The sequence below is a fragment of the Lentzea xerophila genome (assembly GCF_051094245.1).
GTDB lineage: Bacteria > Actinomycetota > Actinomycetes > Mycobacteriales > Pseudonocardiaceae > Lentzea > Lentzea xerophila.
In genome coordinates, this window is the sequence record NZ_CP194934.1 from 2,055,001 (window position 1) to 2,112,359 (window position 57,359).

General features: G+C 69.6%; 53 protein-coding genes and 2 rRNA genes (2 of these 55 only partly in view). 37 read left to right on the top strand and 18 right to left on the bottom strand.

What is annotated here, in order from left to right; genetic code table 11:
• The 4 genes from ACRSBM_RS10155 to ACRSBM_RS10170 form a co-directional block, all read left to right on the top strand.
• Positions 1–1,510, top strand: a 23S ribosomal RNA gene (locus tag ACRSBM_RS10155) (it extends 1,574 nt beyond the left edge of the window).
• A 94-nt stretch (positions 1,511–1,604) separates the two neighbouring features.
• Positions 1,605–1,721: ribosomal RNA gene (gene rrf, locus ACRSBM_RS10160) — 5S ribosomal RNA — on the top strand.
• Positions 1,722–2,112: 391 nt separating this feature from the next.
• Positions 2,113–3,654 carry a deoxyguanosinetriphosphate triphosphohydrolase family protein gene (locus tag ACRSBM_RS10165; protein WP_434442308.1) on the top strand — a complete coding sequence of 514 codons (1,542 nt, stop codon included), beginning with the start codon at positions 2,113–2,115 and terminating at the stop codon, positions 3,652–3,654.
• Between the two features lie 146 nt (positions 3,655–3,800).
• The gene (locus ACRSBM_RS10170; RefSeq protein ID WP_434442311.1) at positions 3,801–6,593 is read left to right on the top strand and encodes a S8 family serine peptidase; all 2,793 of its coding nucleotides are present in this window, start codon (positions 3,801–3,803) and stop codon (positions 6,591–6,593) included.
• 242 nt (positions 6,594–6,835) lie between these two features.
• Here ACRSBM_RS10170 and ACRSBM_RS10175 read toward each other — a convergent pair whose 3' ends face one another.
• Entirely contained in the window at positions 6,836–7,738 is a 903-nt protein-coding gene (locus tag ACRSBM_RS10175) for a helix-turn-helix domain-containing protein (RefSeq protein ID WP_229813482.1), read from the bottom strand.
• A 400-nt stretch (positions 7,739–8,138) separates the two neighbouring features.
• Between ACRSBM_RS10175 and ACRSBM_RS10180 the strand changes: the two genes are divergently transcribed.
• The 5 genes from ACRSBM_RS10180 to ACRSBM_RS10200 are packed head-to-tail and all read left to right on the top strand — an operon-like array spanning position 8,139 to position 10,738.
• Entirely contained in the window at positions 8,139–8,819 is a 681-nt protein-coding gene (locus ACRSBM_RS10180) for an acVLRF1 family peptidyl-tRNA hydrolase (protein WP_434442313.1), read from the top strand.
• A 33-nt stretch (positions 8,820–8,852) separates the two neighbouring features.
• Positions 8,853–9,257: a hypothetical protein gene (locus tag ACRSBM_RS10185; RefSeq protein WP_434442316.1), complete on the top strand. Its 405-nt coding sequence runs from the start codon at positions 8,853–8,855 to the stop codon at positions 9,255–9,257.
• 10 nt (positions 9,258–9,267) lie between these two features.
• Positions 9,268–9,771 carry a SigE family RNA polymerase sigma factor gene (locus ACRSBM_RS10190; protein ID WP_434453042.1) on the top strand — a complete coding sequence of 168 codons (504 nt, stop codon included), beginning with the start codon at positions 9,268–9,270 and terminating at the stop codon, positions 9,769–9,771.
• A complete protein-coding gene (locus ACRSBM_RS10195) occupies positions 9,771–10,244 on the top strand; it encodes a hypothetical protein (protein ID WP_434442319.1) in 474 nt (157 codons plus the stop codon). The genes ACRSBM_RS10190 and ACRSBM_RS10195 overlap by 1 nt, the downstream gene beginning before the upstream one ends.
• Positions 10,245–10,261: 17 nt before the next feature.
• On the top strand, positions 10,262–10,738 hold the full coding sequence (locus ACRSBM_RS10200) for a GNAT family N-acetyltransferase (RefSeq protein ID WP_434442321.1): 477 nt from the start codon (positions 10,262–10,264) through the stop codon (positions 10,736–10,738).
• Here ACRSBM_RS10200 and ACRSBM_RS10205 read toward each other — a convergent pair.
• The gene (locus ACRSBM_RS10205; protein WP_434442324.1) at positions 10,704–11,318 is read right to left on the bottom strand and encodes an NAD(P)-dependent oxidoreductase; all 615 of its coding nucleotides are present in this window, start codon (positions 11,316–11,318) and stop codon (positions 10,704–10,706) included. The genes ACRSBM_RS10200 and ACRSBM_RS10205 overlap by 35 nt on opposite strands.
• Positions 11,315–12,196 carry an EamA family transporter gene (locus ACRSBM_RS10210; protein ID WP_434442326.1) on the bottom strand — a complete coding sequence of 294 codons (882 nt, stop codon included), beginning with the start codon at positions 12,194–12,196 and terminating at the stop codon, positions 11,315–11,317. Before ACRSBM_RS10210 ends, ACRSBM_RS10205 begins: the two co-directional genes overlap by 4 nt.
• 80 nt (positions 12,197–12,276) lie before the next feature.
• Here ACRSBM_RS10210 and ACRSBM_RS10215 point away from each other — a divergent pair, with 80 nt between their 5' ends.
• On the top strand, positions 12,277–13,164 hold the full coding sequence (locus tag ACRSBM_RS10215) for a LysR family transcriptional regulator (RefSeq protein ID WP_434453044.1): 888 nt from the start codon (positions 12,277–12,279) through the stop codon (positions 13,162–13,164).
• Between the two features lie 205 nt (positions 13,165–13,369).
• On the opposite strand, the gene ACRSBM_RS10220 is transcribed toward ACRSBM_RS10215, so the two are convergent.
• Positions 13,370–14,134, bottom strand: a complete 765-nt coding sequence (locus tag ACRSBM_RS10220; RefSeq protein ID WP_434442328.1) for an SDR family oxidoreductase — start codon at positions 14,132–14,134, stop codon at positions 13,370–13,372.
• 147 nt (positions 14,135–14,281) lie between these two features.
• On the opposite strand from ACRSBM_RS10220, the gene ACRSBM_RS10225 reads away from it, so the two are divergent.
• The 4 genes from ACRSBM_RS10225 to ACRSBM_RS10240 all read left to right on the top strand — a co-directional run bounded on the left by ACRSBM_RS10225 (position 14,282) and on the right by ACRSBM_RS10240 (position 19,156).
• Positions 14,282–15,910: an ABC-F family ATP-binding cassette domain-containing protein gene (locus ACRSBM_RS10225; RefSeq protein ID WP_434442331.1), complete on the top strand. Its 1,629-nt coding sequence runs from the start codon at positions 14,282–14,284 to the stop codon at positions 15,908–15,910.
• A 176-nt stretch (positions 15,911–16,086) separates the two neighbouring features.
• Positions 16,087–16,296: a helix-turn-helix domain-containing protein gene (locus tag ACRSBM_RS10230; protein ID WP_030473247.1), complete on the top strand. Its 210-nt coding sequence runs from the start codon at positions 16,087–16,089 to the stop codon at positions 16,294–16,296.
• A gap of 58 nt (positions 16,297–16,354) precedes the next feature.
• Positions 16,355–17,167: an enoyl-CoA hydratase/isomerase family protein gene (locus ACRSBM_RS10235; protein ID WP_434442335.1), complete on the top strand. Its 813-nt coding sequence runs from the start codon at positions 16,355–16,357 to the stop codon at positions 17,165–17,167.
• A 90-nt stretch (positions 17,168–17,257) separates the two neighbouring features.
• Positions 17,258–19,156: an ABC transporter ATP-binding protein gene (locus ACRSBM_RS10240; RefSeq protein WP_434442338.1), complete on the top strand. Its 1,899-nt coding sequence runs from the start codon at positions 17,258–17,260 to the stop codon at positions 19,154–19,156.
• 464 nt (positions 19,157–19,620) lie between these two features.
• Here ACRSBM_RS10240 and ACRSBM_RS10245 read toward each other — a convergent pair whose 3' ends face one another.
• Together ACRSBM_RS10245 and ACRSBM_RS10250 are read right to left on the bottom strand one after the other, a co-directional pair.
• Positions 19,621–21,177 carry a penicillin-binding transpeptidase domain-containing protein gene (locus ACRSBM_RS10245; protein WP_434442341.1) on the bottom strand — a complete coding sequence of 519 codons (1,557 nt, stop codon included), beginning with the start codon at positions 21,175–21,177 and terminating at the stop codon, positions 19,621–19,623.
• Between the two features lie 79 nt (positions 21,178–21,256).
• Complete coding sequence (locus ACRSBM_RS10250) at positions 21,257–21,997, bottom strand: SIS domain-containing protein (protein ID WP_434442345.1); 741 nt, start codon at positions 21,995–21,997, stop codon at positions 21,257–21,259.
• A gap of 95 nt (positions 21,998–22,092) precedes the next feature.
• Here ACRSBM_RS10250 and ACRSBM_RS10255 point away from each other — a divergent pair, with 95 nt between their 5' ends.
• Positions 22,093–22,275 (top strand): hypothetical protein, encoded by a 183-nt coding sequence (locus ACRSBM_RS10255; protein WP_434442347.1) that lies wholly within the window; start codon positions 22,093–22,095, stop codon positions 22,273–22,275.
• A gap of 125 nt (positions 22,276–22,400) precedes the next feature.
• Here ACRSBM_RS10255 and ACRSBM_RS10260 read toward each other — a convergent pair whose 3' ends face one another.
• From ACRSBM_RS10260 to ACRSBM_RS10295, 8 genes are all read right to left on the bottom strand, one after another.
• Positions 22,401–22,991, bottom strand: a complete 591-nt coding sequence (locus ACRSBM_RS10260) for a nucleotidyltransferase family protein (protein WP_434442350.1) — start codon at positions 22,989–22,991, stop codon at positions 22,401–22,403.
• Positions 22,992–23,066: 75 nt separating this feature from the next.
• Complete coding sequence (locus ACRSBM_RS10265; protein ID WP_434442352.1) at positions 23,067–23,684, bottom strand: helix-turn-helix transcriptional regulator; 618 nt, start codon at positions 23,682–23,684, stop codon at positions 23,067–23,069.
• A 63-nt stretch (positions 23,685–23,747) separates the two neighbouring features.
• Complete coding sequence (locus ACRSBM_RS10270; RefSeq protein WP_434442355.1) at positions 23,748–25,490, bottom strand: ABC transporter ATP-binding protein; 1,743 nt, start codon at positions 25,488–25,490, stop codon at positions 23,748–23,750.
• Positions 25,487–25,897, bottom strand: a complete 411-nt coding sequence (locus tag ACRSBM_RS10275) for a lasso peptide biosynthesis B2 protein (RefSeq protein WP_434442358.1) — start codon at positions 25,895–25,897, stop codon at positions 25,487–25,489. Before ACRSBM_RS10275 ends, ACRSBM_RS10270 begins: the two co-directional genes overlap by 4 nt.
• Entirely contained in the window at positions 25,894–26,145 is a 252-nt protein-coding gene (locus tag ACRSBM_RS10280; protein ID WP_434442360.1) for a lasso peptide biosynthesis PqqD family chaperone, read from the bottom strand. Before ACRSBM_RS10280 ends, ACRSBM_RS10275 begins: the two co-directional genes overlap by 4 nt.
• Positions 26,132–27,949: a lasso peptide isopeptide bond-forming cyclase gene (locus tag ACRSBM_RS10285; RefSeq protein ID WP_434442362.1), complete on the bottom strand. Its 1,818-nt coding sequence runs from the start codon at positions 27,947–27,949 to the stop codon at positions 26,132–26,134. The genes ACRSBM_RS10280 and ACRSBM_RS10285 overlap by 14 nt, the downstream gene beginning before the upstream one ends.
• A gap of 21 nt (positions 27,950–27,970) precedes the next feature.
• A complete protein-coding gene (locus ACRSBM_RS10290; protein WP_434442364.1) occupies positions 27,971–28,072 on the bottom strand; it encodes a keywimysin-related RiPP in 102 nt (33 codons plus the stop codon).
• Positions 28,073–28,199: 127 nt separating this feature from the next.
• Positions 28,200–29,024, bottom strand: a complete 825-nt coding sequence (locus ACRSBM_RS10295; RefSeq protein WP_434442366.1) for an alpha/beta fold hydrolase — start codon at positions 29,022–29,024, stop codon at positions 28,200–28,202.
• 172 nt (positions 29,025–29,196) lie between these two features.
• Between ACRSBM_RS10295 and ACRSBM_RS10300 the strand changes: the two genes are divergently transcribed.
• From ACRSBM_RS10300 to shbA, 5 genes are all read left to right on the top strand, one after another.
• Complete coding sequence (locus ACRSBM_RS10300) at positions 29,197–29,868, top strand: alpha/beta hydrolase (protein WP_434442368.1); 672 nt, start codon at positions 29,197–29,199, stop codon at positions 29,866–29,868.
• Positions 29,861–31,099: an NAD(P)/FAD-dependent oxidoreductase gene (locus tag ACRSBM_RS10305; protein ID WP_434442370.1), complete on the top strand. Its 1,239-nt coding sequence runs from the start codon at positions 29,861–29,863 to the stop codon at positions 31,097–31,099. Before ACRSBM_RS10300 ends, ACRSBM_RS10305 begins: the two co-directional genes overlap by 8 nt.
• Positions 31,096–31,776, top strand: coding sequence for a DUF1365 domain-containing protein (locus tag ACRSBM_RS10310; RefSeq protein WP_434442372.1), 681 nt, complete (start codon positions 31,096–31,098; stop codon positions 31,774–31,776). The genes ACRSBM_RS10305 and ACRSBM_RS10310 overlap by 4 nt, the downstream gene beginning before the upstream one ends.
• Positions 31,773–32,999, top strand: coding sequence for a class I SAM-dependent methyltransferase (locus ACRSBM_RS10315; RefSeq protein WP_434442374.1), 1,227 nt, complete (start codon positions 31,773–31,775; stop codon positions 32,997–32,999). Before ACRSBM_RS10310 ends, ACRSBM_RS10315 begins: the two co-directional genes overlap by 4 nt.
• A 238-nt stretch (positions 33,000–33,237) precedes the next feature.
• Complete coding sequence (shbA, locus tag ACRSBM_RS10320) at positions 33,238–33,840, top strand: RNA polymerase sigma factor ShbA (protein WP_434442377.1); 603 nt, start codon at positions 33,238–33,240, stop codon at positions 33,838–33,840.
• On the opposite strand, the gene ACRSBM_RS10325 is transcribed toward shbA, so the two are convergent.
• Positions 33,803–35,011: an MFS transporter gene (locus ACRSBM_RS10325; RefSeq protein ID WP_434442379.1), complete on the bottom strand. Its 1,209-nt coding sequence runs from the start codon at positions 35,009–35,011 to the stop codon at positions 33,803–33,805. The two genes, shbA and ACRSBM_RS10325, sit on opposite strands and share 38 nt — an antisense overlap.
• A gap of 51 nt (positions 35,012–35,062) precedes the next feature.
• Here ACRSBM_RS10325 and ACRSBM_RS10330 point away from each other — a divergent pair, with 51 nt between their 5' ends.
• The 10 genes from ACRSBM_RS10330 to ACRSBM_RS10375 all read left to right on the top strand — a co-directional run bounded on the left by ACRSBM_RS10330 (position 35,063) and on the right by ACRSBM_RS10375 (position 46,606).
• On the top strand, positions 35,063–36,091 hold the full coding sequence (locus ACRSBM_RS10330) for a carbohydrate kinase family protein (RefSeq protein WP_434442381.1): 1,029 nt from the start codon (positions 35,063–35,065) through the stop codon (positions 36,089–36,091).
• Positions 36,092–36,186: 95 nt separating this feature from the next.
• A complete protein-coding gene (locus ACRSBM_RS10335) occupies positions 36,187–38,304 on the top strand; it encodes a transglycosylase domain-containing protein (RefSeq protein WP_434442384.1) in 2,118 nt (705 codons plus the stop codon).
• 565 nt (positions 38,305–38,869) lie between these two features.
• Entirely contained in the window at positions 38,870–39,673 is an 804-nt protein-coding gene (locus ACRSBM_RS10340; protein WP_434442387.1) for a M23 family metallopeptidase, read from the top strand.
• A 216-nt stretch (positions 39,674–39,889) separates the two neighbouring features.
• Positions 39,890–41,362 (top strand): AMP-binding protein, encoded by a 1,473-nt coding sequence (locus ACRSBM_RS10345; RefSeq protein WP_434442389.1) that lies wholly within the window; start codon positions 39,890–39,892, stop codon positions 41,360–41,362.
• A 149-nt stretch (positions 41,363–41,511) separates the two neighbouring features.
• The gene (locus tag ACRSBM_RS10350; protein ID WP_434442392.1) at positions 41,512–43,023 is read left to right on the top strand and encodes an HAL/PAL/TAL family ammonia-lyase; all 1,512 of its coding nucleotides are present in this window, start codon (positions 41,512–41,514) and stop codon (positions 43,021–43,023) included.
• Positions 43,020–43,790, top strand: a complete 771-nt coding sequence (locus ACRSBM_RS10355) for an L-tyrosine 3-hydroxylase (RefSeq protein ID WP_434442396.1) — start codon at positions 43,020–43,022, stop codon at positions 43,788–43,790. The genes ACRSBM_RS10350 and ACRSBM_RS10355 overlap by 4 nt, the downstream gene beginning before the upstream one ends.
• 13 nt (positions 43,791–43,803) lie before the next feature.
• Complete coding sequence (locus tag ACRSBM_RS10360; protein ID WP_434442399.1) at positions 43,804–44,460, top strand: O-methyltransferase; 657 nt, start codon at positions 43,804–43,806, stop codon at positions 44,458–44,460.
• 93 nt (positions 44,461–44,553) lie between these two features.
• Positions 44,554–45,504 (top strand): LLM class F420-dependent oxidoreductase, encoded by a 951-nt coding sequence (locus tag ACRSBM_RS10365; RefSeq protein ID WP_434442402.1) that lies wholly within the window; start codon positions 44,554–44,556, stop codon positions 45,502–45,504.
• A gap of 2 nt (positions 45,505–45,506) precedes the next feature.
• Entirely contained in the window at positions 45,507–46,076 is a 570-nt protein-coding gene (locus ACRSBM_RS10370; protein WP_434442405.1) for a TetR/AcrR family transcriptional regulator, read from the top strand.
• 41 nt (positions 46,077–46,117) lie between these two features.
• Complete coding sequence (locus tag ACRSBM_RS10375) at positions 46,118–46,606, top strand: MmpS family transport accessory protein (RefSeq protein ID WP_434442408.1); 489 nt, start codon at positions 46,118–46,120, stop codon at positions 46,604–46,606.
• Here the strand turns inward: ACRSBM_RS10375 and ACRSBM_RS10380 are convergent.
• Positions 46,593–47,042: a peroxiredoxin gene (locus ACRSBM_RS10380; protein WP_434442411.1), complete on the bottom strand. Its 450-nt coding sequence runs from the start codon at positions 47,040–47,042 to the stop codon at positions 46,593–46,595. The two genes, ACRSBM_RS10375 and ACRSBM_RS10380, sit on opposite strands and share 14 nt — an antisense overlap.
• 31 nt (positions 47,043–47,073) lie before the next feature.
• Between ACRSBM_RS10380 and ACRSBM_RS10385 the strand changes: the two genes are divergently transcribed.
• The gene (locus tag ACRSBM_RS10385; RefSeq protein WP_434453047.1) at positions 47,074–47,985 is read left to right on the top strand and encodes a LacI family DNA-binding transcriptional regulator; all 912 of its coding nucleotides are present in this window, start codon (positions 47,074–47,076) and stop codon (positions 47,983–47,985) included.
• Here the strand turns inward: ACRSBM_RS10385 and ACRSBM_RS10390 are convergent.
• Entirely contained in the window at positions 47,978–48,328 is a 351-nt protein-coding gene (locus ACRSBM_RS10390) for a hypothetical protein (protein WP_434442414.1), read from the bottom strand. The genes ACRSBM_RS10385 and ACRSBM_RS10390 overlap by 8 nt on opposite strands.
• A gap of 22 nt (positions 48,329–48,350) precedes the next feature.
• Between ACRSBM_RS10390 and ACRSBM_RS10395 the strand changes: the two genes are divergently transcribed.
• From ACRSBM_RS10395 to ACRSBM_RS10405, 3 genes are all read left to right on the top strand, one after another.
• Entirely contained in the window at positions 48,351–48,776 is a 426-nt protein-coding gene (locus ACRSBM_RS10395; RefSeq protein ID WP_434442417.1) for a RidA family protein, read from the top strand.
• Positions 48,777–48,881: 105 nt separating this feature from the next.
• Positions 48,882–50,696 carry a 4-alpha-glucanotransferase gene (locus ACRSBM_RS10400; RefSeq protein WP_434442420.1) on the top strand — a complete coding sequence of 605 codons (1,815 nt, stop codon included), beginning with the start codon at positions 48,882–48,884 and terminating at the stop codon, positions 50,694–50,696.
• A 93-nt stretch (positions 50,697–50,789) separates the two neighbouring features.
• Entirely contained in the window at positions 50,790–51,092 is a 303-nt protein-coding gene (locus tag ACRSBM_RS10405; protein ID WP_434442423.1) for a hypothetical protein, read from the top strand.
• A 30-nt stretch (positions 51,093–51,122) separates the two neighbouring features.
• Here ACRSBM_RS10405 and ACRSBM_RS10410 read toward each other — a convergent pair whose 3' ends face one another.
• On the bottom strand, positions 51,123–51,542 hold the full coding sequence (locus ACRSBM_RS10410) for a hypothetical protein (RefSeq protein ID WP_434442426.1): 420 nt from the start codon (positions 51,540–51,542) through the stop codon (positions 51,123–51,125).
• A 357-nt stretch (positions 51,543–51,899) separates the two neighbouring features.
• Here ACRSBM_RS10410 and glgX point away from each other — a divergent pair, with 357 nt between their 5' ends.
• The 3 genes in view from glgX to treZ are tightly spaced (each overlapping or abutting the next) and all read left to right on the top strand, a layout consistent with a single transcriptional unit that may run on beyond the window.
• Positions 51,900–54,005, top strand: a complete 2,106-nt coding sequence (gene glgX / locus ACRSBM_RS10415) for a glycogen debranching protein GlgX (RefSeq protein ID WP_434442428.1) — start codon at positions 51,900–51,902, stop codon at positions 54,003–54,005.
• The gene (treY, locus tag ACRSBM_RS10420; RefSeq protein WP_434442431.1) at positions 54,005–56,083 is read left to right on the top strand and encodes a malto-oligosyltrehalose synthase; all 2,079 of its coding nucleotides are present in this window, start codon (positions 54,005–54,007) and stop codon (positions 56,081–56,083) included. The genes glgX and treY overlap by 1 nt, the downstream gene beginning before the upstream one ends.
• On the top strand, positions 56,080–57,359 hold the 5' portion of the coding sequence (gene treZ, locus ACRSBM_RS10425; protein ID WP_434442435.1) for a malto-oligosyltrehalose trehalohydrolase. Its footprint extends 403 nt past the window's final position; 1,280 of the gene's 1,683 nt are visible here — the first part of the coding sequence; the start codon lies at positions 56,080–56,082; its stop codon lies off the right edge, out of view. Before treY ends, treZ begins: the two co-directional genes overlap by 4 nt.

Here is a 57,359-nt window from a genome sequence, read left to right on the forward strand (position 1 = left end):
GCGCGGGACCTGAACTTGTAGTAGTCAAGCGATGGGGTGACGCAGGAGGGTAGCTCCGCCAGTGAGTGGTAGTACTGGTGCAAGCGTGTAGGGAGTCTGGTAGGCAAATCCGCCAGGCATATATCCTGAGACGTGATGCGTAGCCGATTGAGGCGAAGTAGAGTGATCCCATGCTGCCGAGAAAAGCCTCTAGCGAGCTTTCACGCGGCCCGTACCCCAAACCGACACAGGTGGTCAGGTAGAGAATACCGAGGCGATCGGGCGAACTGTGGTTAAGGAACTCGGCAAAATGCCCCCGTAACTTCGGGAGAAGGGGGGCCAGAGGACTTGAAGCCCTTCGCGGGCTAGGGTCAGCTGGCCGCAGAGACCAGCGAGAAGCGACTGTTTACTAAAAACACAGGTCCATGCGAAGTCGCAAGACGATGTATATGGACTGACGCCTGCCCGGTGCTGGAACGTTAAGGGGACCGGTTAGTCCTTCGGGGCGAAGCTGAGAACTTAAGCGCCAGTAAACGGCGGTGGTAACTATAACCATCCTAAGGTAGCGAAATTCCTTGTCGGGTAAGTTCCGACCTGCACGAATGGCGTAACGACTTCTCGACTGTCTCAACCACAGGCCCGGCGAAATTGCATTACGAGTAAAGATGCTCGTTACGCGCGGCAGGACGGAAAGACCCCGGGACCTTTACTATAGCTTGGTATTGGTGTTCGATTCGGCTTGTGTAGGATAGGTGGGAGACTGTGAAGCGCTGACGCCAGTCAGTGTGGAGTCATCGTTGAAATACCACTCTGGTCGTATTGGATGTCTAACCTCGGTCCGTGATCCGGATCAGGGACAGTGCCTGGTGGGTAGTTTAACTGGGGCGGTTGCCTCCCAAAGAGTAACGGAGGCGCTCAAAGGTTCCCTCAGCCTGGTTGGCAATCAGGTGTTGAGTGCAAGTGCACAAGGGAGCTTGACTGTGAGACTGACGGGTCGAGCAGGGACGAAAGTCGGAACTAGTGATCCGGCCATGGCTTGTGGAAGCGTGGTCGCTCAACGGATAAAAGGTACCCCGGGGATAACAGGCTGATCTTCCCCAAGAGTCCATATCGACGGGATGGTTTGGCACCTCGATGTCGGCTCGTCGCATCCTGGGGCTGGAGTAGGTCCCAAGGGTTGGGCTGTTCGCCCATTAAAGCGGTACGCGAGCTGGGTTTAGAACGTCGTGAGACAGTTCGGTCCCTATCCGCCGCGCGCGTAGGATACTTGAGGAAGGCTGTCCCTAGTACGAGAGGACCGGGACGGACGGACCGCTGGTGTGCCAGTTGTTCTGCCAAGAGCATTGCTGGTTGGCTACGTTCGGAAGGGATAACCGCTGAAGGCATCTAAGCGGGAAGCTCGTTCCAAGATGAGGTATCCCACCCTTCGTGGGTTAAGGCCCCCAGCTAGACCACTGGGTTGATAGGCCAGAGGTGGAAGACCGGTAACGGTTGGAGCTGACTGGTACTAATAGGCCGAGGACTTGTTACGAAGACGCTACGCATCCACTGTGCGGTTCTGGAAGAACAACCAGGACTGATCGAACCCTGTTGTTCGGGGTTTTGGTTGAATATTTCCATAGTGTTTCGGTGGTTATAGCGTTGGGGAAACACCCGGTCCCATTCCGAACCCGGTAGTTAAGCCCTTCTGCGCCGATGGTACTGCACTGGTTACGGTGTGGGAGAGTAGGTCGCCGCCGAACTTACGTACAGAAGCCCCCGCGGGTTGAGCGCCACAAGCGCCCCTCGCGGGGGCTTTCTGCTGTCGCGGACACGGCCGGCACCGGACGTCTGACCGCACCCGCGCCCACTCGCACGGGCACCGCCAGGCCCACCTCACCGGTACCAGGCCCATCTCATCGGCAGCCAGCCACCTGATCGCCAGCCGCTCACCTGACTGGCAGCCGCTCATCTGACCGGCACCCAGGGCTCCGTCTAACTCGATCGGGTCAAGCGTGGCCTGATTCGGCTCCTGCCTCCTCTATTAGTTATTTCCAACGCCGGGAGGTCCCAAAACCATGGTCATCTTCGCCGCGCAATGAGGAAGACGCGTGGGGCGCCGAAGGCTCGTGGCTGCCCGGTACCGTCTCGTCCATGCACAACGAGCAACGCACCGCCCGCCGGTCAGCCGGTGTGGGCAGGACCGCAGACCTCGCCACGAACCCCTTCCGGGTCGACCGCGACCGCGTCGCGAGCTCCCCGTTCTTCGCGAGGCTCGGCGGCGTCACGCAGGTCGTCAGCTCCACCGGGTCCGGCCTGCTCGTGCACAACCGCCTCACCCACAGCCTCAAGGTCGCCCAGGCCGCGCGCGCCATCGCGGAACGGCTGGTCGGCCGGCCCGAGCTGACCGCGGTGCTCGAGAAGCTCGGCGGATGCGACCCCGACGTGGTGGAGGCAGCGGCACTCGCCCACGACCTCGGGCACCCGCCGTTCGGGCATCTCGGTGAGCAGGTGCTGGACCGGCTCGCGCGGCACCGGTTCGGGTTGCCGGACGGGTTCGAGGGCAACGCGCAGTCGTTCCGGATCATCACGACGACGGACGTGCGGGGGCCCAAGGCGCTCGGGCTCGACCTGACCGTGGCGGTGCGGGCGGCGATGTTGAAGTACCCGTGGACGCGCCACCAGCCGCTTGACCTGGCCGTGGCGCCACGCGGTGCGTCCGAACCGGACGACCTGCCGGGCACGGGCCGGTCGAAGTTCTCCGCGTACGTCACGGAGATCGACGACCTGCGGCAGGCGCGCGAGCCGTTCGAGGGGCGCATCGAGTCGTGGCAGCAGACCGTCGAGGCGAGTGTCATGGACACCGCGGACGACATCGCCTACGCGATCCACGACCTGGAGGACTTTCATCGGGTCGGGGTGTTGCAGCACGCGACGGTCGCCGCCGAGCTCGGTACGTGGCAGGCGCAGGCGCTCGACCTCGCCGGGCTGAGCGACGCCGAGCTCAGCGCGGAGATCCGGATGCCCGGGCGGTCGTTGGAGACGCTCCGGCGGCGCATGCACCTCAAGGACTCCTGGGTGATGAGCGACGAGGCGTTCGCGCTGGCGGTGCGGAAGGTCAGCAAGGAGCTCGTCGACGGGTTGCTGTCGGTCCCCTTCGACGGGTCGGTGGAGGCGGAGCAGGCGGTCGCGGGGTTCAGCGCGCGGTGGACTCGCCGGCTCGTCGACGCGGTCGGCGTCATCGAGGAGCCGACGCCTCGGTCCGGTCACGTGGTGCTCGCCGTGCCGCAGTGGCACGAGGTCCAGGTGTTGAAGTTCGTGCATCGCAGGTTTGTCCTGTTGCGTCCGGATCTGGCTCTGCACCAACGAGGTCAGGCTCGTCTGCTCACCTCGCTCGTGGACGCGCTCGAACAGTGGGTGACCGATCGGGCAGAGGCGGACCGGTTGCCGCGCAGGTTGCACGACCTGGTCGAACTGGCCGAAACGGAGTACGCGGCGCTCGCCCGGACGGAGCCGTCCACATTGGTCGGATCGACCGGTGAGCTGCCCGTTGGTCCTGATGTCGTAAAGGGATTGGCGCGTGGACGCGCGGTCGTCGACTTCATCGCGTCGCTCACCGACAACCAGGCCGCTGCGTTGCTGGAAGCACTTTCCGGGCGAACCGGTCAGTTGTGGACTGACGCGTTTGTTCTGTGAAGTGTGATTGCGTCTCCTCAGTGGGAAGTAGCCCAATCGGATGCTGACTGTGATCAGGCAAGCACCATACGTTTGCGCCTCGGCCGGGAATCTCCGGCCGCAGGCCGCGTGCTCGGGGGCACGCCAACGTTCGGGGGAGAAGCCCTGTGCGCCGATCGCGAAGAAGCACGTCGTTAGTCACCGCAGGTACAGCAGTTCTTCTGGCCGCACTCACCGCAGTCACGCCTGCGTCCGCGGATCCGGGCAAGGCGTCGAAGTCCATCACCGACCGCACCGCGGCCCAGATCGCCGCGCTGCAGAGCATCAAGAAGTCGCTCACCCCTGCTGAGTCCAAAGTAGACAGCGCGCTCGTCGTGGAGGCGCGCAAGCGCGTCCAGATGGGGACGATGAGCGGTCTCCCGCAGGTGCAGACCGGCGTTGCCGTGACGCCGCAGGCCACCACCCTTGTGGACATCCGCGCCAAGCAGTACTCCGAGGACCTGGTCAACGCTGTCCGCGCCGCGGGCGGACAGATCCGGGCAGTGTCCCCCGAGCACCGCACCGTGCGCGCCGAGGTCCCGGTCGCGAAGATCGCCGAGATCGCCGGACGCGCCGACGTCGCCCGCGTCGAGCCGGGCAGCGACGCGATGACGCAGGACCTGAAGAACAAGCGGGACAACAAGAACCGCAAGCAGCAGCCGTCCAAAGAGGACAAGGCGCGGGAGATCGAGCGCCGGCTGTCCGAGAAGCAGCTGTCGGTCCAGGCGGCCAAGGTCGCCGAGAGCGACAAGGCGCACAACGCCGAGGCGGCGCGTGGCACGTTCCACGTGACCGGCGTCGGCGTGAAGCTCTGCGCGCTGTCGGACGGCGTGAGCTCGCTGGCCGTGTCGCAGGCCGCAGGTGAGCTGCCGGCCGTTGACATCGTTCCCGGGCAGGCCGGCTCCGGTGACGAGGGCACCGCGATGCTCGAGATCCTGCACGACATTGCTCCCAACGCCGAGCTCGGCTTCGCCACGGCGTTCAACGGCGACGCGAGCTTCGCGGACAACATCAAGAAGCTGCGCTTCGACCTCGGCTGCGACGTCATCGTCGACGACGTCATCTACTTCAACGAGTCGCCGTTCCAGGACGGCATCATCGCGCGTGCCGTGGACGCGGTCGCCGCGGACGGCGCGGTGTTCTTCTCCAGCGCCGGCAACCAGGGCAACGTCGCCGACGGCACCTCCGGCCACTACGAGGGCGAGTTCGCAGACTCGGGTGTGGGCGTCGGCAAGTTCGCCGGTTCCGCGCACGACTTCAACCCGGACCCGAACGCCAAGCAGCTGTTCAACCCGCTGTCGAACTTCTCCGGCGACACCCCCGTGGTGCTGCACTGGGCCGACCCGCTGGGCCAGTCGTTCAACGACTACGACCTGTACCTGGTCAACGCCCAAGGCAACGTTGTCACCTTCAGCCAGAACAACCAGGACGGCGCGCAGGACCCGTACGAGCGCATCAACACCCCGAGCACCTCGACGGGCACGCGCCTCGCGGTCGTGAAGTACCGCGGTGACGACAAGTACTTCGCGCTGTCGCTGTTCGGCGGCCGGTTCGCCGACTCCAACGACGGCCTGAAGAAGTACGTCACGCCCGGCACCACCCGCGGCCACTCGGCGGCCAAGGGCGCGATCTCGGTCGCGGCCGCCCCCGCCGCCGCGGCACTGCCGTTCGACCTGGAGCCCGGTGACGCGCCCAACCCCAAGGGCCCGTACCCGAACGCCTTCGACGGCACGCAGAAGCCGGAGCGTTTCACCTCCGACGGCCCGCGCAAGACCTTCTTCGCGCCGGACGGTTCTCCGCTCGCCGAGACCCGGCAGAAGCCGGACATCACCGCCGCCGACGGTGTGACGACGTCGGTGCCGGGCTTCGCGCCGTTCTACGGCACGTCCGCCTCGGCCCCGAACGCCGCCGCGATCGCCGGCCTGATCCTGTCCGGCAACCCGACCCTGTCGCCCGCCGAGGTCAGGGAAGCCCTTGTCAGCACGGCGATCGACATCGTCGAGTCCGGTGTGGACAACCGTACCGGCGCCGGCATCGTGATGGCGGACAAGGCACTCGCCTACACGGGCGCGTCGCCGCAGGCACTGGCCCGCGCGCAGAAGCCGACGATCGTCAACGACGCCGACGGCAGCCAGTACCTCAAGCCGGGCACCACCGCCACGGTGACGGTGCCGGTGGCCAACAACGGTGACGGCGCGGCCGCGTCGACCTCGGTCGTGCTGTCGACGACCTCCACCGGCGTGACCATCGCGCCGCGTTCCAAGTACTACGGCAACATCGACGTCGGCCAGACCGTCAGCAACACCTACAAGGTGACCGTGCCGGCCTCCGCCGCGCTCGGTTCGGCGGTCAAGCTCGACGCGCGCGTGACCTACGCGGGCTCGACATCGCCGACGACGTCGTCGTTCACCTTCCGCGTCGGTGAGCCGTCGCGCGAGTTCAAGGCGTTCGCCTACGCCGGTGAGCCGGTGGCCATCCCGGACAACGACCAGACCGGTGTCTCGATCGCGCTGCCCGTCACGGGTGTCGGCGGGGCGTCGAACCTGAAGTTCTCCGTGGACGGCGCCACCTGCTCGACGGAGACCGGTGCCACGACGGTCGGCATCGACCACACCTTCGCCGGTGACCTGGTCGGCACGCTGACCTCGCCGTCGGGCAAGTCCGTGACGCTGTTCTCGCGGGCGGGCGGCACCGGCAACAACATCTGCCAGGCCGTGTTCGACGACTCGGCCGCGCTGCCGTTCTCGGGCGTGACGAGCGGCAACGCGCCGTTCACCGGTTCGTGGAAGGCTGGCGGCACGCTGTCGTCGCTGCTCGCGGATCCGGCGGACGGCACGTGGACCTTCAAGGTCGCGGACGTGGTGGGCTCGGACCGCGGTTCCGTCCGTGCCGTGACGCTGCACGTGGCCGGCTGGGTGTGATCCGCCTGGATTGAGTTGCTGAGGTGGTAACGGAGAGGCCTTCGGCTTGCGAGCCGGGGGCCTTTTCGTGGCCTGGGGATGCCGGGACTGGATCGCGCCGGAGTGTCAGACCCGCTGAGTACGTTGGGCCGCGGGGGATCCCAGCACAGAGGGGACCCTTGCGCGAGCCTGCCCACACAGCGAAAGAGGCGCCTCCCCAGACGGGAAAGCGCCCCTCGCGTTGCCAATCACCTAGCCGAGAGCTAGCGGTTCGGCCACTCCCAGCGGATGCCGAACACACCGGGTCCGAACCCGAGCGCCACGGCATGCACGCCGCCGCCCGAGTCCAGGGTGAGGTTGCGGCGCCGGGAGGGCGTCTCGTCGCCCGCCGGCACGCTGTACTGCTGCACGCGCGACGGGAGGTTGGTCTCGTCGAAGCGGACCTCGATCACGTACTCGCGCACCGGCAGGCGGAACTTGCGCGCGAACGTGTTGTTGCCCTTCGGGGCGTGGCCCTCGGGGAACACCAGCTGGTACTCCATGATGAGGGTCTCGCCGCGGGTCAGCGGCCGTTCGAACATCATCTCCGCGACCATGATGTTGGCTTCGTGGTCGCGGGCGATGCGGCCGAGGTGGCAGTTGCGCACGTTGACGATCTCGGGGAGCACGTCGGACTCCTCGGTCTCGAACACGAGCGCCCACCTGTCGGGCCCGTCCTGTTCGGCGCGCAGGATCTGCCGCACCCACACTGATTTCTGCCCGCCGTCGGCAGAGATCTCGATGCGGTCGTGCTGGCTGATGCGGCCGAGCTTCAGGTCGGAGGACGTGTCGACCTTCGAGAGCAGGTTCGCGACCCGCTCGCGACGCGCCCAGAGGGCGTCGATCGGCATCATCGTCGTCGGGCGGCAACGGCGGCCTCGTGGGCGAGGCGGTCCGAGCAGCGCCGACAGGCCCGACTGAGGCACGCCCAGGACCGACTCGAGGTGCCGCAGCGCCTCCAGCGATTCCGGGCGTTCAGGCCTTCGTCGTCCTGACTGCCAGTAGCTGAGCGTCGCGACGCTGATGGTGACGCCGCGTAGTGCCAACCGGTGCTGAATGCGGTCGAGGCTGAGTCGGCTCGCCTTGATCGCGGCCCTCAACGCTTCCGGGAACGGTCCCGTCGTCAAGAGCTGCGTAAGGCTGCCGTGGCCCGTTGAGTCCGTCTCTTCAACGGTCAGTGTTGGTCGACCGGCAGCAGTCGTCATGGTGACTCCCCGCTGTCATAAGATCACGCCCCAGTGACCCTACCCGTCCGTGAACATCGCTGGTCGGAGCCGGATGGAGTCAATGGTTAATCCATACGGTTGATGAGTTCACGCTTTCGAGTCTCATCTGTCAAGCGTTGCGAACCCATCAGTAACATCCGCGTGCTGTTCACGCCTCGTGTCGAGGTGGCTCTAGTGTGTGCACGGTGGACTACCTCGACGTGCTGACCTCGGTGGCCGGCGCGGTGCGGGAGGCCGATGCGCAGGGGGAACGGCGCCGGCTCGGAGTGCTCAAGGTCACCGTGGCGTTCCGGGGCCGGGCTTGAGCCGGGTGCGGCCGGTTCCCGGTGGCCGCGCTGTGGAGGTCGAGCCGGAGCGCGTCCTGGGGTGGATCGGCAGGTTCGCCGACCGGCACGGCGCGGTCGAGATCCGGGTCGCGGAACGCGAGGTCGAGATCGTCGCCGAGGACGGCGCGACGGCCAGGTTTCCGACGCGTGGTGGTGTCTCGATAGAAGAGGTGGTCGAGAAGCTGGCCGAACCTCGCCGGATCGGCCTCGTCCTCGTGCGGCTCGGTGGCCACAGCGTCGGTGTGGCGTTCGGCGGCAGGGTCGAGGTGTCGGCCACGGACCGTAAGCAGGTGCACGGCCGCATCAAGGCCGGTGGGTGGTCGCAGCAACGGTTCGCGCGGCGTCGTGAGGGGCAGGCGAGGGTCGCGCTCCAGGCGGCGGCGGACGACGTGTTCCGGGTGCTGGTCCCGAGGCTCGCGCAGTTGGACGGCGTCGTTCTCGGCGGTGACTGGCAGGCGCTGGACGTCCTGCGCAACGACCGCAGGCTCACGGACGTCTTCCGGATGGCCGAGGACCGCGTCCTGGACGTGCCCGAACCGCGCCGTGCGGTGCTGGACGAGGCCGCTGAACGGGCTCGATGCGTCGAGATCGTGATCCAGGACACACGGGCAACCGGACCGGAGCCCGACCGCATGGATACGGGTGAGGGTGCCTGACCGGGGCGCCACTGACCCGCTGGAGTCGAACAAGTGCGCAAACGAATGGTGATCGTGGCGGGGGCCGTCGCGCTGGGGGCCGTCGGCATCGCGGTGCCCGCGCTCGCGCTGAGCGGCGGCAGCACGCCCGAGAACCCGCCGACGACCTCGGCGCCGCAGCCGTCCACCTCGCCGCCGTCCACTTCCCAGTCGCCGACGTCCCAGCCGGCGCCGCCGTCGACCACGGTGGCCCCGACGTCGCTGCCGAGCACCCCGGCGCACCCGCCGACGACCGCGCCGCCGTCCATGAGGCCCACGCTGCCGCCGACCTCGTCGATCCTGCCGACGCCGCTGCCCACGACCCCGCCGGTGCGGCCGTCCTCACCGAAGCCCGCGCCGACCACCTGGACGCCGCCCGCCACGACGCCGCCGCCGGTCTCGTCGACCCCGGCCCGGTGAGGAGTCACCGCTGAACTGGGAGGCCGAGTTCACCGACTGCTTCGACCGGTGCGCCGACTCGATGCGCTTCACGGCGTTCTTGTTGTGCGGCAACTGGCACGAGGCGGAAGACGTCATGCAGTCGGCGTTCTTGAAGCTGTACCTGGCCGGTCCGAAGCTCTCGGACCGGTCGGGCCTCGAACCGTACCTGCGCCAGATCGTCGTGCGGACGTTCCTCGCCGAACGCCGCAAGGTGCGCTGGCGCAGGGAGAAGCTCACTGACGCACCCCCAGAGGGCCTGTCCTCCGTCGCAGGGGCGGAGGACAGGCTCGTGGTGTGGCAGGCGCTCACCGCCGTGCCCGCACGGCAGCGTGCTGTCCTCGTGCTGCGCTTTTGGCACGATCTCAGCGTCGAGGACACCGCGGTGGCGCTGAACTGCTCGACGGGCACGGTGAAGTCGCAGAGCAGCAAGGGCCTCGAGACGTTGCGGCGCAAGCTGGGGCCCGAGTTCGACCACCTGAGGCTGGAGGTGTGATGGTTCGCGAGGACGACCTGCGGGCGACTTTCTCCGCTCTGCACTCCGAAGAGGCGCCGCCGCGTGCCGTCACGGCCGCGGACCTGATCCAGCGCGGCCGGGCCGTGCGCTCCCGCCGCCGCACGATCGCCGTCGCCGGCACCGGACTCGCCACCGTGGGCGTCGTGGCACTGGCACTGGCGGTGCTGCCGGCCGCGCAGCCCTCCGACCCGGCGACGCCTCCGGGGCCTTCCTCGACCACGTCGCGGGTCCCGCCGACCACGTCACCGTCCCCGAACTCGGTGGAGCCGACGCCGACGACGACGCTGAGCCCGCCGAGTTCGAGTCGGATGGCGCCGCAGCCTCCGCCCCAGTCGACGACGGTGCCCGGCCTGCCGACGACACCGAGCTCGCCATCGGTGACCGGGCCGCAGACCTCCGCGTACCCGCCGTCGTCGACGAGCCCGAATTCGATACGGCCGTCGTCGCGCTGAGCGGCACAATCCCTGGCATGACCGCTCAGATCCGGCTCGTCGAGATCACCGACGCCAACCGCGACGCCGTGACCGCCGTGCGAGTGCACCCCGCGCAGGACCGTTTCGTCGCGTCGGTCGAGATGTCCTTCCGGCATGCGCGGGAGAACCCCGGCGCGAACCCGTGGTTCCGCGCGGTCTACGACGGCGACGTGCCGGTCGGGTTCGTCATGCTCAGCTGGAACGTGACGCCGGGACCCGGAATCCGTGGGCCGTACTTTCTGTGGCGGCTGCTCGTGGACGCGAAGCAGCAGGGCCGTGGGTACGGCCGCGCGATCCTGAACGAGATCGTGGCGCTGCTGCGCGCCGAAGGTGCCACCGAGCTGCTCACGAGCTGCGTGCCGGGGGAGGGGACACCCGAGCCGTTCTACCGCGGGTTCGGGTTCGTGCCGACCGGCGAGATCGACGAGGACGGCGAGATCATCCTGCGGCTGGATCTCGGTGCGCGACCGTGAAGTGCCGGTCGGCGCCGGGGTTCTCCAGCTCGTCGAGCACCGCGACGGCCAGGTCCTCCGCCGAGATCCAGGACGGGCCGGCCAGCAGTTCGTCCGTGCCGCGCCGGTAGCCGCCGGTGCGCTCGCCGGGTTCGAGCAGCGCGGGCGGGCTGAGGTAGACCCAGTCGGCTCGGTGGGCCACGCATGCCTCCAGTTGACGCACGCTCGCCTCGGCGATGGAGCGGATGTGCGTTGGCACGTAACGACTGTCGTCGAGCACGAGTCCTGTGCCGCCCGGTGTCCGCAACGGGGCGGCGCCGCCGACCACGATCACCCGCGTGCCGGCGGCGAGTGCCGCGTCGAGCAACGCCGTGGTGGTCGGGCCCACGGTGGCTTCCTGGCCGGGCCCAGGTCTGGTGGCCATCACCACACCGTCCACTCCGGACAGAACGGTGCCCATCAGGTCGCGGTCCGCGGCGTCACCGCGCACACCGGCCCCTGCACTCCGCTGCACGGGCGTCACGTCGTGCCCGCGCCGCTCGGCCTCGGCGACGACCCGCGACCCGACCATGCCGGACGCGCCGACGACTGCGATCTTCACTGGAGAACTCCTTTGGCGAGAACGGGTGCCGGTCGCTGGCTGGCGGCGATCGCGGCGAGGGCGAGTGCGAAACCGGTGAGCTGCAGGACGTTCAGCGTCTGGCCGAGCACGACGACGCCGAGCAGCGCGGCGACCATCGGGGAGAGCAGGCCGAGCATCGAGACCGAGGTGACCGGCAGCGTGGTGATGGCGCGGAACCACAGGACGTAGGCGAGCAGGCCGCCGACGCCGCCGAGCCACAGGTAGCCGAGCAGCGCGGTGAGGCCGATCGCGGGCGGCGGGCCCTCGAACAGCAACGTCACCGGCACCAGGAACAGCCCGCCCGCGGTGAGCTGCCAGCCCGCGAACGCCGTCGGGCCGGCCTCGGCGGGCCTGCCCCACTTCTTCGTCAGCGTCACGCCGAGAGCCATCGTCGCCGCGCCGCCCAGCCCGGCCAGCACGCCGACCAGGTCGAACCCGGCGGCCGGCCCGAGCACCACGAACCCGACGCCCAGCATGCCGACCACACCCCAGGCGAGCCGCCACGCCGACGGGCTCTCCTTGAGCACCCCGACCGCCAGCAACGCCACCACCAGCGGCTGTGCGGCGCCCAGGGTGGCCGCGACGCCGCCTGGCAGGCGCTCGGCCGCGATGAACAGGAACGGGAAGAACAGTCCGATGTTGAGCACGCCGAGCGCGGCCGCCTTCGCCCACCACGACCCGCGCGGCAGCGTCCTGGTCAGCGCCAGCGCGACCAGTCCGGCGGGCAGCGCGCGGAGCAGACCCGCGAACAGCGGATGTCCCACCGGCAGCAGTTCGGTCGTGACCACGTAGGTCGTGCCCCAGACCACCGGGGCGAACGCCGCCAGCGCGGTGCGGGAGAGGTCGCTGTTTCTCACGTCCTCCAGTGTTGGGCGGCGGGATCAATGAGTCCAACACATGCTTTTCATCCGATCCATCGTGATTCAAGATGGATCGCGTGGAGCTCCAGCAGATGCGGTACGTGGTGGCGGTGGCCGAGACGGGCAGCTTCACCAAGGCGGCCCGGCAGTGCCTCGTCGTGCAGTCGGCGTTGAGCCACCAGATCGCGCGCCTCGAACGCTCGCTGGGCGCACGGCTGTTCGAACGCACCAGCCGCAGCGTCCGGCTGACCCCGGCCGGCGCGGCGTTCCTGCCGTCCGCGCGGCAGTGCCTCGACTTCGCGGAACGGGCGGCGGCGGAGGTCGCCGCGGCCGTGGGGGAGGTGCGCGGGCGGGTCGTGGTTGGCGTGATCCCGACGGTTGCCGCCGTGGACCTGCCGGCCGCGCTTCGCGTGTTCCGTGAGCGCTATCCGCAGGTGCGGGTCGCGTTGCGGATGCTGCCCAGCCACGAGCTCGTCGACCAGGTGCGGAAGGGCGCGTTCGACCTCGCGTTCCTCGGGCTGCCGCCCGGCGTGCGGCCGGAGGGGGTGCGGGGACGGGAGTTGGCGCGTGACGAGCACGTCGCGGTGGTCGCGCCGGCGCATCCGATCGCCCGGCAGGGCTCGACGACGTTGCAGGCGCTCGCGGAGGAGCTGTTCGCCGACTTCCCGGCCGGGTCGCCGGGGCGCACGCAGTCCGATCAGGCGTTCGCTGCCGCGGGGCTGCACCGCGAGGTGGCGTTCGAGGTGACGACGGCTGAGCTGATGGCAGGGCTGATCCGGGAGGGGCTCGCCGTGGCTGTCCTGCCGTCGCAGTACGCGCCCCGGCTCAGCGGGGTGGTGACGGTGCCGATCGTCGATGGGCCGTCGCGGGTGGAGCACCTGGTGTGGAGCGCGGCCGGGCTGACTCCGGCGGCTGCGGCGTTCCTCGACGTGCTCGGTGTGCCGGAAATTGTCGGTGGTGCCTGAGAGAATGAAAGCAGGGGACCCCCTGCGGGGGACCCCTGCGTGAGCGTGCGGGTGTGCGCCGGAGCGGTGCTGGCCGGGTGTCCCCGCGGCCCAGCTCGTGGTGGCGGCGGGAAGTTGGCCCGCGGTGGCCGGTCAGCCTGCCGGTGCCGGTGCCGACTCAGGCCGCGGTGCCGGTGGCGGGTCACCCTGGCGGTGCGGTGGCGAGTCAGCCCGCCGTGCCGGTGGCCAGCAGCCCGCCGTCGACGCGCACCGTCTCGCCCGTGATCCAGGAAGCGCCTTCCGAGCAGAGGAACGCCACGAGAGAGGCGACGTCCTCAGGCGTGCCGAAGCGCTTCATCGGGTAAGCCTGCACGCCCTCCTCCTCGCGGCCACTCCACAGCGCCTCGGCGAACTTCGTCTTCACCACGGCGGGCGCGACGGCGTTCACGCGCACCTTCGGGCCGAGTTGCCAGGCCAGTTCCTCGGTGAGGCGGATCAGGGCCGCCTTGGACGCGCCGTACGCGCCGATCACGCCGGTGGACCGGATGCCGCCGACCGACGCGATGTTCACGACCGCGCCGCCGTGCTCGCCCATCCATGCCTTCCACGCGAGCTGCGTGAAGCCGAGCGCCGCGACGACGTTGACGTCGAAGATCTTGCGGACCGCGTTGAGGTCGGCCTCCATCAGGAACCCGAACTGGGGGTTGATGCCGGTGTTGTTGACGAGCACGTCGATGCTGCCGAACTCCTCGACCGTGCGCGCGACGACCTCCTCGCGGGACGCGTCGTCGCCCGCGTTGCCCTGCAGCGCCAGGACGCGGCCGCCAGTGTCGGCCTGGAGCTGGTTGGCGGCCTCGGCCAGCTGGTCGGCCTTGCGGCCGGTGATCGTGACGGAGGCGCCGCGGGTCAGGAGCTCGCGTGCGATGCCGTAGCCGATGCCGCGGGACGCGCCGGTGACCAGGGCGGCTTTGCCCGAGAAGTCTTCGCTCATGGCCGGCAATCTATGCGTCCTGCCACACCTGGGAAATTCGATGGTCCAGATCCCGTAGAATGGTTCGCGTGATCCTCCTCGAGTAGGCCAGCCCGGACGTGCCATCTGCTGCCGTACCCGGATTTCTTCCACTACTCGGAGTTTCTCTTGATCACCGCAACTGGCATGGAGTTGCGCGCGGGCTCACGCATTCTCGTGAGCGGCGCCAACCTGCGCGTTCAGCCCGGCGACCGCATCGGCCTCGTCGGCCGCAACGGTGCCGGCAAGACCACGTCCCTGCGCGTTCTCGCCGGTGAGGGCCAGCCCTACGGTGGCGCCGTCACGCGCAAGGGCGAAGTCGGCTACCTGCCGCAGGACCCGCGTGAAGGCGACCTGTCGGTCATCGCCAAGGACCGGGTGCTGTCCGCCCGCGGCCTCGACCAGCTGCTCCGCGACATGGAGAAGGCCCAGTCGAAGATGGCCGAGCTGGTCGACCCGCGCGAGCTCGACGTCGCCGTCACCAAGTACGGCAAGCTCGAGGAGCGCTTCTCTTCGCTCGGTGGTTACGCCGCCGAGTCCGAGGCGGCCCGCATCTGCTCGAACCTCGGCCTGCCGGACCGCGTTCTCGCGCAGCCGCTGCGCACGCTGTCCGGTGGCCAGCGTCGTCGCGTCGAGCTGGCGCGCATCCTGTTCGCCGCGTCCGAGGCGGGCATCGGTGCGAAGTCGAGCACGATCCTGCTGATCGACGAACCGACGAACCACCTCGACGCCGACTCCATCACGTGGCTGCGGGGCTTCCTCAAGTCGCACGACGGCGGGCTCGTCGTGATCTCGCACGACGTGGAGCTGCTCGACGACGTCGTGAACAAGGTGTGGTTCCTCGACGCGATGCGCGGCGAGGTCGACATCTACAACCTGGGCTGGAAGAAGTACCTCGAAGCCCGTGCGACGGACGAGAAGCGCCGTCGCCGTGAGCGCGCCAACGCCGAGAAGAAGGCCGGCGCGCTGATGACGCAGGCCGCCAAGATGGGTGCGAAGGCCACGAAGGCCGTTGCGGCGCAGAACATGGCGAAGCGCGCCCAGAAGCTGCTCGACGGTCTCGACGAGGTGCGCCAGAGCGACAAGGTCGCGAAGATCAGTTTCCCGTCGCCCGCCCCCTGCGGCAAGACCCCTTTGATGGCAGAGGGCCTGAGCAAGTCCTACGGCTCGCTGGAGATCTTCACCGGCGTGGACCTCGCGGTCGACAAGGGTTCCCGCGTCGTCGTGCTCGGCTTCAACGGCGCCGGCAAGACGACGCTGCTGCGGTTGCTGGGCGGCAGCGAGAAGGCGGATGCCGGTGGCGTCGTCCCCGGCCACGGCCTGAAGATCGGCTACTTCGCGCAGGAGCACGAGACGCTCGACCACAACGCGTCGGTGTGGGAGAACATCCGGCACATGGCGCCGGACGAGCAGGAGCAGCGGCTGCGGTCGTTGCTCGGCACGTTCCTGTTCAGCGGCGAGCAGCTCGAGCAGCCCGCGGGCACCTTGTCCGGTGGAGAGAAGACGCGACTCGCGCTGGCCGGTCTGGTGTCGTCGGCCGCGAACGTGCTGCTGCTCGACGAGCCGACGAACAACCTCGACCCGGCCTCGCGCGAGCAGGTGCTCGACGCGTTGCGGCGGTATGAGGGCGCTGTCGTCCTGGTGACGCACGACCCCGGAGCGGTCGAGGCGCTGGAACCCGAGCGGGTGATCCTGCTGCCCGACGGCACCGAGGACCACTGGTCCGAGGACTATCTGGAGCTCGTCCAGCTCGCGTGATCTCCACGCCTCAAAGGATTACCGAGCGCGTTCTGTGATCAACTCAGTGTGATCGAATCGACCGTTCGGCGATCTCTTTGCTTGATCACCTGGCGTTCTGCCGGTTCCTGTTCGATCATTGCGACGACAGGGGCCGTAGAAACGGCCCGACCTGCTCGTACGGAAGGCGGGACAAGGTGGCTGACCTGAAGAAGGGTGCCCGGATCACCGGCGCCACACGGGACAAGCTGGCCGCTGACCTGAAGAAGAAGTACGAAAAGGGCGCGAGCATCCGGGCTTTGGCCGAGAGCACCGGGCGTTCCTACGGCTTCGTGCACCGGGTTCTGTCGGAATCCGGGGTCACGCTGCGCGGTCGCGGTGGCGCCACCCGGACGAAGAAGAAGTAGCCCCGACCCAGACTGCTACTCTCCGGTAACTAGCTTCTAGCCGCCGGAGGTAACCACCATGCCAGTGCCTTCCATCGACGCTGGCGTGCTCGAGCGCGGTGGCGTTCGGCTCACGATCTCGGGGCCGCTCGCGACCGTCACGCTCGATCGTCCTGACGTGCTCAACGCACAGACGCCCGCCACCTGGCAGGCGTTGCGGCACATCGGCGAACAGCTGGACCCGGACGTCCGAGTCGTGGTCGTCCGGGGCTCCGGCCGCGCCTTCTCGGCGGGGCTGGACCGGCGCATGTTCACCGGTGAGCCCGTCGACGGTGAACCCGGTGGTCTCGGCGCGCTCTTGTCGGTGTCCGCTGCGGAAGCGGACGCGAAGATCGCGTCGTACCAGGCCGGGTTCACCTGGTTGAGTGACCCGGCACGGGTGACGATCGCGGCGGTGCAGGGGCACGCCATCGGCGCGGGTTTCCAGTTGGCGCTCGCGTGCGACTTCCGCGTGCTCGCCGAGGACGCGCAGTTCTGCATGGCCGAGACCGGGCTGGGGCTGGTGCCCGATCTCGGCGGCACGCTGCCCCTGGTGCGCCTCGTGGGGTACTCGCGCGCGGCTGAGATGTGCGTGACCTCCCGTCGTGTGTCGGCGGAGGAGTCGCTGCGGATCGGCCTCGCGAACTCCGTCGTGCCCCTGGACGGGCTGGACGGCGCCGTCGACGCGCTGGTGGCCGCCGTGCTGAAGCCGATGGCGGGTGCCGTCACGGAGACGCTGGCGCTGATCGCGTCGGCGGCTTCCGGGGTGTCCGCCGCCGACCAGCTGGCCCTGGAGCGCGCCGCCCAGCTGCGCCGGCTGCGGTCTTTCGCGGCCCTGTCCGCTCAAAGCTGAACTTTTTCGCTTTCCTAGCCGCGCGCGAAGGAATTGTCAGACCTCTGTGCTGTTCTAGTCAGCGTGGACGGCTACAGCTCTTGGCGATTCATGATGGGGGTGACCTCGGACGCGCCTTCCAAGGTGCGCCGGGGCACTTTCCGGCGCGTGGTGGCGTTCGCCCGGCCACATCGGGCGAAGCTGGTGGTGTTCCTGCTGCTGACGGTGGTCTCGTCGGTTCTCGCGGTGTCGACGCCACTGCTCGCCGGTCGAGTGGTCGACGCGATCGTCGGCGGCTCCGTTCCGTCGGTCGTCGTGTGGCTCGCCGTGGCGATCGCGTTGATCGCGGTGGTCGACGCGGGCTTGGGCGTCGTCGAGCGCTGGCAGTCGACGCGCATCGGCGAGGGCCTGATCTACGACCTGCGCCGCGCGGTGTTCGGTCACGTGCAGAAGATGCCCGTCGCGTTCTTCACGCGCACGCGCACCGGTGCGCTGGTCTCGCGCCTGAACAACGACGTGATCGGCGCCCAGCGCGCCTTCACCTCGACGCTCTCCGGTTTCGTCACGAACATCATCCAGCTGGTCCTGTCGCTGGCCGTGATGTTCACCCTGTCGTGGCAAGTCACCGCGCTCGCCCTGGTCCTGCTGCCCGTGTTCGTGCTGCCCGCCAAGCGGATGGGCCGCCGGATGGCGGACATGCAGCGCGAGGCCTCGGCACTGAACGCCTCGATGGTCACGCAGTCGACCGAGCGCTTCTCGGCGCCCGGCGCGACGCTGGTGAAGCTCTTCGGCCGGCCCGACCGCGAGGAGGTGGAGTTCTCCGACAAGGCGGCGAAGGTCCGCGACATCGGCATCCGGACCGCGATGGCCACCCGGTGGTTCATGACCGGCCTCACGCTGGTGTCGGCCCTGGCGCAGGCGCTGGTCTACGGCCTCGGCGGCTACCTGGCCCTGACGGGGCACCTGGCCGCGGGTGCCGTGGTGTCGCTGGCGCTGCTGCTCACCCGGCTGTACGCGCCGCTGACGGCGCTCGCGAACGCCCGCGTCGACCTGATGACGGCACTGGTGTCGTTCGAGCGCGTCTTCGAGGTGCTCGACCTCGACCCGATGATCAAGGAACGCGAGAACCCGCGCACGGTGCCCTCCGGCGCGGTGTCCGTGGAGTTCTCCGACGTCCGGTTCGCCTACCCGTCCGCGGACAAGGTGTCGCTCGCCTCGCTGGAGTCGGTGGCCACTTTGGACACCCGTGGCGGCGAAGAGGTGTTGCACGGCATCAGCTTCAAGGCTCTCGCGGGCCAGCTCGTCGCCGTCGTCGGGTCGTCCGGCGCCGGCAAGTCGACGCTGGCCTCGCTGGTGCCGCGACTCTACGACGTCGACTCCGGTGCGGTTCGTCTGTCCGGAGTGGACGTTCGGGACCTGTCGTTCGAGTCGCTGCGGTCGACCGTGGGCGTGGTGACGCAGGACGGGCACCTGTTCCACGACACCATCCGGGCGAACCTGGAGTACGCCTCGCCGGGAGCCTCCGACGACGAGCTGTGGGACTCGTTGCGCCGCGCCCGGCTGCTGGACCTGGTGGCGACGCTGCCGGACCAGCTGGACACCGTGGTCGGCGAGCGCGGGTACCGGCTGTCGGGCGGCGAGCGCCAGCGCCTGACGATCGCGCGCCTGCTGCTGGCCAAGCCGCGGGTCGTGATCCTGGACGAGGCCACCGCGCACCTCGACTCCGAGTCCGAGGCCGCCGTGCAGGAGGCGCTGACCGAGGCGTTGCACGGGCGGACCGCCCTGGTGATCGCGCACCGGCTGTCGACCATCCGCAACGCAGACCAGATCCTGGTGCTGGAGCACGGCGAGATCGTCGAACGCGGCACCCACACCGAGCTGATGGCCGCCGAAGGCCGCTACTCGGACCTCTACAACACCCAGTTCGCCCAGCCGCCGGTGGTCGGGGTGTTCCCGACGCCGAAGTTCAGCGAGCGGCCCGAGGTGGCGGAGGTGGCGCGGAAGAACTGACCGGGCTCGCGCGGCGCCCATCGGCTGGTGCGCATCGGTTGGCGCGCGTGGGCTGGTGCCTATGGGATGGCACGCGTCGGCTGGTCCCTATGGGCTCGCGCCCATCGGTTGGCGTCCATCGGCGCCGGCGGGCGGCCTCCGGCGTGGGTTCGCCGCTGCCGTGGCGAGTCCAGGTGGTGGGTTCTTCGGGTGGGCGGCAGCGGGTGGTGGGCGGTGACGGTCATCGCGGGTCTCGCGGTGGGCGTTGGTTCGCGCTGCCGGGGCCTGGAGGCGCGATTGGTGTCGAGCTCAGCGGGCGCGAGGTGCTGCGGCTCCCCACTGGGAGCGGCGAACCGCCAGTTGGCGGGTGGAGTGCACCTGGGCCACGGTGAAGTCCACCCGCTCAACACCAACGCCACGATCGAGATGAGCGACCGGGCGTCCGCCGCCACCGCAGGTGCTGCGGGACCCGCGAGAACAGCGGTTCAGCCCTTGAGGAACGTCGCCGTCGTGTTCAGCGCGCTCTGCGACGAGCCGGCGTTCTCGACGAACACCGCGAAAGCCACGTTGCCCTGGTAGCCGACGAACCAGCCGTGCTCGGTGCCGCCGCCTGCCTCCGCGGTGCCGGTCTTTCCCGCCAGGCCGGGGATTCCGGCGAGTTGCTTCGCGGTGCCTGCGGTGACCACCTCGCGCATCATCGCCCGCAGCGGCTGGAGCACGGCCGCGGGCGGGGCCGCTGCCACGTCGTTCGCGACCGGGGGCTTGCCGCGCATCAGCGTCGGCGTGGGCTGTCTGCCGGAGGCGACGGTGGCGGCGACGAGGGCCATGCCGAACGGGCTGGCCACCACGTTGCCCTGGCCGAAGCTGTTCTCCACCTGCTGGTCGCCGCCGGCCGGCGGCACCTTGCCGGTGTTCGTGTCGGCGCCGGCGATGGTCCAGTCGGCTCCCACGCCGAAGCGCTTCGCCATGTCCGGCAGGGCGCTCGGGGCCAGCTTGGCGCCCAGTTCGCCGAAGGTCGTGTTGCAGGACAGGGCGAAGGCCGTGTGGAACGGCAGGCTGGCGTGGCCGAAGCCCGCGTTGCTGATCCGGCGGGTGCCGATGGTCGCGGTGGCCGGGCAGGCGACCGGGGCGTTCGCCTGGACCAGGCCCGCGTTCATGGCCGCGGCCGCGGTGACGATCTTCAGCGTCGAGCCGGGGGCGTAGCGGCCCACGAACGGGTTGGTGCCCGACAGCGCCTTGTTCTGTGCCACGGCCAGGATCTCGCTGGTCGAGGCCTCGATGGCCACGATCGCCGCGCCCTGCGGAAGGGCGTCGACGGCGGACTGGGCGGCTCGCTGGCGGGCGGGGTCGATCGTGACGGTGATCTTCTGGCCCGGTTCCGGCTTCCTGCCGTCCAGGGCGGTGAACGCCGTGCCGGCGGCGATGCCCACCTCCCAGCCGTCCGTGCCCTGCACGTCGCCCGCGGCGCCGGTGATCGCGGTGTAGAGGCCTTCCGGGATCGAGCCCTGGACCACCGGGTTGCCGTCGCGGCCCAGCAGAGCGCCTTCCGCGAGGGCCTTGCGGTAGACGAGGGAGGCGCCCTCGGTCAGCTGCGGGTGGATCAGGGCCGGCGTCCAGTGGACTTTCCAGGAGCCGTCCACCTGCTTCAGCGGGATCTTGATGTCGTACTTCAGCAGGCTGGAGTTCGGCATCGTCCACGTCACGGACGCGGCCAGTTCCGTGCTGGTGGCGTCGGCCGGTGTCTCGGTGGCGGAAAGCTGGGCCCGGTAGGCGGAGGAGCCCATGCCCACCTTGGTGGCGGCCAGCATCTGCGTGGCCGCGGGTGGCGCGTCGGTCAGCGCGGCCGCGACCGCGGCGTCACCGGAGAACGCCCTGGTGACGAACGAACTGGCGACCTGCCTCGCGGACTGCGTGGTCTTGGTCTGTTCGTTCGCGACGACCGTCCGGTCGCCCGACCAGAGCAGGACGCCCGCCACGCCGACGATGGTCGTCGTGACGAGCGCGCCGCTGATCAGGATCCATCTGCGAGTTCTCGGCTCCACTGGTGAACTCTCCCCAAGTAAGTGCTTTCCCCAGTGGGAGACTAACGCCGGTCCGCGGTGGAGGCCTGAGGGTTTCTACCTATCCGAGCTGCGGGATGCGGGTCTGGTAGTGCCGGAGCAGGTCGGCGTTGGCCGCGTCGCCGCCTTCGACGTTCGCGCTGCGCCACAACGGCAGCTGCACACCGGACTCGGCCGCCTTGTCGACCAGCCGGACCATCAGCAGGTTCCACAGGAACGTCGTGGCCAGGGTCGAGACGGCGGCGGTGACCGGGGCGTGCACCGGATAGGTGGAGTCGCCGGGCGGGACGAGGTTGTCCAGGACGACGGTCGCGACCTCGGCCAGGGTGACGCCCGCGCGCCGCGGGGCCTTGGCGCTGGAGGCCACGGACGTCACCGCGACGACCGGACAGCCCGCGTTGGCGGCTTCCTGGGCGAGCTCGACGGGGTAGTAGTTGACGCCCGAGGTCGAGAAGACGAACAGGACGTCGTGCGGGGCGAAGCCGGACTCGCGCAGGACCTCGCCCGCGAGACCGGAACGGCGTTCGGCGGAGGTGCTGCTGATCGCGCCGTGCATCGGCAGCAGTTCGGGGTGGTAGATCGGGCGGACGCAGGCCAGGCCGCCGGCCCGGTAGAAGGTCTCGGCGACCGCCGCCAGCGAGTGTCCCGCGCCTGCGGTGAGGAGGATTCCGTCCGCCTCCACGGCGGCCAGCACGAGCTCGGCCACGTCGTCGAGCGCGGCCGCGTTGTGCTGTTCCACGCGCGTCAGGTGTGTGCGCACGAGATTGCCGTAGTCGGACCCGGTCACGGTGTCGGTCGTCATGCGGGTCAGTAGTACCGGATCGCCGATGTCCTCACCAGTAACCCGAGCACCGGAAACGTCGATACGCGCGATAACGGGACTCGGGAAGACAGGGGGTGGGTTCGATCAGGCGGTATTTCTACCTCTGGGTGATGCTGGCGGCGGTCTTCACGGCCGCGGGCGCCACGCATGTCGCGCTGGCGATCACCTACTCCGAGCTGTGGCCGGTGTGGGCGGCGCTGGGGCTGCTCGTCGTGGCGGGCGGGTGTGCGCGAGCAGCGGTGCACGCGCGCCCTTAGCAGCGCGTTCGTCGCCACGCCCGGCGACGAAGTGCCGTCCGCGGGAAGGCCGTCGAGCGCCCAGGCCACCGGGTCGACGAACTCCACCCCCGACACCGTCCAGGAACCGGCCTGGCATGGCCTTCCTAGGCCGGGAACTCGGAGGAACCGGCGGTCTCGCCCGGCAGGTCCTCGGGGCGGTCCACGTCCGCGCCGTCCGCCACGTCGGCGCATTCGACGTGGCGGACGGTGTTCGCGTTGAGGTAGTCCCGCGCCCCCTGATCGCCTGCCGCGGAGGCCACCACACCGGGGAAGTGGTCGGAGCCGATCAGCACCGGGTGGCCCACTGCCCCGTGGTAGACGGCACGCGCCAGGGCTTTCGGCTCGGCGAGCGCCATCAAGCGGTGCAGCGCGGCGACCGTGATCCCGGGAGTGTCCACGGGGAGCACCACGACCGCGTCGACCATGCCCACAGCGTGCAGGCCCGTGCGCAGCGACGAGCCCATGCCGGTTTCCCAGTCCGGGTTGTCGACCACGCTGACGCCGTCCAGGGAGGCCTTGGCCCGCACCTCGTCGGCCCGTGCGCCGAGCACGACGACGACGGGGTCGCATCCGGCGGCTTTCAGCAATGCGGCCGCCGAGTCGGCGAAGAGCTCGCCGTTCAGCGGCACCAGGGCTTTCGGGGTGCCGAACCGGCGGCCGGCCCCCGCAGCTAGCAGGAGGCCGGCCACGCGCATGCACGTGAACCTATCGCGTCCGGGACGGCTCGTTCAGGACAGGCGGTCCGGCCGGCCACGTTCCCGGCGTCCTGGTCACTCGGTCATGCGGGCGAGCTGGAAGCCGAGCGCCATGCGGGACCGGGTGCCGTACCGCTGTTGCAGCTGGGCCACCACCGCGCGCACCGTGCGACTGCTCATGCCGAGCCGGGCGGCGACCTGGTGGTCGGTGGCGCCGTCCAGCAGAAGCTCGACGACTTCCGTTTCGCGGCTGGACAGGCCGGTCTCGTCGGGTGCGTCGGCCGGCGTGCGGGCGTCGGACCACATCAGCTCGAAGAGCTCGCCGTACGTGGTGGCGAGTGGGCCGCGCAGCACCATCGCGCCCACGTTGAGGTCGTCCCCGGCAAGCGGCAGCACCGCGCTCCGGTCGTCGAGAACGAGCATGCACCGGGCGGGCTTGGCGAGCATCCGGACGGACATCCGGTGCCGTGTCCCGACGTGCCGGGCAACGACGGGATCGAGTAACAGCCGCCCGCGTTCGGCGGTGCTGATCACCAAATCGAGCAGGGCGCTGTCGACGCCGCTCCGCCCCGCCAGCACGCCACGAACCGATGTGGAGCGAACCACGAGGTTCTCCAACACGCGCACGGCGGAGGTGCGGTCGTGCAGAAGCTCGACGAATTCGGTGCCGACTGCTGGAGATCGTCGCAACACGACTCGCCTTTCTCCCATACTCTGACTGGCGCCGTCATGTTGGCATTTGCAGTATCGGTCGCTCTAGCTCCATCCAGGGGATATTTCGGCATCTAACGACTTAGAATTGTCGACAAAGTCACCGGCCGTGAGGCTGCCATAGAACTCATTAATGGCGAGCAGCTCGTCGTGCGTGCCCTGAGCGATCACTTCACCGCCGTGCAATACCACCACCCGGTCGGCTTCGCGAATCGTCGACAGCCGGTGCGCGATGACCAGCAACGCGCACTCCTGCGTGGCCCGCCGGATGGCCCGGTGCAGCGCCCGTTCGTTCACCGGGTCGAGATGCGCCGTCGGTTCGTCGAGAAGCAGCAGCTCAGGGCGGCTGATCAGAGCTCTGGCCAGTGCGATGCGCTGGCGTTCCCCGCCGGACAACGCGCGGCCGCGTTCACCGAGCGGGGTGTCCAGACCTGCCGGTAGCCGTGCCACGAGGTCGCGGAGGTTGGCGAGCTCCAGCACTTCGTGAAGATCGCCGTCGGAGGCGTCGGGCGCCGAGTAACGAAGATTGTCGCGAAGGGTGCCGTTCAACACCGGGGAATCCTGGTCGACCAGCGCGATTCGGCCACGCCATTGGTGGCGCGAGAATGCCCGGATGTCCACGCCGTTTGTCAGCAACGCGCCCGAGGTGGGCTCATAGAACCGTTCGATCAGCGAGAACAGTGTCGACTTGCCCGCGCCGGACAGTCCGGCCAGAGCGACGTGCGAGCGCGGCTCGACGGTGAACGACACGCCGCGCAGCACCGGGCGGTCGCGGTAGCGGAACCAGACGTCGCGGAACTCGAGGGCGATCGCGGCCCGCTCGGGCACCGCGGCGCCCGAGGCGTCCTCGACCGGCAACGACTGCGCCTCGGCGACCCTGCCCAGCGCGCCCATGCCCTTCTGCAGCAGCCCGACGCCCTGCAGCACCGAGGTGAAGGGGATCACCAGGTAGGTGGCGTAGAGCAGGAACGCCATCAGGTCGCCGACCGACGCCGCGTCCTTCGCGACCCGCGTGCCACCGACCAGCAGCACGACGAGCAGGGATCCGCGCATCGCCAGTTCGACGGCCGGGCTCATCACGGAGGTGATCCGCGCGGCCCGCACCCCCGCGGCACACGCCTGCTCGGCGCGGCGCCCGATGAGTTCCTCCTCACGTTCCTCCGCACGGCACGCGCGCACCGTGCGCAACGCTCCGAGCGCGCGCTCCAGGTCAGCTGTCATGTCACCGACGCCGCGCTGCATCTGCTCACCCGCGGCCCGCAGTCTGCCGAGCAGGGAGTACACGACCACCGCCGCGACGACGACCGTCGCCATGACCCAGGCGAACAGCACCGGGTCGATCAGCAGCATCAGCACGACCGTGCCCACCCCGGTGAGCGTGCCGGTGATCAGCTGGACCGACGCGGTGGAGACCACCTCGCGCAGCACCGTCGTGTCGGTGCCGGCCCGCGACATCAGGTCACCGACCCGGTGCTCGTCGAACTCCTTCATGCGCAAGCGGAGCAGCCGTGCCACGAGCCGGCGGCGCATGCCGAGGACGACCCGCTCTCCCGTGCGCTCCAACAGGAACAGCCCGACGCCGTCGACGCACGCCTGCACAGCGAACAACGCCGCCATCGCCACCGGCAGCCGCCACGACAAGGACGTCGTCGCGGCCGCGTCGACGGCCTGGCGCAGCAACTGCGGTTGCAGCAGTCCGAGCCCGGCCGCCACCAACGTCGCCGTGACGGCCAGCGCGAGCGCGCGAACGTGCCCGGAGGCCAGCCGGAACAGGTCGAGCGTCCTCATACCGTCATCAGCGGCCGGAAGTACCGCGCGGGCAGGTTCTCGTCGACCGGCACGCCGTCCGCCTCGACCCACGCGTGCGCCCCGAACGGCGGCATGACCCGCACCCCGGCGCACCACGTCGGCCAGCTGCCGGACATCCGGCACAGCACCACCACGGCCACGGACCTCGGCAGACACCCCTGCGGACCGAGGCAGCGCAGGCTCACCGCGAGCACCGCGTCCCGCGCCTGGCTGGCGGTCTCGTACCCGGCGGGCCGGGCCCCGCGGCGCAGCACGCCGAGCACCTGACGCAGCCGGCGCGGGGTGAGCTTCGCCAGCGGGAACGCCGCGGCGACCGCGAGCCGGGCGGCGACCCGGCGCCCGAACGGGACACCGGCCGGTCGGGTCAGTGAGCTCGGAGTGGTCACGCCGTCACCAGCCCGGCGTCGCGCAGCCCGCTCACCAGCGCCGACACGTCCTGGCGCGCCTGCGCCTCCTCGACCTCGTACGTGGAGGTCAGCGCGGTGACGGCGGCGTCCTCGTCGGCGCCGTCGAGCAACGCCCGCACGACGACCACGCCGGTCGGGTTGAGCTGCCAGTAGCGCCCGGTGCGCTCGTCGAGCAGCACCTGGCCGTAGTCGGTGTCCGCCACCGAGATGTCATCACGCAGCCGCATGGTCCGCTCCCTGGTCGAGGCTGCGCAGCCACACCTCGCAGCCGATCGTCGAGTACAAGATCGCCGAGCGGAGCTCGGGGGTGTCCGGCCGCAGCGCGAGCTCGGTCAGCCTGCGCCGGTCGACCAGCCCGAGCTCGGCGAGTTTCGAGCCCTCCCACAGTTCGACGAGGTCACCGCGGTGCCTGCGCAGACCGGCGGAGGCCTCCAGCGACGCCTGCGCCTTGTTCGTGCGTGCCAGGCAGTCGTCCGGGACGATCCCGCGCATCGCTTCGGTGAGCACGGGCTTGTAGCGCCACGGCGTGACGCGTTCCGCCGGCCGCACCGAGAGACACGCCTCGATCACCCGGTCGTCCAGGAACGGGGACTGGATCGGCAGCCCGGCGCGTGCGCTCATCTGCTCCCACTGCCGGATGATGCGCGTGCAGGACAGGATGGCTTCCAGGTCGCCGTGCTCACCTCTGGTGCGCCCCAGCGGTTCCGCCGTCACCGCGGCCTCGCGCAGCGCGTCGCGGGCGAGCGCGTGCGCCTCCGGGGTGACCCAGTCGAACAGGCGCGGCCCGCTGCCCCAGCCGAGCATCCCGGTCACGGTCGGTTCGCGCCCGGCGCGGAGGTTGTCCGCCTCGTTCGCGAGCCACGCCCGGTAGGACCGCGAGTCGGCCAGCGCCGCGATCGCCGGCCGCAGCGGCCAGTGGAACAACGCCCGGAACGCCCGCAGCTGGCGGATCGCGAACAACGGCCGGCTGCGCAGCAGCGAGTGGTAGTGCGCCTCGGAACACCAGGCGACGTGGTCACCGCCGATGCCGGTCAGCCGGACACGGCATCCCTTGTCCGCCAAGCCGTTCAGGTCTTCGAGCAACCGCCGGCGGTCCATCACCCCGATGGTCGGCTCGTCCATCGGGTCGTCCACGCCCAGCAGGTTCTCGTACACCAGCGGGATGCGTTCGGCGGGCCAGACGACGTGCTCGACCGCGGGCAGGTGCGCCGCCGCCCGGCGCGCCCACGCGACGTCCTCGTCGACCGGGTCGAGCGAGGGCCACGTGCTGGCCACGATCCGCGCCCGTGAGCGAGCCGCGAGGAAGGTGATCGACGTGGAGTCGAGGCCACCGGACAGGTCGCACGCGACGGTCCCGCCCTGGCGTGTCCGCACGTCGACGGCTTGCGCGAGAGCATCCCTGATCAGGGGAACGGACTCGGCGAGGCCACGCACCGGTGCCGGGTTGTGCCACCACCTGGTGATCCGTGCGCGGTCGCCGTCGAGCAGCAGCGCGCTGCCGGGCGGTACGCACTCCACACCGCGCCACATCGTCCGTTCCAGCAACGGATGCGGTGTCGGGAACAGCAACCGCACGGCGAGGCTCTGCTCGTCGAGCGGCGCTTCGCCCAGCACGTCGGCCCGGTCGGCGGCGACCACGACGTCGCCGATCCTGCGGTGGAACACCAGCCGCAGCCCGGAGGCCGTGCCCTGGACCCGGCACCGCCCGTCCAGCGAGGCGACGAGGTGGAAGCTGCCCGCGAGCGTTCTCGCGAGCTCGTCGAGGTGGGCGAGGTCGCGCAACCCGGCGGCCGCGCGCTCCAGCTCCACAGCGCTGACCGGGCACCATCCGATCACCGCCAGCCGCACGTCCCCCACCGCCGCGACGGTGATCTCGTCGTCGCTCCAGCGCCCGACGAGCCACGGACGTCCCGACGCGTGGGTGAGCGTTCTCGGCGCACCACTGCGGCGGGCCACGGCGAGCGCGGCCTCGTGGTCGGGTAGGACCACGAAGTGCGACTCGCCGCGGCCCTGCGAGCCTTGGTCAGGCATCGGCTTCGCGGTGGTGTCGCGTCAGTTCTTGCTGAGGATCAGCCGGTCGTTGCCGGACCTGCCGAGCAGGCCCGTCTGCGCTTCGAACGTGCCGAGGTCGATCAGCTGCGGGGTTTCGTACATGGTTCGCACCTCTCCTGGTGAGGATCTTCGGTTCAGCGCGCGCAGACCGAACGTAACGAGAGGGCCGAACCGGTGACCAGGCGAAACGGCTTCCGCTTCCGGCAGTTGCCGCAAGCGGAAAACGGGTTTAGGAGAGGTGTTCGAGGAGAAGGGCGCTCGCCGCCTCGGGGATCTCCTCGGGAATCCAGTGGCTGACGTCCTCGACCATCTCGAACCGGTACGGCCCGGTGCACCACTTCTCGGTCTCGAAGGCGGCGGCCGACCCGAACGCGACGTCCTCGGTGCTCCACACGTACATGGTCTTCACGCTGACCTTGTCCGCGGCGCCGTGCGGCCTGCCCGCGCGGTACCAGTTCAGCGCGGCCGTGAGCGCGCCCGGCTCGGACAGCCGCTGGACGTACTCCTCGACGTGCGACGGCCGGACCCGCCACTCGAACATCTGCTTCAGGGCGTGCGCGTCGTTGTCGAGCATGCGCTTCTCGGTGCTGCGCTCGCGCCAGTCGAGCATGTACTGCGAGCGCATCCGCTGCTCCTCGTCGGACTGCAACGCGGTCTTGAGCGCACCGGGGTGCGGCGTCGAGAAGACGCTGAGGGTGCGCAGGCGGCCGGGGTGCTCGATGGCGGTCCACCAGGCGACGGCGCCACCCCAGTCGTGGCCGACCAGGTCGAACGTGCCCCAGCCCAGCGCGTCCGCCAGCGCGATCACGTCACCGACCAGGTGCGTGACCGTGTACTCGGACGCCTGCTCCGGGCGCACGCCGGGGGAGTAGCCGCGCTGGTCGGGTGCGACCGCGCGGTAGCCGTTCACGCCGAGCACCGCGACCTGGTGCTCCCACTCGATGGCGGCCTCGGGGAACCCGTGCAGCAGCAGTACCGGGCGGCCGTCCTCGGGGCCGGACGCGATGGCGTCGAAGGTGCCTGCCTCGGTGGGGATGCTGAGGTGTTCGATCACGGGTTCGAACCCTACTGCGTGAGCTCCGCCGAGACGTCCCACAGGCGTGGTGCCACGTCGGCGTCCCGCGCCTTCGCGGAGCGGCCGACTCGGGCCTGGTGTGACCTGGCTCTCATCGGGCGAGCCGAACGGCGTGGCCTCACGAATCCCCCGTGTGCATCCGCATGTCGACGTGTTGAAACCACCGGCCGGTACGAACGCCGTTGTGCTCGTGCTGCACGGCGGACGAGAACACGGCACCGGACCCGTCCGGCGCCACAACCTCGCCTACCTGCGGATGGTTCCGCTGGCCCGCGCGTTGCGGGCACCTGGCGTCGAGGTCTGGAACCTGCGTTACCGCGTCCGCGGCTGGAACGCGCCGAGCCTCGATCCGGTCAAGGACGCGCGGTGGGCGCTCGACCGGATCACCGAGTTGCATCCGGGCACACCGGTCGTGCTCGTCGGCCACTCCATGGGCGGCCGGACGGCGCTGCGTGTTGCCGGCCACCCGAGCGTGGTGGCGGTGTGCGCGCTCGCGCCGTGGCTCGTGCCCGGCGAGCCGTTCGAACAGTTGAAGGGCAAGTCGCTGCTCATCGCGCACGGTGACCAGGAGCGGATGACCGACCCGGCCAGGTCGCTCCTGTTCGCGCGGCAGGCCAAGACCGTGACCGACCGGGTCGCACGGTTCAGCGTCGTCGGCGACGGCCACGCGATGCTCAGGCGGGCGAAGGACTGGACGCGGCTCGTCGTCGACTTCGTGCACGGTGAGCTCGGGCTCGAACCGGTGGCACCGGATATCGCGAATGCGATGCGAGAGGCCTCGCCGCGAGGTCTCGACGTGCCGTTGGGAGGCTCGCGTGGCTGAGGTCGCCGTCATCGGAGCAGGGGTTGCCGGGCTCACGGCCGCCTATGTGCTGCAACGCAAGCACGACGTCACGCTGTTCGAGGCCGACGACCGGCTCGGCGGCCACGCGCACACGCACGACCTCGGCGGCGTGGCCGTCGACTCCGGGTTCATCGTCCACAACGAACGGACCTACCCGAACCTGATCCGGCTCTTCCGCGAGCTCGGCGTGTCCACTCAGGACTCCGAGATGTCGCTGAGCGTCCGGTGCGACGGCTGCGGCCTCGAGTACGCGGGCGCGAAGAAGCTGCCGGGGTTGTTCGCCCGCCCCGGCAACGCCGTCAACCCCGGTTACCTGCGCATGCTCAGCGAGATCACGCGCTTCTACCGGCACGCCCAGCGCGTGCTCGACCACGACGAGGCGCACGACGTCACGCTCGGCGCGTTCCTGGTGATCGGCGGGTACAGCGGGTACTTCGTCGACCACTTCATCATCCCGCTGGTCAGCGCCGTGTGGTCGTCCGGCGCGGCGCTGAGCATGAAGTACCCGGCCTGGTACCTGTTCGAGTTCCTCGCCAACCACGGCATGCTCTCGATCGGCGGCACTCCACAGTGGAAGACCGTCGCCGGCGGTTCGCGCACGTACGTCGACCGTGCGGTGAAGAACCTGCGCGCCGTCCACGTGAGCACGCCCATCAGGGCCGTCACGCGCACCGGCACCGGCGTGGAGATCCGCGACGAGAACAACGTGCCGCACACCGCGGACCACGTCGTCATCGCCACGCACCCGGACCAGGCGCTCGGCCTGCTCGCCGACCCGACGCGCGAGGAGAAGGAGGTGCTGGGCGCGTTCCAGTACTCGCGCAACGAGACCTGGCTGCACACCGACGCCTCGATCCTGCCGCGCTCGACCGGCGCGCGGGCGTCGTGGAACCTCTACAAGCGAGCCTGCCGGGAAGCCGACGACCAGGTCCCGGTCAGCTACCACATGAACCGGTTGATGCGGCTCGACGACCCGCGCGACTTCGTCGTCACGCTCAACCCGCACGACGTCGACCCCGGCCGGGTCCTCGCGCGGATGACCTACGAGCACCCGACCTACACGCCGGAGTCCGTTGCGGCGCAACGACGTCTGCCCGAGATCAATACCGCGGTCACCGCCTACGCCGGCGCGTACCACGGCTGGGGCTTCCACGAGGACGGCTGCGCGTCCGGCGTGCGCGCGGCGAAGCACTTCGGGGTCGACTGGTGATCTACGACGTCGTCATCACCCACACCCGCCGCGAGCTGATCGAACGGGCGTTCAGCCACCGCGCGTACATGTGGCTCGTCGACCTCGCCGAGTTACCGCGCCTGCCCTGGTGGGCACGGCCGTTCGCGCGCTTCGAATCCCGCGACCACTTCGGCTCACCCGGCCGCGGCATCAGGGAGAACCTCGCCGCGTGGCTGGCCGATCGCGGGATCGACCTCGGCGGCGGGCAGGTCCTGATGCTCGCCAACGCCCGTGTGCTCGGCTACGTCTTCAACCCGCTGTCCGTGTACTGGTGCCACGACGCTTCGGGAGAGCTCGTGTGCGTGGTCGCGGAGGTGCACAACACCTACGGCGGACGGCATTGCTACCTGCTGCGCACCGACGGCGAGGGCAGGGCGACAGCCGGCAAGGAGTTCTACGTCTCCCCGTTCCTCGAGGTCGACGGCCACTACGTGATGAGACTGCCGAAACCGGGGGACCAGCTGTCCGTGACGATCGCGTTGCGGCAGAACGGGAAGACGACCTTCAGCGCCACGATGAAGGGCACCCGCGGCTCAGGGCTGCGGATGCTGCTCAGACGGCCGCTGATGCCCCAGCGCGTGTCCGCGTTGATCCGCCGTCACGGCATCGCGCTCTATCTCAGGCGCGTCCCGATCATCCCCAGGAGTGATGGATGAGCACGTTGTCCCTGCCCCGCCCGAACCAGGGCGTCTGGCCTGGGCTGTTCACGGCGCCGCGCTCGTCGATGCGCGCCAGGATCGCCGAGTCGCTGTTCCGCAACGCCGTGCGCTCGCTGCCGGTGACCGTGCTGCTGCCCGGCGGCGCGACCTGGGGCGCGGGCGGCCCGGTCATGCGGCTGGTGCGGCCCGCGGAGTTCTTCCACCGGCTCGGCGCCGACGCCAAGATCGGCTTCGGTGAGGCCTACATGGTGGGCGACTGGGACTCCGACGAGCTCGCGGACGTGCTCTCGGCGTTCGCGGCGCGGTTGTCGACCCTCATCCCGCCCGGCCTGCAGCGGATGCGGCGGTGGGCCGAGCGCCGGCAGACCGAGGTCAACGACGTCGCGGGCTCACGTCAGAACATCCACCGGCACTACGACCTGTCGAACGAGCTGTTCGCGACGTTCCTCGACGAGACGATGACGTACTCCTCGGCGTTGTTCGACAGCCCGGACGTCGACCTGCGCACGGCCCAGCTGCGCAAGATCGACGGCGTGCTCGACTACGCGGGCGTCCGGGACGGCTCGCGGGTGCTGGAGAGCGGCACGGGCTGGGGCGCGCTGGCCATCCGCGCCGCCCAGAGGGGTGCCACGGTCACGTCGCTGACGATCTCGGCGGAACAGCGGAAGCTGGCGCTGGACCGGGTGAGGGACGCGGGCCTCGGCGATCGGGTGACCGTCGAGCTGCGCGACTACCGGGAGGAACACGGGCAGTACGACGCCGTCGTCAGCGTCGAGATGATCGAGGCGGTCGGCGCGGAGTACTGGCCCGACTACTTCTCGATGCTCGACCGCGTGCTCGCGCCGGGCGGCCGCGTGGGGCTGCAGGCGATCACCATGCCGCACGACCGCATGATCGCGAGCAAGGCCAGCTACACCTGGATCCACAAGTACATCTTCCCCGGCGGGCTCATCCCGTCGGTGCGGTCGATCGAGGAGTCGGTGCGCGACCACACCCGGCTGCGGATCGTCGAGACGCGGTCGTTCGGCGACGACTACGCCGAGACCCTCCGCCGCTGGCGCGAAACGTTCCTCACCCGGTGGGACGAGGTGCGACAGCTCGGCTTCGACGACACGTTCCGCCGGATGTGGGAGTTCTACCTGGCCTATTCGGAGGCCGGTTTCCGCGTCGGCTACCTCGGGGTCCAGCAATTCGGCATGGCCGAAAGACTGGGCCGTTAGGACCAGGTTTTACCCCAAAAGGGTGCTGGTCGCCCCATCCGGCTGGACTTCGTGGTCCTCTTGCAAGCAAGCGGTATCAAACGGCTCGCTGCGGTCTCTTCTTCAGTGAAGCCCCAAGTGTCGCTGTAGTGAGGAGGTCGCCGGGATGGTTCTACCCACAGCCGTGCGGTCCGGTGGCGGTGTCGCGGTTCTCTCGCCCGTTGAAGACGCAGAGACCTGGAACCAGCCAACGGTGCCCATGCGCCGTCGGGTGCTCCAAGCACCGATCTCCAGCCAATGGCTCGCCGAAGCCGAGTTCACCGACCTCGTCGACGCCGCTCTCACCGGAGACAGACGGGCGGTCGAGCACCTGCTCGGCCGGATCCAGCCGCTGATCGTGCGCTACTGCCGCGCACGGGTCGGCGGCCGCGAGCGCACGCTGGTGTCGGCCGAGGACATCGCGCAGGAGGTCTGCGTGGCGGTCCTCGGCGCACTGTCCAAGTACCGCTACGAGCCGGGGTCGTTCCTCGCCTTCGTCTACGGCATCGCCGCGCACAAGGTCGCCGACGCCCGCCGCCGCGCCGTCCGCAACCGCGCCGAGGTCGTGCCGGAGCTGCCGGACTGCCCGTCCCTGGACACGGGCCCGGAGCAGCACGCGGTCAACGGCGAGATGATGGCCCAGGTCACGCGGCTGCTGCACAAGCTGCCGGCCCGCCAGCGCGAGATCCTCGTGCTGCGGGTGGCCGTCGGCCTGTCCGCCGAGGAGGTCGCGCTGGCCGTCGAGTCGACGCCCGGTGCCGTGCGGGTGGCCCAGCACCGCGCGCTCACCCGGATGCGGGAGATGATCGCGGAAGAGGGTTAGCCACGTCCGGGAACCTCGCGGCCACGGCGGTGGCCAGGACCAGCGCGCCGAGCACGAGCAACGCCGGGCCGCCACCCACCGCGCCCGCGAGGAAGCCTCCGAGCACCGGTGCCAGCGGCGTCAGCACGCGGCTGGCCATGGTGGCGATGCCGTCCAGCCGGCCCATCATGTCCTCGGGGACCAGTTCCGTGTAGAGCGCGGACACCACCACGTTGATCAACGGGGTGACCACGGCGGTGACCGCCAGCGGCACGAACGGCCAGAAGACGCCGAACGGCAGCGCCATCGCGAGAGTGCAGAGGCCGAAGACCGCGAGCACCACGATCATGAGCTTGCCGGCCGCGAGGGTGACACGGGGCGCGACCAGCGAGCCGAGGATTCCGCCCACGCCGATGCCCGCGAACACCACACCCGTGTCGAGCGCGGTGCCGCCGCGTTCCCCCACCAGCACGATCACCGGCAGCAGCGTGGCGCCGCCGAGCAGGTTCAGCACGAGGAAGACGGCGGTGAGGTCACGCAGGCTCCGCCGGTGCCAGAGCCAGGCGCCCGCTTCCTTGATGTCAAGGTGCATCTTCTGGCGTGGCCGCTGTTCGGCGCGTGCGGGGATCTTGGCGAACCAGGCGCAGACCGCGGCCACGGCGAACGTGACGGCGTCGACGACGAACGGCACCGCTCGCCCGGCGGCCATGAGGAGCGCGCCCAGCGGCGGTCCGGCGACCCGTGCCGCGTGCCCGCGTGCCTCTTCCTGCGCGTAGGCGGTCTTGAGCTGGTCCTTCGGCACCACGGCCTGGATCGCGGTCGTGCGCGCGGGCGTGGAGAACGCCGTGCACACGCCGTCGACGACCGCCAGGAGGAGGAAGACCGCGATGGGGGCGCGATCGACGAGGATCGCGACGGCCAGCGCGGCCGCGGCGCCCGCCTGGACCGTCTGGCTCCACACGAGCGTCGCCCTGCGGTCCCAGCGGTCGATCCACACCCCGGCCGGCACGAGGGCGATGATCAGCGCGGCGGCCCGCACGCCGCCGACCGCGCCCGCCCAGAACGGCGAGCCGGTGAGCGCGATGATCAGCAGCGGTGCCGCGAGCGCGGTGGTCGTGGTGCCGAGCTGCGAGACGGCGCCGCCGAACCACAGCAGCTGAAACTGGACGTTTTTCCTGAGCGGAACCCCCATGGCCGTCGTTTCTAACGCATGATCGCCCGTATCTGGTGGCAAAGTTCATGCATGGCTGAGCCCGACTACGACGTGTTGCTCACCGGCACCGTCTTCCTCGACATCATCTTCACCGGCCTGCCCCGCCCACCGGCCGCGGGCACGGAGGTGTGGGCCGATGGCCTCGGGTCGTGTCCCGGCGGGATCGCGAACCTCGCGGTGGCGTTGCGCCGGCTGGAGCTCAGGACCGCGCTGGCGGCGGCGTTCGGCGAGGACGCGTACGGCGACTTCTGCTGGGACGTGCTGGCCGAGCAGGAGGGCGTCGACCTCTCTTACTGCCGCCGCTTCTACGGCTGGCATTCGCCGGTGACCGTGTCCATGGCGATGGAGCGTGACCGCTCGATGGTCACGCACGGCCACAAGGCGCCCGTCATCGCGGACGACCTGTTCAACCCGCCGCCGTCCACACGGGCGTGCTTCGTGCACATCCAGGCGGACGACGAGCAATGGGTGCGCACGGCGAAGGAGAACGGCGCGAAGCTCTTCGCCGACATCGGCTGGGACCGCACCGGAGCGTGGTCGCCGGAGTTGCTGCGCCGGCTCGACGGTTATGACGTGTTCCTCCCGAATCATGTGGAGGCGCAGGGCTACACGCGCACCGACACGCCGGAGGCCGCGGCGCGCCGGCTCGCCGAGCACGTGCCCGTGGTGGTGGTCACACGCGGGGGTGGGGGAGCGGTCGCGGTCGACAGCTCTACCGGCGAGTGCGTGGACGTGCCGGGGCTCAACGTCGCGCAGCTCGACGCGACAGGTGCCGGTGACGTGTTTGGCGCGGGGTTCGTGATGGGCACTCTGGCCGGGTGGCCGCTCGAACACCGGGTGCGGTTCGCGAACCTGTGCGCCGCACTGTCAGTGCAACATTTCGGCGGTTCGCTGTCCTCGCCCGGCTGGGGAGACATCGCGGTCTGGTGGCGGACGGTGAGCAGGCGACCGGACGAAGAACTGTCGCGCTACGGGTTCCTCGACGATCTCTTGCCCGACCACACGGGCGTCGAGGTGCGGCGGGCCAGCCCGACGATCGGACTGCGGTTGCTCCGGTAGGTTGAAAACAGTCGATCAGCGGACGCAACCTCGTGGGCCTCTCGCGCGACTTAACAAGTAGAGATCTCTGGGGTTTGTTCGGAAGGAGTTGCGGGTTGTTCGCCGCACGCGCGTCAGGCTTGGTCAAGTTGCTGGGGTTGTGCCTGACGGCGGGTGTGCTCCTCGCCGCGATGGTGTTCCCGTTCGTCGGAGGTCTCGGGCTCGCGTCCAACCGCGCGGCCGACACCGTCGACCAGACGTCGGGGGATCTCGCGAAGGGTGAGCTTCCGCTGGTCACCACCATCCAGGACATGAACGGCGACCCGATCGCGTACCTGTACGACCAGTACCGCATCCCGCTGGAGTCCAAGGACATCTCGGACACCATGAAGCTCGCGATCCTCGCCATCGAGGACAAGCGCTTCTACGACCACCAGGGCGTCGACTGGCAGGGCATCGCCCGTGCCGCCGCCAAGGCCGGTGTGGACGGTGGGGCGACGCAGGGCGCGTCGACGCTCACCCAGCAGTACGTGAAGAACTACATCGCGTTCGTGCTCGGCGCCGACAACGAGCAGGAGGCCTGGGAGAAGGCCACCGAGGCCACCATCGGCCGCAAGCTGCGCGAGGCGCGCGTCGCGCTGCAGCTCGAGCGGCAGATGAGCAAGGAAGAGATCCTCACCGGCTACCTCAACATCGTGCCACTGGGCAACCAGACCTACGGTGTCGGTGCCGCCGCCAAGGCGTACTTCAACACGACCGCCGACAAGCTGACGGTCCCGCAGGCCGCACTGCTCGCCGCGATCGCGAACCGCCCGTCGTCGCTCAACCCTGGCGCCTCCCCGGAGAAGGCGCTGGAGCGCCGCAACATCGTCATCGACAAGATGCGCGAGAACGGCGCGTTCGGCACCGACGAGAACGAGGCCAAGACGAAGGCCGAGGAGTTCAAGGCGCAGCCGCTCGGCGTCGTCGAGGACCTGCAGATCCTGCCCAAGGGCTGCGTCGGCGCCGGTGACGGCCCGATCTACGGCTTCTTCTGCTCCTACCTGCTCGACTACCTGCGCGAGTCCGGCATCACGAACAAGCAGCTGCAGCGCGGCGGCCTCACCATCAAGACCACGATGGACCCGAAGGCCACCAAGGCCGCGAAGCTGTCGGCCGAGCAGCAGGTGCCGAAGACCCAGAACGGCGTCGCGAACGTCATGTCCGTCGTCCAGCCGGGCACCGACAAGCACCGCGTGCGTGCCCTCGTCGCCTCCCGCGACTACGGCAACAAGGCCGAACTCGGCCAGGTCGCCCGCCCGGTGCCCGCCGAGGTCCTCCCGTTCGGCCCCGGCTCGGTGAACAAGGTCTTCACCGCCGCCTCGGCCCTGGAGCAGGGCAAAACCGGCATCGACAGGCAGATCGACGTCCCGAAGACCTATTCCTCGCGGGTCTACCCGAACGGCAACAAGGCGTGGGTGGTGGAGAACGCGGGCAACTACAGCGACAAGATGACGCTGACCCAGGCGCTTGCCCAGTCGCCGAACACGGGCTTCGTGATCCTGCAGGAGCAGGCCGGGCTCAGCAACGTCGTCGACATGGCCTACCGCCTGGGCATGCGCGAAACCCTCCAGGGCTCGAACCGTGCCGGTGAGCCCCTCAAGGAGGACAAGTCCAACGGCCCGTCCCAGGGCGACTGGACGAAGCAGAACAACGCGGGCTCCTACACCCTCGGCCCCGGCGCCACCAGCGTCCTGGAGCTGGCGAACGTCGCCGCCACCATTGTCTCCGGCGGCACCTGGTGCCCGCCCACCCCGGTGGAACAGGTCCTCGACCGCCACGGCAAGCCGATGCCGCTCAAGGAACTGCCCTGCGAGCAGGCCGTGAACACCGACCTGGCCAACTCGCTGGCGCAGGGCATGTCCCACGACACCACGGGCAGCGGCACGGCGGCCGACGCCGCGCGTTCCACCGGCTGGACCCGACCGGCCATCGGCAAGACGGGTACGACCGAGGAGCACAAGTCGGTCGCCTTCATGGCCGCCACCCCGCAGTACGCGGGCGCCGTCATGACCTACGCCGACGGCAACCGCCCCGAGGTGATCTGCGCGAACCCGATCCGGCTCTGCGGCGGCAGCTCGCAGGGCGTGTTCGGTGGCCAGGTGGCGGCACCCACGTGGTTCAACGCCATGAAGGCGATCCACGAGGGTCTGCCGGTGGTGCCGCTCCCGCCCGCCGCCGCCAGGTACAAGTAACCACCGCTCGGCCCAGGGCCGTCGGACGCCAGGTGCGTCCGGCGGCCCTTTGCTTTGCGCGTGGGACCGGTGGGCACGGGCTCGCGATCAGTGACCGCCTGCACACCGGGTGACCTCTCCGCGGGGGCGTGACCCCGTTATCGCCAGCCGCCAGCCGAGGCCGTACGAGGCGATGCGTTGTGCCCAAACGGTTCCAGCCACGTGAAGTAACCACTCGACCACGCTCACCGCCGCCCGGCGTCCTGAAACCTTTCACGATAAAGCGACTGACCAGTACAGATACCAAGAACGGCATTGGTTCAAAACGCGGTAATCAAACACCGTACGGTTCGGCTACTCAAAGTGACAAACAGTGGGCCTAGTCACCCGATCCCCCAGATCGCTTGCCCGTGCCGGTGACGTGAGGTTACGTTCTGCGCCGCATGTCACGGTTCGATAACTGCAAGGACACGGATCTTCCCCCGAAACGGTCCAGTCCATCACCGGGCCCCCGAAGCCCGCAGCCAGGTCCCCGACACCAGGCGAAGCGCAGTCGTCGAACTCCCCCGAGTGCATGGAGGCAGTTTTGGCACGGCATCGTGCGAAGGGTCCGCTGGTCGACGTCATCACCAAGGTGGACCTGGACCGCAAGAAGGCCGTCGCGGCGGTCGTCGCCGCAGGCGCCCTCGCGGGCGCTGGTTTCGCCCAGGCGGCGACCACGGTCACGCCGGTAGACCGCATCGTCCCCGTTGCGGCCACCAAGACCCTGGCGGCGGCTATGACCGGCCAGCAGCAGGGCATCCAGACGATCCATTCGGTCGACACCGGCGCTGAGACGCGCAAGCTGCTGCAGGCCGAGCAGATCCAGGCGCAGTTCCACGTCCGCGAGGCGCTCAAGTCCGCGGAGGGCGCGTACGTCAAGCGCCAGGAGGCCGCCAAGGCCGAGCAGGCCCGTGTCGCCGCCGAGCGGGCCCGCATCGCCGCCGAGGAGGAGGCGAAGCGCCCGAAGACTGTCCGGCCGGCCCAGGGGTCGTTCACGTCCGGGTTCGGTGCGCGCTGGGGCACCAGCCACAACGGCATCGACATCGCGAACGCCATCGGCACGCCGATCGTCTCCGTCATGGACGGCACCGTGATCGAGGCCGGGCCCGCGTCCGGGTTCGGGCTGTGGGTGCGGGTCCAGCACGACGACGGCACCATCACCGTCTACGGCCACATGAACACGATCGACGTCCCGCAGGGCGCGAGGGTCAAGGCCGGCCAGCAGATCGCGACGATCGGCAACCGCGGTCAGTCGACCGGGCCGCACCTGCACTTCGAGGTCTGGGTCGGCGGTGGGCAGAAGGTCAACCCGGTGGGCTGGCTCGCCGCTCGCGGCGTGACGCTCTAGTCGTTTCAGGTGGCCTTCGCCCATAGTTCGACGTTCGGGCGGGTGCCGCGAGGCGCCCTGCTGAGCGCCGGAAGGCGCGGTGAAGGCTGCCGGTCACCGCTTTAGTCGTTTCAGGTGGGCTTGCGCCAGTAGCCGCACGACCACGAAAAGTGCCGATAGTCTCCGGCCACGCCGCCGCGCACCAGGCGCGGCGGCGTGGAGACCGGAGCCGCGCCAGTGATCTACCGCAGCCCCCTGCCGGCGGTGGCCGTTCCGGAACGCACGGTCCCCGACCACGTTCTGGACCACGCACGGCACAACGACCAGGTCGCGCTCGTGGACGCGGTCACGGGTGAGGCGCTCACGTACGCCGAACTCGCGGCTCAGGTCACCCGAACGGCCAAAGGCCTTGTCGCGAACGGGATCAAGCCCGGTGACACCGTCGCGATCGCGAGCCCGAACCGGCCCCGGTACGCCGTCGGCCTGCACGCGGTCATGGCCGCGGGCGCGACGGCCGCGCTCATCAACCCGGTTCTCACACCCAAAGAAGCCGGACGACTCAAGGCCCTCGCGAACGTCACCGCGACGCTCGACCTCGACGACCTCCCCGCGAGCGACAGCGCGACGCTGCCGCGCACCGACCCTGGCAGCACGGCGGCGGTCCTGTTCTCCAGCGGTACCACGGGTCTCACCAAGGCCGTCCGGCTGAGCCACCGCGCGCTCGTCGCGAACCTGGAGCAGCACCGCCCCGGCTGGCGCATCGACTCCACCGACGTGCTCGCCGCGAACCTGCCGTTCTTCCACATCTACGGCTTCACGATCATCCTCAACTCCGGTCTGCTCGGCGGCGCCCGGCTCGTCACGATGCCCCGCAGCGACGCCGGCACCTACCTGCGACGCCTCGCCGAACACCGCGTCACGCGGGCGTTCCTGGTGCCACCGCTCGCCACCGCGATCGCGGACCACCGCGAACAGCCGCCGGAACTCGCCCTCAAGCTCGTGCTCTGCGGGGCCGCCCCGCTCGACGACGCCATCCGCCAGGCCGCCGAACGCACGCTGCGAGCGCCCGTCCGCCAGGGCTACGGCCTGACGGAAGCCGGTGGTACGCACCAGACATTCGACGGCGACCTGGAATCCGATCCCACGAGCGTCGGCGTGCTCTGTCCCGGTACCGAAGCGCGCATCGTCGAGCCGGGGACGACCGTGGACGCGGCAGAGGGCGAGATGCTCATCCGCGGCCCGCAGGTCATGGACGGCTACCTCGGCGACGAGCAGGCGACGCGCGAAGCGTTCGTGGACGGCTGGCTGCGCACCGGAGACCTCGTGCGCGTCCGCGACGGCCGGTTCCACGTCGTCGACCGGATCAAGGAAATGATCAAGTACAAGGGCTACCAGATCGCGCCCGCCGAGCTGGAGGCCTTGCTGCGCAGGCATCCCGCCGTGCTTGACGCCGCGGTGACCGGTGCGCCCGATCGGGTCAACGGCGAGATCCCCAAAGCGTTCGTCGTGAGGCAGGGCGACGTCACGGCGGAGGAGCTGATGGCGTTCGTGGCCGCGGAGGTGGCGCCCTACAAGAAGGTGCGCCAGGTCGAGTTCGTGCCCGAGATACCGAAGTCCGTCTCCGGCAAGATCCTTCGGCGGCTGCTGAAGGACACCCCCGGCGGATTCACCCCGGTGGAGCAGTCCGCGGATCTTTCGGCCGAATCATGACCGGAGAACTCGATCACGTCTCCGGTACCTTGATCACGCGGACGGATCACTGAGAACTTTTTCTCGATTAGTGCGTACGTAAGACCCTTCCTCGCCGACAGGTCAACGGGGATCGTCGCGAGAGGCCCCCACTGTCGTCAGGAGGCGTCGTGCCTGTCGGAACTTCCCCTGCTGCCTTGACCCTGGCCGCGGACCTCGAACCCGCGCACCTCGAACTGGCCCGAGATCCGTTACGCGTCGAACTGCCGGCGGACGTGCGGGACAGGGTCGCGCGCTGCCGCGAGTTCGTGCTCGAGGTCACTGGCTCCGGACGTGCGATCTACGGTGTCACAACGGGTTTCGGTCCACTCGTCGAGTTCGAGGGCCGCGCGGACGGCGCCGGCCAGAGCGACAACACGATCATCCACCACATCGTCGGCCACGGCGAGCTGCTGCCGCCCGCGGTCGCCCGCGCCGCCGTGCTCGTACGGCTGTTCTCGTTGGCGCAGGGGAGATCCGGAGTGTCCGAGCAGGTCATGGCATCGCTGACTGCCATGCTGGACACCGACTTCGCTCCCGCCGTGCCCCGTCTCGGTTCCGTTGGGGCGAGCGGTGATCTCCAGCCGCTCGCCTACGTCGCACATGCGTTGCGCGGTAACGGCAACGCATACTTCCAGGGCCGGCTCATGCCCGCCGCGGAAGCGCTCACACTGGCGGGGCTGCGGGAACTCGTGCTCGACGGCCGGGACGCGCTCGCGTTGGTCAACGGCGTTTCGGTGACCGCCGCAGCACTCGGACTCGCTGTCGCACAGGCGGTTCGCGCACGGCGGACGGCGGAGTTGTTGTCCGCCTTGATGACCGACGTCCTCGGCTGCGGCACCGAGTTCACGTCGGTTGGACTACTGGCCGCGTTCGGCCATCCGGACGTCGCGGACACCGGTGCGGCACTGAGGACCTGGCTCGCGGGCGGCGCGCCATCGGGTGAGCGTCCGCTGCAGGAGGCCTACAGCATCCGGTGCACCCCACAGCTGATCGGCGCGGCCGGGACGAGCATCCGGCACGCGGACGAGGTGGTGCGCCGCGACCTCAACGGCGTCAGCGACAACCCGTTGTTCTTCCCGGAGACCGGGGAGGTCGTGCACGGGGGCAACTTCTTCGGCCAGCCCAGCGCCTTCGCGGCCGACCAGCTCAACGTCGCGCTCGTGCAGCTGGGCAACCTGGCCGAACGTCAGCTCGACCTGCTGGTCGATCCCCACCGCACCAACGGGTTGCCGCCGATGCTCAGCCCGGCGCCCGGCCGGCAGCACGCGCTGCAGGGCGTGCAGCTCTGCGCGACCGCCACCGTCGCGGCGATGCGCCGCTCCGCCGCGCCCGCCTCGATGCAGAGCCTGCCGACGAACCTGCACAACCAGGACGTCGTCCCGTTCGGCACCCAGGCCGCGCTGACCGCGCTCGACCAGGCGGGGTTGTTGCGGTACCTGCACGCCGGGCTCGCGATCGGACTGCGCCAGGCCGTGCACGTGGGCGCGCGCCGGCCACAGGCACCACGGCTCGCGGAGGTGTTCGACCGGCTCGCGGAGGAAGTGCCTCCCATCGTGGAGGACCGGCCGCTCGACACCACGCTCGGCCGGGTCGCGGACCTGCTCGACATCATTGCGTCCGAAGTGGAGGGTGCGCGATGAGTGCTCCTGTCTGCCTGCCCACCTGGGGGCACACCTGGGTCGACCTGCCCGTCCTGCGGATGCCGATGCCGGACGTGGAGCTCATTCCGTGCGCGAACGGCTGCTATCAGCTCCCGATCGTCATCAACGCGCCAGAGGATCCGGTCGACCGCGCGGTGTACCGGTGGTTTCTCGGCCACCACGGCGCATTTCTGGTCTGGAGGTTTCTTTCGGCTTCACTCGATCGGCTGATACGCGAGCCTGATTCGCAACTAGTCCGCCTCGCTGCGCTTGGATATGACGCGTACTCGGTGATGTTCGCCTATTCGGGCAGTTGTTCCCGTGAGGTGTACGAGGACGTCATCCGTCCGATGATGGTGGCGTTCGACCCGGCGTTCAGCGGGCGGTGGGCGCGTGACTACGAACCACTGCCAGGCCTGTTGCGCCGGGCCCGTACCGCTCTGGGGCCCGTGGCGGCCGAACCACTCTCCTCCGCGAGCAAGGCGAACCTGTTGGCACACATGGAGGTCATGCGCAGACTCGTGCCCAGCGGCCCGTCGCTGCTGCGCGAGTCGGGCCGTGTGCGCGTGCCCACCACCGACGCCGAGCGCGACCGGTTCGACGAGTTCTTCCTCGTCAGCCGGGAGAACGTGTGCGTGAGCCGCTACCGCGCCCACCGCGCCGCCGTCCTGTCCGCGATCAGCCACGACCTCGCGAAGCACCCGCTGGGGTCCGAGTGCGGCGACACACTCATGAGCAAGTTCAGGACGTTCGTCACCCGACTATGAGAGAAGGCCGCGCGTGAACGACTTCAAGGCCGTGGTCATGACCCCGCAGATCTACCGGTACGTGCGCGAGCAGGCGGGCCAGCCCAGCGCGGTGCAGGAGAAGCTGATCGCCCGCACCGCCGAGCTCGGCGACTCGGCGGAGATGCAGATCCCGCACGAGCAGGCGGTACTGCTGTCGCTGCTGGTCAAGCTCACCGGCGCGCGGACCGTGGTCGAGGTTGGCACCTACACCGGGTACTCCACGCTGGCGTTCGCACAGGCACTTCCCCTGTCGGGCAAGGTCATCACCTGCGACCTCTCAGCCGAGTGGACGGCGATCGCCGAGGAGGCGTGGCAGGCGGCGGGCGTGCGCGACCGGATCGACCTGCGCCTCGGCCCGGCGGCGCGGACCCTGGCGGAACTCCCCGAGGAACCGGTCGTCGACCTGGTGTTCATCGACGCGGACAAGGCCGGGTACGTGCAGTACTGGAACCTGCTGGTGCCGCGGGTGCGGCAGGGTGGCCTGCTGCTCGCGGACAACACGCTCTACTACGGCGAGGCGGCGGCGGAGCAACCCGAGGGCAACGCCGCCGCGATCGACGCGTTCAACAGGTTCGTGCGCACCGACTCGCGCGTGGAGTCGGTGCTGGTGCCGATCGCGGACGGGTTGACGATGGCCCGCAAGAAGTGACGGGAGAAACGTGCGGTTGTGAGCATACCGACCGGTCGGTAGGGTGGCCTCCAAGTCAGTGACATTCCTGGAAGCACCGACTTGGAGGCGTTCATGGCTCGTTGGGGAATCACGCTGCCGCTGCTCGGCGTGCCGGTGCTGGAGCACCGCGCGCTGGTGTCCGAGCTCGCCGGGCTCGGCTACACGGACGTGTGGTCGGCCGAGACGACCGGCACGGACGCGTTCACGCCGCTCGCGCTCGCCGCGCAGTGGTCCTCCGAACTGCGCTTCGGCCCGGCGATCGCCCCCGTCTACACGCGGGGGCCCGCGACGCTGGCGATGACCGCGGCGACCCTCGCCGAGGTGACCGGCGGGCGGTTCGTGCTGGGCATCGGCTCGTCCTCGCCCGCGATCGTGCAGCGCTGGAACGCGATCCCGTTCACCGAGCCGTTCAAGCGGACCCGCGACACGCTGCGCTTCCTCAAGGCCGCGCTGGCCGGTGAGAAGGTCACCGCCGAGTACGACACGTTCTCGGTGTCGGGCTTCAAGCTGGAGCGCCCGCCTGCCGCGAAGGTGCCGATCATGCTCGCGGCGCTGCGCCCGAACATGCTGCGCCTGGCGGGTCGCGAGGCCGACGGCGCGATCACGAACTGGCTCGCCGCGTCCGACGTCGCGCAGGTGCGGTCCGAGCTGGGTGAGGCGGAGCTGGCCGCGCGGATCTTCGTGTGCCCGACCGAGGACGCCGACGCCGCGCGGGCGCTCGGCCGGATGCTGATCAGCACCTACCTGACCGTGCCGGCCTACGCGGCGTTCCACGACTGGCTGGGCCGCGGCGAGGTGCTGCGCCCGATGCACGAGGCGTGGGCGGCGGGCGACCGCAAGGCCGCGTCGAAGTCGATCCCGGACGAGGTCGTGGACGCGCTGGTCGTGCACGGGTCGCTGGACCGGTGCCGTGAGCGCGTCGCCGAGTACCAGGCGAACGGCGTCGACACCCCGATCATCGCCCTGCTCCCGACCGGTGGCGACCAGATCTCACAGGTGCGCGCACTGGCACCGAAGGGATAGGCGTGCCCAGCGCGACCGAGCGGAAGATCATCGACGCGGCCGTGCGCCTGTTCGCGTCGCAGGGCTACGACGCGACCTCGGTGCAGGAGATCGTCAAGGCCGCCGAGGTGACCAAGGGCGCGCTGTACCACTACTTCCGCTCGAAGGACGACCTGCTCTTCGAGATCTACCGGCCGCTGATCACCGCCCAGTCCGCCGACATGGACCGGATCATCGGCCTCGGGCTGCCCGCGGCCGAGACCGTGCGGGAGATCCTCGTGTCGCTCGTGGTCTCGACGGCCGAGCGGGTCGACGAGACCGCGGTGTTCGTGCGCGAGGTGCACCGGCTCGGCGAGGAGCGGATGGCCGACTTCCGCGCCGAGCGCCGCCGCTACCACGAGACGTTCCTCGCGGTGGTGGAGAAGGGACAGGCGGACGGCGAGTTCAGCTCCCTCGTGCCCGCCGACACCGTCGTGCGGATCGCGCTGGGCGTCGTGAACCAGCTGCCCATGTGGTACCGCCCGGACGGCCCCAAGCAGCCGGTGCGGCTCGCCGGGGAGATCGCGGACTTCGTGCTGGCCGGCCTGCGGTAACGACGGACCGCGAAAGATCGACCTCCTGGTGAGGGGGTCCCATGTCTTCAGGTATGCCCGCGGAGTACGGCGTCGCGCCGCCCATGCACGAGACGCCGCCGTCGCCCAAGTGGCCCTGGGTGCTACTGCTGGTGGTCGCGCTGCTGGCCGTCGGCGGTGTCGTGTACGGCCCCCGCCTGGTCGAGCCGGTGCGCGAAGCCGCCCAGCCGGTGGCGGAGGAACCGCCGCCGCCACCACCGGTGAATCCGGCCCCGGCCACCCGGGTCGTGGTGTTCGAGGTGACCGGCACCGGCAAGGCGTTCACCATCACCGCGACGGCCGGCGCGTCCATCCAGAACGAGATGAGTGTGACGCTGCCGTGGACGCGCACCGTCGAGGTGCCCGCCGACGAGCCGCGGTCGGTGATGCTCGTGGTGGTCGCTGGCCCGGACGGCGCCGAGGTGCACGGCAAGTACACGATCGACGGTACGACCGTCCGCGAGGGCAGGGCTTCCGGGCCCTACGGCGTGCTGACGATCACCGACTCCTGAGCGCCACCAGTGCCTTGTCCGCGTGCGAGTTCATCGAGAACTCGCTCTTGATCACCTCGATGACCTCGCGGTCCGTGCCGATGACGAACGTGTGCCGCTTGACCGGGATCGGCCCGAACCGCCGCCGCACGCCGAACTGCTCCGCGACGTCGCCGCCGACGTCGGCGAGCAGCGGGTAGTCGAAGCCGTTCAGCTCCGCGAACTGCTTCTGCTTCGCCACGTCGTCCATCGAGATGCCGACGCGCTGGGCCCCGGCCTCCTCGAACTCCTTGGCGAGGTCGCGGAAGTGGCAGCTCTGCGCGGTGCACCCGGACGTCATCGCGGCGGGGTAGAAGAAGAGCACGACGGGGCCGTTGGTCAGGAGATCCGACAGCTTGCGGTCGGTACCGTCCTGGTCGGGCAACGTGAAGTCGGGGGCGAGGTCGCCGGGCTTCATGGATCTCCAATACGCTCGGGCCGTGACCAGCATGTCCGACGTGGCCAAGGCCGCAGGGGTGTCCGCTGCGACCGTATCGCGTGCCCTGCGGGGCGAACCGGGCGTGTCCGAGGCGACCAGGCAGCACGTGAGCGAGATAGCGCGGCGGATGAAGTACGCCATCGCGCGCGACGCCTCGTCGCTGGCCGGTGGCCGCCGCTACGCGATCGCGGTGCTGACCTCGGAGGTCAGCCCCGTGCTGGCGGGTGCGGAGGGCGCGCTGCGGCAGGCCGGTTACGACGTGCTGCTCTACGTCCTCGGTGACGCCGACGCGCGTGCGAAGTTCTTCGGCGAGCTGCCGCTGGGCCGGCGGGTGGACGGTGTGCTGCTGCTGTCGATGTCGCTGTCCGCCGGTGAGCAGACCGCGCTGGAGTCGCTGGAGGTCCCGCACATCGCGGTCGACGACACCGATCTGCGCCACGCGCTGCAGACCGCCGTCGCGCACCTCGTGGGGCTCGGGCATCGCGACGTGGCGCTGGTGCTGTCGGACGGGATCGACGAGTCCTACGACGAGATCCTGGCGTCGGCCGGGCTCGACGTCCGTCCCGAGTGGACCGTGTGGTGCTCGCCGACCGTCGACGGCGGCGAGCAGGTGGTCGACGTGCTGCTGGACGGTGAACGCCTGCCGACCGCGGTGATCAGCTCGAACGGCGCGGCGGCGGTGGGGATCTTCCTGCGGGTGCAGCGGGACGGGCGCGCGGTGCCGGACGAGGTGTCGATCGTGTCGCTGGACGGGCAGGAGCTCACCCGCGTGGTCGGGCTGACCGCCGTGGAGGGCGCGGCGAAGGAGCAGGGTGAGCGGGCGGTCGCCGACCTGTTCACGCTGATCAGGGGCGGGGAGATCGAGCCGGCCGAGCACCTGGTTCGGCTCGTCGTGCGGAACTCGAGCGGCCCGGTCAGCTAGTCCGGATGAACTCCACGCGGGTGCCGTCGACGACCCACCGGACGTACCGGTCCGAGGTGGCCGCGCCGCTCGCGAACGGCGTCCACCACGACCGTTCCGCGTGAGCTCGCGCCCCGACCACCAGCCGTCCGTCCTCCTCGCCGTCCTCGAACGCCCCGGCTGCCCGGATCTCGTCCGGGGTCAGGGTGCCGTCCGCGGCTCCCGCGTACAGCGCCGGTGTGACGTCCTGGATCTGCCGGACCGCGTCACGGCGCGCGGCCGTTCCCGCGATGTTCCAGGCGACGAAGAGCCACACCGGCACGACCGCTGCCGTACAGAGCACCAGCCACAGCACCACGCGCATAGCGGGAAAGTACTGTGAGGTCATGCCCGCCGAAGAGCGTTTGAGCGAACTGCCCGGCCTGCCGACGACGCCCGGCTACGCCCACGCCGTCGCGGTCACCGGCAAGCTCGCGTTCGTCTCCGGTCAGGTCGCGGTCGACGCCCAGGGCTGCGTGGTCGGGGTGGACGACCTGGCGGCCCAGACGCGGCAGGCGTTGAGCAACCTTCATCACGTCATCCGCGGGTTTGGCGCGGACTGGTCGGATGTCGTGAAGTTCACCTGGTTCGTGCTCGACGCATCTGAGGTTCAGACCATTCGTGATGTGCGGGACGAAATCCTGCGGCCCGCGCTGGGCGAAGTGCACAACCCCGCCAGCACGTTGGTTCAGGTCGCGGCGTTGTTCGGACCCGATTTCCTGGTCGAGATCGAGGCCGTGGTGTCGATTCCGGCTGAAGCATCGGATGTCTAACTGAATGCGTCTTCACGTATGCGTTCTGACGGGTCTGCACCCTTCGGGTGACCAGGGACCATTTGCTCTGGTAATGCGGACCCGGCTATGACATAGCTTGTAGCTGTGGAGGAGTTGGTTACGCGGCTGGCGGACGCTTGGGGTGTCGCCACTCGGTACGAGAACGCGGACCAGCAAGAGGTCGCGGTCGACACAGAGGTCGTCGTCAAGGTCCTCGCGCAGTTCGGCGTCGATGCGTCCACTGAGGACTCGATCGCCCGCGAGCTGGCCGCGGTCGAGGCGCGCCGGGCAGCCGCGAAGTTGCCGCCCACGATCGTCATCCGCGAGTACGAGACATACGACCTGCACGGCCCCGCGACGATCGAGCTGGAGGACGGCACGTCGCTCGCCGTCGAGCGGCACCTGCCGGACAGCCTGCCGCTCGGCTGGCACCGGATCGTCACCCCCGGCCAGACCGTCACCCTCGCCGTCGCGCCCAGGACGCTGCCGGACGTCCCCCACACGTGGGGCTGGATGCTGCAGCTCTACGCCGCGCGGTCGAAGGACTCGTGGGGGATGGGCGACTTCGCCGACCTCGCCACGATCGCCCGGCGCAGCAGCCTGGAACTCGACGCCGGTGTCGTTCTGGTGAACCCGGTGCAGGCGCCGAGCCCGACGCACCCGGTCGAGCGCTCGCCGTACTCGCCGACCACCCGCCGGTTCGCGAACCCGCTGTACCTGCGCATCACCGACACCGCCGAGTTCCTGCAGGCCTGCCCGCGCACCCGGCAGCTCATCCGGGACCTCCGGCCGGAGAACCAGGACCTGATCGACTACGACGCCGTCTGGGACGCGAAGAAGCAGGCGCTCGAACTGCTCTTCCCCGGCGGCGAGGTCGAGATGGACGCCGAGCTCGAGAAGTTCGCGACCTACTGCGCGCTCGCCGAGATCCACGGCAAGGACTGGCGCCGGTGGCCGCAGGACCGTGCGGAACCTCCCCGCGAACGGGTCGCCTTCTACGCCTGGCTCCAGCACCTCTGCACGCGCCAGCTCCAGGACGTCCGGGTGGCCGCACACGAGGCCGGCATGGCCGTCGGCGTCATCCACGACCTCCCGGTGGGCGTCGATCCCGGTGGCGCGGACACCTTCGCCGACCCCGACGTGTTCGCCATCGACGTCACGGTCGGTGCTCCACCCGACGCGTTCAGCGCGGACGGCCAAGGCTGGGGCCTGCCGCCGTGGCGCCCCGACAAACTCGCCGAGACCGGCTACCGGCCGTTCCGGCAGGTGGTGCGCAGCGTCCTGAAGCACGCCGACGGCATCCGCATCGACCACGTCGCCGGACTCTGGCGGCTGTGGTGGATCCCGCCGGGCGAACCGCCGTCACGCGGTACGTACGTCTACTACGACGCCGACGCGATGCTGGGCGTGCTGGCGCTGGAGGCGTACCGGGCCGGCGCGGTCGTGGTCGGCGAGGACCTCGGCACGGTCGAACCCGTCGTCACCAAGACCCTGCAGGAGAACGGCATGCTGACCAGCGCCGTCCTCTACTTCCAGCGCGACTACTACGCCGAGGGCCACCCGCTCGTCCCGCCGTCACAATGGAACCCGAAGGCGATGGCCAGCATCTCCACGCACGACCTCCCGACCGCCGCGACGTTCTTCGCCGGGCCCGACGGCCCCGACTTCGACGCGTTGATGAGCCAGGAGGGCATCAGGACCACGGACAGGGTCGAGGGCGCCCACGCACTGCTCGCGCAGGCCCCCTGCGCGTTGGTCCTGACTTCACCTCAGGACGCTCTGCGGGAAACCCGGCAGCCGAACGTGCCGGGCACGATCGACGAGCACCCGAACTGGAGAATCCCCCTGCCGGTGGCCCTGGACGACTTCTTCCCGCGCGTCAGGGACATCACCCGGCCACTCCGCAACCGCGAAAGATGACACTTTCGCGTAACGGCAGGTCACCCGTTCGCGGAGTACTGTAAGGCCGTCACCCGACGGCGGAAGACGAACGTTATGGAGGTGGCGTACCAAATGAGCTCAGCCGTGAGCACGCGGACACCGACCGGCGTGCTGGAACTGGCCGTCGAGCAGGTCCTCGCTTCGGTGCGACCGACCGTGCTCGGCGATCCGGTGGCCGGGGCACGGCGCGCGGAGGAGTCACTGCGTGACGCGCTGCGGGACGCGGGTCCCGTGGAGGACAACATCGCTCTGCAGCGCGCGCTGGCTTGCGCGGAGGCTGCTTGTGAACACCTGAAGTACTGCGAGATCCAGGAAGCCCGCACCTTGCTCACCGCCGCACGTGGGCAGCTCGTGCTGGCGCACAAAGGAGTCTGACTGCACCCGGTAGTCGCCTGTCGGTGACGATCACACGTTCGACTTAAGCCACTCCCACTCTCGTGAGAACCTCGCTGGAGCGGGCCCGGAAATGTCGGTGCCCGCTCGTAGGGTTCGGAGTGTGATCGTCCACCAGGTCTGCCGGTTCGCGGCGAGCCCGGCCCCGCAGCGGGTACGGGTCTCATCCGTGTCGACGCTGCTCGTCGCCGCGTCGGTGCTGACCGTCGCTGCCGGGTTGACGTGGGCTGCCGCTGTCGCCTGGACGCTGACCACCCAGGCCATGGTCGCCGTGTTGATGCTGACCACCGCTGCCGTGTTGACGCTGACCACGGTCGCCGGGTCGGTGCTGACCGCCACTGCCGCCCGGACGCTGACTACCGCCGCCGTGTCGACGCTGGCGACGACCGCCGTGTTGACGCTGCCCATCGCCGCCGCCTCAACGCTGACCACCGCCGCCCCGGCCCCCGCCGGATCCGCACCGGTTCGGCGTCCGCAGAGTCACGCCGCAGATGGGCGTACGAAACGCCGCGGCGGGGTAGTCGTCTGGTCGTGGCCGACCGCTGGTTCCCGTCCTCGAAGACCTGCCCCGACCGTGGCGTGGTGCAAGCCGGGCCGCCGCACGTCCGGGCATCGCGCCGTGCGTCGTGCGGCCCGCGGGCCGGCCGCGATCCGACCGCCGTCCCGATCTTTCACCGCCCCGAAGATGAGTCAGCCGACACCCGGACCGGTCGCCACAACGGCGTGATGCCACGACGTTGCCGCCCGGATATGGTCTGTCGGTAGCCGCCGCTTGTGACGAGGAGCATCGTGCGACCCTGGCCTGGAAGGCCCTACCCGCTTGGCGCCGGATACGACGGCGTGGGCACGAATTTCGCCCTGTTCTCCGAAGTCGCGGAGTACGTCGAGCTCTGCCTCTTCGACGACGACGGCACGGAGACACGCGTGAGGCTGCCCGAGGTGGACGGCTTCGTCCACCACGGTTACCTCCTGGGCGTCGGCCCTGGGCAGCGGTACGGGTATCGCGTGCACGGCCCGCACGACCCCGCGAGGGGTCTGAGGTGCAACCCGAACAAGTTGCTGATCGATCCGTACGCCAAGGCCATCTCGAACGGCCTGTCGTGGGACGAGGCGCTGTACGGGTACAAGTTCGGGTCGCCGAACGTGCGCAACGACACCGACTCGGCGCCGCACGTGTCGAAGTCCGTGGTGGTGAACCCGTTCTTCGACTGGACCAACGACAGGCTGCCCAAGACGCCGTACAACATGAGCGTCATCTACGAGGCGCACGTCCGCGGGCTCACGATCGACCACCCCGAGATCCCGCCGCGCCTGCGCGGCACCTACGCGGGCCTCGCGCACCCGGTGATGATCGACCACCTGACCAAGCTGGGCGTCACGGCGGTCGAGCTGATGCCGGTGCACCAGTTCGTCAGCGACCACACGCTGGCCGAGCGGCGCCTCAGCAACTACTGGGGTTACAACACGATCGGCTTCTTCGCGCCGCACGACGGTTACGCGGCGCTGCCGTTGAACCAGGTGCAGGAGTTCAAGGGCATGGTCCGGGCCCTGCACCAGGCGGGCATCGAGGTCATTCTCGACGTCGTCTACAACCACACAGCGGAGGGCAACCACCTCGGGCCGACGCTGTCGATGCGCGGTATCGACAACGAGTCGTACTACCGGCTGGTGGAGGACGCCCCGCAGTTCTACATGGACTACACGGGCACCGGTAACTCGCTGAACGTGCGGACGCCGCACACGTTGCAGCTCATCATGGACTCGCTGCGGTACTGGGTCACCGAGATGCACGTCGACGGCTTCCGGTTCGACCTCGCGGCGACGCTGGCGCGCGAGTTCTACGACGTGGACCGGCTGGCGACGTTCTTCGAAGTCGTGCAGCAGGACCCGGTGGTGTCGCAGGTCAAGCTGATCGCGGAGCCGTGGGACGTCGGGCCCGGTGGCTACCAGGTCGGCAACTTCCCTCCACTGTGGACGGAGTGGAACGGCAAGTTCCGCGACACGGTCCGCGACTTCTGGCGCGGTGAGCCGGCGACGCTCGGCGAGTTCGCGTCGCGCATCACCGGCAGCAGCGACCTCTACCAGGACGACGGGCGCAGGCCGTACGCGTCGATCAACTTCGTGACGGCGCACGACGGCTTCACGCTCAACGACCTGGTGTCGTACAACCAGAAGCACAACGAGGCGAACGGCGAGGACAACAAGGACGGCGAGAGCCACAACCGGTCCTGGAACTGCGGCGTCGAGGGGCCGACGGACGACGAGGACGTCCTCGCGCTCCGGGCACGGCAGCGGCGCAACCTGATGGCGACGCTGCTGTTGTCGCAGGGCGTGCCGATGATCCTGCACGGCGACGAGTTCGCACGTACGCAGAACGGCAACAACAACGCCTACTGCCAGGACAACGAGGTCTCCTGGGTCGACTGGTCGCTGCTCGAGACCCACGCCGAGCTGGTCGAGTTCACCTCGGCGCTGACCGCGTTCCGCAAGGCGCACCCGGTGTTCCGGCGCCGGCGCTTCTTCGCGGGCCGGCCGATCCGCAAGGGCGAGGAACTGCGCGACATCGCGTGGTTCACCCCGTCCGGCGAGGAGATGACCGAGCAGAACTGGGAGGACGACTTCGGCAAGTGCGTGATCATCTTCCTCAACGGCGAGGGCATCCCCGACCTCGACGCGCGGGGCATGAGGGTGGTCGACGACTCGTTCCTGATGGCGTTCAACGCGCACTACGGCGACATCCAGGTGACGCTGCCCGATCCGGAGTACGGTCCTGAGTGGAGGGTCGTCGTGGACACGGCGACCGGTGAGGTGGGCAACGGCCAGAAGCCGATCGCCGCGTCCGGGCAGCTGAACCTCACGGCGCGGTCGCTCGTCGTGCTGCAGAGGGTGGGCTGATGGGCGCGCCGTCCTCGACGTACCGCGTGCAGTTCACCCCGTCCTTCACCTTCGCCGACGCCGCCGGCATCGCCGACTACCTGGCGCGCCTGGGCATCGGCGCGCTGTACGCGTCACCGATGCTCGACGCGCGCGCGGGGTCGACGCACGGCTACGACGTCGTCGACCCGACCCGCGCGCGGCCAGAGCTGGGCGGCGACGAGGGCCGGGTGGCGCTGCAGAAGCGCCTGGAGGAACTGGAGCTCGGCCTGGTCGTCGACATCGTGCCGAACCACATGGTGGTGCCGAACCCGTGGTGGGAGGACGTCCTCGCACACGGGCAGGCCTCGCAGTACGCGCGGTACTTCGACATCGACTGGTCGTCGGGCAGGGTCCTGCTGCCGGTGCTCGCCGAGGACGCCGAGGACGAGGCCGGCGAGCACTACCTGAAGGTGAACTGGCGGCGCGGCAACACCGAGCTCAACTACCGGCGGTTCTTCGACATCACCGAGCTCGCGGCGGTGCGGGTCGAGGACCCCGAGGTGTTCGAGGCGACCCACCGCGAGGTGCTGTCGTGGGGTGTCACCGGGCTGCGCGTCGACCACCCGGACGGGCTGGCCGATCCCGGTGGCTACTTCCGGCGGCTGCGCGAGCACTTCGACGGCTGGCTGGTCGTGGAGAAGATCCTCGGGCCGGACGAGCCGATGCCGCAGAGCTGGCCGGTCGACGGCACGACGGGCTACGACGCGTTGCGCGAGGTCTGCGGCGTGTTCATCGCGCCGAGCGACCGGTTCGAGGGCGACTTCCACTCCGTCGAGCACGCGTCGCGGCGCCAGGTCGTGGACTCGATCCTGGTAGCCGAGGTGCGCCGGATCGCCCGCTTGGTGCAGGGCGTGCCGTTCGAGGACGCGTGCCAGGCCGTTGCCGAGGTGATGGTCAACTTCCCGGTGTACCGCTCGTACCTGCCGGAGGGCCTCCGGCACTGGGAGACGGCGGTCTCCCTCTCGAAGTCGCCTGCCGTGCGGGCGCTCGACGAGCAGGTCCGCGCCGATCCGCGCGGTGAGCTGGCGACGAGGATCCAGCAGACGTCCGGCATGGTCGTCGCGAAGGGCACCGAGGACACCGCGTTCTACCGGTACACGAACTTCGTGGCGCTCAACGAGGTCGGCGGTTCGCCGGACAGGTTCGGCCTGCCCGTGGCGGAGTTCCACCAGCGCGCGTCGAACCGCGAGTCCGGTGAGCCGAACGCCATGACCGCGCTCTCCACGCACGACACCAAGCGCTCGGAGGACGTGCGGGCGAGGCTCGCGGTGCTGGCCGAGATTCCCAGCGAGTACCTGGCGTTCGAGGCCGCGATGAGCGAGCAGCACGGCATCTCGGAGCCGACGCTGAACCGCCTGGCGTGGCAGTCGCTCGTCGGCGCCTGGCCGATCACCGAGGAACGCCTCGGCCAGTACCTGGAGAAGGCGTCGCGGGAAGCCAAGATCAGGACGTCCTGGGTCGACCGGAACGCCGAGTTCGACGCCGAGGTGGCCGCGTGGCCCGCGAAGGCGCTGAACGAGCCGGAGGTCGCCGCGTTCGCCGAGCGGATCAAGGTACCCGGCTGGTCGAACTCCCTGGGGCAGAAACTGGTGCAGCTCACCGCTCCCGGCGTGCCGGACGTCTACCAGGGCACCGAGCTGTGGGACTTCTCGCTGGTCGACCCGGACAACCGCCGTCCGGTCGACTACGACATCCGGCGCGACCTGCTGGAGCGCCTCGAATCGGGCTGGCTCCCGGAGGTCGACGACTCGGGCGCGGCGAAGCTGCTCGTCGTGCACAAGGCGTTGCACGTGCGGAAACGAGGTCTGCACGGCTACCGGCCGCTGCACGCCGAGGGGCCGGCCGCGGAGCACGTGCTGGCGTTCGAACGGTCCGGCGTGATCACGGTGGCGACCCGTCTTCCGGTCGCGCTGGAGCAGAAGGGCTGGCAGGGCACGGTTCTGCCGCTGCCGGGTGCGAAGTGGACGGACGTGCTCACCGGCCGGCCGGCGACCGAGGACCTGGCGTCGCTGCTCGGCACCTATCCGGTGGCACTGCTCGTGCGGGGGGATGAGTGAGCTTCTCAGTCTGGGCACCGGTGCCTGAATCGGTGCACGTGCGCGTCGACGGCTTCGACCACGAGATGAAGCGCGACGGCGACTGGTGGCGTTCCGACGCCGAGTCACCGGCGGGGACGGACTACGCGTTCGTCATCGAGGGCAAGGCGTACCCGGACCCGCGGTCGCGGTGGCAGCCGAACGGCGTGCACGAGGCGTCACGGGTGTATCCCCACGAGTTCGAGTGGACCGACAGCGCGTGGACCGGCCGCGCGCTGCCGGGCGGCGTGATCTACGAGCTGCACATCGGCACGTTCACGCCGGAGGGCACGTTCGACGCGGCCATCGGCAAGCTCGGTCACCTGGTGGACCTCGGCATCACGTTCGTCGAGGTCATGCCGGTCAACAGCTTCGACGGCGTCGAGGGCTGGGGCTACGACGGCGTCCTGTGGGGCGCCGTGCACGAGCCCTACGGGGGACCGGACGGGTTCAAGCGGTTCGTCGACGCCTGCCACGCGCAGGGGCTCGCCGTGCTGCTCGACGTGGTCTACAACCACCTCGGGCCCTCTGGCGCGTACCTCGACAGGTTCGGGCCGTACTTCGCCGGGCGCAACGACTGGGGCCCAGGGCTGAACCTCGACGGGCCGGGCTCGGACGAGGTGCGCCGGTACGTGATCGACAACGCGCTGCAGTGGCTGCGCGACTTCCACGTCGACGGGCTGCGGCTCGACGCCGTGCACGCGCTGGCGGACCAACGGGCGGTGCACGTGCTCGAAGAGCTGGCCGTCGAGGTGGACGCGCTCTCCGCGTCGCTGGGACGCCCGCTCAGCCTGATCGCCGAGTCGGACCTGAACGACGCCAAGCTGGTGACGGCACGCGAAGGCGGTGGCTACGGCCTGCACGCCCAGTGGTCGGACGACCTGCACCACAGCCTGCACGTGGCGCTGACCGGCGAGACCTTCGGCTACTACGAGGACTTCGCGGCACCCGGCGCGGTGAAGAAGACGCTGCAGGAGGTGTTCTTCCACGCCGGCACCTGGTCGTCGTTCCGCGGTAAGCACCACGGCAAGCCGGTCGACACGGCGTTGATCCCCGGCCACCGGTTCCTCGCCTACACGCAGAACCACGACCAGATCGGCAACCGCGCCACCGGCGACCGGCTACCGGCATCCGTGTCCACCGGGAAGTTGTTGTGTGCGGCGGCAGTCGTGCTGTGCTCGCCCTACACGCCCATGATCTTCATGGGGGAGGAGTGGGCGGCGTCCACGCCGTGGCAGTTCTTCGCGTCGTTCCCGGA

Excerpts from the sequence above, each read along its gene's own strand:
- ACRSBM_RS10165 (WP_434442308.1), top strand. The coding sequence starts at position 2,113 with ATGCACAACGAGCAACGCACCGCCCGCCGGTCAGCCGGTGTGGGCAGG.
- ACRSBM_RS10195 (WP_434442319.1), top strand. The coding sequence starts at position 9,771 with ATGGTTCGCGAGGACGACCTGCGGGCGACTTTCTCCGCTCTGCACTCC.
- ACRSBM_RS10200 (WP_434442321.1), top strand. The coding sequence starts at position 10,262 with ATGACCGCTCAGATCCGGCTCGTCGAGATCACCGACGCCAACCGCGAC.
- ACRSBM_RS10220 (WP_434442328.1), bottom strand. The coding sequence starts at position 14,134 with ATGAGCGAAGACTTCTCGGGCAAAGCCGCCCTGGTCACCGGCGCGTCC.
- ACRSBM_RS10235 (WP_434442335.1), top strand. The coding sequence starts at position 16,355 with ATGCCAGTGCCTTCCATCGACGCTGGCGTGCTCGAGCGCGGTGGCGTT.
- ACRSBM_RS10240 (WP_434442338.1), top strand. The coding sequence starts at position 17,258 with ATGATGGGGGTGACCTCGGACGCGCCTTCCAAGGTGCGCCGGGGCACT.
- ACRSBM_RS10250 (WP_434442345.1), bottom strand. The coding sequence starts at position 21,997 with ATGACGACCGACACCGTGACCGGGTCCGACTACGGCAATCTCGTGCGC.
- ACRSBM_RS10260 (WP_434442350.1), bottom strand. The coding sequence starts at position 22,991 with ATGCGCGTGGCCGGCCTCCTGCTAGCTGCGGGGGCCGGCCGCCGGTTC.
- ACRSBM_RS10270 (WP_434442355.1), bottom strand. The coding sequence starts at position 25,490 with ATGAGGACGCTCGACCTGTTCCGGCTGGCCTCCGGGCACGTTCGCGCG.
- ACRSBM_RS10280 (WP_434442360.1), bottom strand. The coding sequence starts at position 26,145 with ATGCGGCTGCGTGATGACATCTCGGTGGCGGACACCGACTACGGCCAG.
- ACRSBM_RS10285 (WP_434442362.1), bottom strand. The coding sequence starts at position 27,949 with ATGCCTGACCAAGGCTCGCAGGGCCGCGGCGAGTCGCACTTCGTGGTC.
- ACRSBM_RS10290 (WP_434442364.1), bottom strand. The coding sequence starts at position 28,072 with ATGTACGAAACCCCGCAGCTGATCGACCTCGGCACGTTCGAAGCGCAG.
- ACRSBM_RS10315 (WP_434442374.1), top strand. The coding sequence starts at position 31,773 with ATGAGCACGTTGTCCCTGCCCCGCCCGAACCAGGGCGTCTGGCCTGGG.
- shbA (WP_434442377.1), top strand. The coding sequence starts at position 33,238 with ATGCGCCGTCGGGTGCTCCAAGCACCGATCTCCAGCCAATGGCTCGCC.
- ACRSBM_RS10325 (WP_434442379.1), bottom strand. The coding sequence starts at position 35,011 with ATGGGGGTTCCGCTCAGGAAAAACGTCCAGTTTCAGCTGCTGTGGTTC.
- ACRSBM_RS10330 (WP_434442381.1), top strand. The coding sequence starts at position 35,063 with ATGGCTGAGCCCGACTACGACGTGTTGCTCACCGGCACCGTCTTCCTC.
- ACRSBM_RS10355 (WP_434442396.1), top strand. The coding sequence starts at position 43,020 with ATGAGTGCTCCTGTCTGCCTGCCCACCTGGGGGCACACCTGGGTCGAC.
- ACRSBM_RS10365 (WP_434442402.1), top strand. The coding sequence starts at position 44,554 with ATGGCTCGTTGGGGAATCACGCTGCCGCTGCTCGGCGTGCCGGTGCTG.
- ACRSBM_RS10375 (WP_434442408.1), top strand. The coding sequence starts at position 46,118 with ATGTCTTCAGGTATGCCCGCGGAGTACGGCGTCGCGCCGCCCATGCAC.
- ACRSBM_RS10380 (WP_434442411.1), bottom strand. The coding sequence starts at position 47,042 with ATGAAGCCCGGCGACCTCGCCCCCGACTTCACGTTGCCCGACCAGGAC.
- ACRSBM_RS10385 (WP_434453047.1), top strand. The coding sequence starts at position 47,074 with ATGTCCGACGTGGCCAAGGCCGCAGGGGTGTCCGCTGCGACCGTATCG.
- ACRSBM_RS10390 (WP_434442414.1), bottom strand. The coding sequence starts at position 48,328 with ATGCGCGTGGTGCTGTGGCTGGTGCTCTGTACGGCAGCGGTCGTGCCG.
- ACRSBM_RS10395 (WP_434442417.1), top strand. The coding sequence starts at position 48,351 with ATGCCCGCCGAAGAGCGTTTGAGCGAACTGCCCGGCCTGCCGACGACG.
- ACRSBM_RS10405 (WP_434442423.1), top strand. The coding sequence starts at position 50,790 with ATGAGCTCAGCCGTGAGCACGCGGACACCGACCGGCGTGCTGGAACTG.
- treY (WP_434442431.1), top strand. The coding sequence starts at position 54,005 with ATGGGCGCGCCGTCCTCGACGTACCGCGTGCAGTTCACCCCGTCCTTC.